The following is a 57,671-nucleotide window of genomic DNA, read 5'->3' as shown; positions in this document are numbered from 1 at the left end:
ACCTCGCGCCGCGCATCCGCGTGAACGCGATCGCCGTCGGATCGGTCGCGACGTCCGCGCTGGACATCGTCATGACCAACGACGAGCTGCGGACGCGGATGGAGGCGAACACGCCGCTGCGCCGCATCGGCGACCCCGAGGAGGTGGCCGCGTCCGTGCTCTACCTCGCCTCGCCCGCCGCCGGGTACGTCACCGGGACCGTCCTGCGCGTGGACGGCGGCACCGACGTGCCCAACCTCGACCTCGGCCTGCCCGACCTGTGACGCTCGCACCGGAGGAACGACCATGACCCACCGCGTCGCCCTGTGGGGCACCGGCAACGTCGGACGGCACGCCCTCGCGGGCATCCTCGCCCGCCCCGACCTCGAACTCGTCGGCGTCTGGACGTCCACGGACGCCAAGGCCGGACGCGACGCGGGCGAGCTGTGCGGGCTCGGCCCGGTCGGCGTCGCCGCGTCCACCGACGAGGCCGAGATCCTCGCGCGCGGCGTCGACTGCCTCGTCTACACGTGCATGGCCGACGTCCGCCTCCAGGAGGCCTTGGACGACCTCGCCCGGCTGCTGCGCACCGGCGTGGACATCGTGTCCGCGAGCCCGGTGTTCCTCCAGTTCCCCGACCAGGTCATCCCGGACGAGATGATCGCGCCGATCCGCGCCGCGGCGGCCGAGGGCGGCGCGTCGCTGTTCGTCAACGGCATCGACCCGGGGTTCGCCAACGACGTCCTGCCGATCGCGCTGTCGGGGATCAGCGAGCGGATCGACCAGGTCCGCTGCATGGAGATCCTCAACTACGCCACCTACGACCAGGGCACCGTCCTGTTCGACATCATGGGCTTCGGCCGCCCGCTCGACGACACGCCGATGCTGCTGCTCCCCGGCGTCCTCGGGATGGGCTGGGGGAGCGTGGTCCGCCAGCTCGCCGCCGCCCTCGACGTCGAGCTGGACGAGATGGAGGAGCAGTACGTCCGGCTGCCCGCCCCCGAGACGTTCGAGATCGCCTCCGGCACGATCGAGAAGGGCACGGCCGCCGCCTTGCGCTTCGAGGTGCGCGGCATGTCCGGCGGACGGCCCGTCATCGTCCTCGAACACGTCACCCGGCTGCGCGACGACCTCGCCCCCGACTGGCCCCAGCCGTCCGGGCAGGGCTGCTACCGCGTCGAGATCACCGGCGAGCCCAACTACACCCTCGACCTGCGGCTGCTCGGCTCGGACGGCGACCACAACACGGCCGGGCTGAAGGCCACCGCGATGCGGATCGTGAACGCCGTCCCGGCCGTCATCGCGTCCCCGCCCGGCCTGCTGACCGCCATGGACCTCCCCTTGATCGCCGGCCGCGGCCTGGTCAACCCAGGTGCTTGAGGCGAGGCCATAGCTCGTTCCAGCTCGTCCGCCGTCCCCGGCAGACCCAGATCGCCTTCCCCTGCTCCTGGCCGGAGGCGGTGGCGGTCAGAGGTTCTCGCGGTGGGCCAGGGCGGCGGCCTGGGTGCGGCTGGTGACGTTCAGCTTGGCGAGGATGTTCGAGACGTGCACGCTCGCCGTCTTCGGCGAGATGAACAGCGTCGCCGCGATCTCCTTGTTGCCCATGCCCTTGGCGACCAGCTTCAGCACCTCGCGCTCGCGCGAGGTGAGCGCGCTCAGCGGCCCGCCGTTCCCGCCCGCGCCGGCGGTGGCGCGGGCGCGGTCCTCGGAGAGCCGGGCCCGCGAGCCCAGGTCGTGCAGGACGCGCAGCAGCGGCCGCGCGCCGAGCCGCTCGGCGTCGGCGATGCCGGCGCGCCACTCGGCCGCGGCGGCGTCCCGGTCGCCGCGCTCGGCGAGCGACTCGGCCAGCCGCCAGCGCGAGCGCGCGACCTCGTAGACGAAGCCGTAGTCGAACAGGTCCCGGACGGCCCGCCAGTGCCGCGGCTCGTCGGTGCCATGAGCGCGGCGCCACTCGGCCTCGGCGCGCGCCAGCCAGGCGTGCCCCTCGGCGCCCATCCACGCGTCGTGCTGGCCGTCGGGGGTGTGCGTGGCCGCGAACCGGGCCCTCGCCAGAAGGTCGTCGGCGGCGGCGCGGGCCGCGGCCTCGGCGGCCGCGTCCCCGGTGCGGCGCGCCCGGACGGCCCGGTCGGCGTGCGCCCACAACCCGACCGCCACGATCCGGATCACCCCGGTGTTGGCCGGCCCGCAGTGCGCCAGCACCGTCGCGACGTGCTCCAGCGCACCGGCGTCGTCGCCCTCCCACATCCGCTGCTCGGCCGCGAGACCGCGCGCGACGTAGATGAGCCACTGGTCGCCGTCCCACAGCGGCTCGATCCACTGGAGCCGCTGCGTCGCGCACGCGCTGCCCTGCGCCACGTCCAGGAACAGCGCGTACGCGGAGACGATCGCCTCCACGTCGCGCGCCACCCGGATGCCGAAGCCGTCCGCGATCTGCCCCGCGCGCTCCCAGTCGCCCTCGGTGTAGGCGATAAGGAACTGCAGGAACCGCAGGTTGATGCCGTACGTCGCCCAGTCGAGCCCGTTGTCCAGGGTGAACCGGACGGCCTCGTCCGCCAGCTCGCGCGCCTTCGCCAGCTCGCCCATCTCGTACGGCAGCCGCGCCTCGGTGTAGAACGCGCGCAGCGCCACCTGCATGTTCGACGACGCCCGCGCCAGCCGGACGGCGTCGGAGTACGCCCGCGTCACCTCCGGCCCCGGCCCGCGCGTCGCCTCGATGTACAGGCCCAGCGAGATCAGCGCGGCGGCCTCGGCGGACGGCACGTCCGCCGCGCGCGCCACGCGCAGCGTCTCCTCCGCCATCGCCGGGACCTCGTCGTACCGCTCGGGCGTGCCCAGCAGCGTCCGGACGTAGGTCGCCAGTACGCGCGCCCGCGCGGGAGTGGGCGGCTCGACGGGCGTGAGGTCGAGCGCCTCCTGCGCCATCGCGCGCGACTCGTCCAGCCGGTCGAGCTCGTGCAGGTAGTACGCCAGCCGCTCGCGGACCTCCGCTCCGAGCGCCTTGTTATCCGGATCGATCAGCGTCAGCAGCCGGCGCAGCCGCTGGACGGCCCGCCGCAGCTCACCGGCCCGCGCCGACGACCGGACCGCGGACCACTCCAGGTCCACCCGGCTCATCCCGGCGGACTCCTCGGCGTCCGGCACGCTGTCCCACAGCGACAGCGCGCGGTCGTAGTGCTCGTGCGCCTCGTCCGGCGCGCCCATGCGCTCCGCGGCCTGGCCCGCCCGGACGGACGCGGCGAACGCCGTCGGCAGGTCGTGCGCCGCCATCGAGTGGTAGGCGAGTTCGGCGGCCGCGCGTGGCGTCCGGTTCCCTTCCGGGACCGGTGCCTCGGTGGGCGACAGCGCCTCAAGGAACTGGGCCGCGAACGCGCGGTGCAGGCGGGTGCGCTCGCCCGGCAGCAGGTCGCCGTACACGGCCTCGCGCAGCAGCGCGTGCCGGAACGCGTACCCGGCCATGCCGCTCGGCACGAGCAGCTGGTGCGACACCATCTCGCGCAGCGCCTCGCCGGCCGTGTCCTCCGACAGGCCGGACACGCGGCGGAGCAGTTCGTCGTCCACCCTCCGCCCGGCGACGGCCGCGACCCGGACGACGTGCTGGGCGTCCTCCGACAGCCGCTCCACCCGCGCGAGCAGCAGGTCGGCCAGCGCGGACGGCAGCTCGTCGTCGTCCACGGCCGCGAACAGCTCGGCCGCGTAGAACGGGTTGCCCTCCGACCTCCGGTGCACGCGCTCGACCAGGTCGGCGGGCGGTTTGCGGCCCGTCCCGAGGGACGTCAGGTACTCGGCGGTCTCGCCCGGCCGGAACGGCTTCAGCTCGACCGCCGTCACGTTCGGCAGCCGCAGCAGCTCGGCGACGACCGGACGCAGCGGATGACGCCGGTGCAGGTCGTCGGTCCGGTAGGTGCCGACCAGGCAGACCCGCTCGCGCTGGAGCACCCGGCTCAGGAACACCAGCAGGTTCCGCGTCGACCGGTCGGCCCAGTGCAGGTCCTCCAGGACGAGCAGCACCGGGCGCTGCCCGCCCAGCTCGCCGAGCAGCGCCAGCGTCGCGCCGAGCAGCTGCTGGCGGCCGAGGTCAGACGCCTCGTCCGGGGCTCCCTCGCCGTCCGGGAGCAGCCTGCGCAGCACCGGACGCCCGGCGAGGGCCTCTTCGAGGGCGGCCCGCTCGTCCGCGGCGGAGTGCGGGTCGCGCAGGGCCGTCCACAGGGCGTCCGCCAGCGGCAGGTACGGCATCGACTCGCCGAGCGCGGCGCACTGGCCGGTCAGCACGGCGAACCCGCGCTCCCGCGCGGCCGCGGTGAGCTCGGCCACCAGGTGGGTCTTGCCCACCCCGGCGTCCCCGCCCACCAGCACGACCCCGGCGTGCCCGGCCTTGGCGCGCTCCAACGCCGCGGTGAGCGAGCCGAACTGCGCCTTCCTGCCGATCAGCACCCTTGGTCGCACCTCCCAGACGATCGCCACAGTATGCCACCGGACCAGGACAAACCATCCTGGTTAATCGCGTCCCAGCGTAGGTGGGGCAGGCAAAGCGGACTGGCAGAGCGGGCCCGGCGGGCGGATGCGGCAGGCGGGTCTCGCGGCCAGGTGCGGCGGGCGATGTGGCAAGGAGGGGCGGCCCGGCCCCCGGCCCAAAACTGGGCCGGGGGCCGGATCCGACCGAGCCGCCGGACGGGAGAGAGAAGCGGCTCGGCAGGCCATTCTGTGACCATCTCGTTACGAGCTGCCACACCGGGCGACTGTGCCCGGATCAGGGCGGGTCAGGTCAGGTCAGGTCAGGGACGCGACCAGGTCGCTGTCGGTCTCGGCCAGCGCGCGGGCGATGCTCCCCGAGGGCGCGGGCTCGGTCTCCGGCTCGGGCTTGCGGCCCGGCTCGGGCGTCGGGGCCGGAATCCGGGTCGGCTCGGGCGTCTCGGGGGCCTCGTCCGGGTCCTGGTCCGGGTCGGGAAGCGTCTCGGGCTCCGGCGCGATGGTCAGGTAGACCCGCTCGGTCTCGTCGGCGATGCGCTCCCAGCTGTGCCGGGACCGGGCGCGGTCGGCGGCGGCGATGGCGTAGCCGCGCCGCGTGGTCTCCTCGGCGAGCAGGCCGCGGACGGCCAGCCCGATCTGCCGCGGACGCCCCGCCGGGACGTGCAGCCCGGTGATCGAGTCGAGCACGGCGTCGGCGTTGGTGCCGCTCGGCGTCACGACCGCCGGGACGCCGCAGGCCATGGCCTCCAGCGTGGCGGTCGGCGCGGGCTGCGCCGGGGCCAGGCCGAGCGCGATCCGGGTGGTGCGCAGCAGCCGGGGGAGCGAGCGGCGCGGCACCCGGCCGAGGAAGATCACCCGGTCGGACACGTGCAGCTCCTTGGCCAGGACGGTCAGCCGGTGCACCGACGCGTCGTTCTCCAGCTCCTCCCGGTCCGGGCCGCCGGCGACGGTCAGCTCGGCGTCCGGGACGTGCTGCAGCGCGCGGATCGCGGTCTCGGCCGAGCCGTCCTCCAGGTCCCGCGACACCACCGTGAGCCGCTCCCGGTCGCCGCGCGGCATCGCCGGGCCGACCTCGGAGAACAGCTCCACGTCCACGCCGGGCGGGGTGATCCGGACCGCGCGGCGCGGCACGCCCAGCCGGACCGCGACCGCGGCCTCCTCGGTGCAGCGGGCGAGCACGACGTCCGCGCCGCGGCCGATGGCACGCTCCAGGCGGGCCCGCGAGGGGTGCACGGACCGTCCGGCGCGGGTCTCGGTGGCTGCCAGGCCGTGGAAGGTCTGCGCGAACGGGATGCCCAGCTCGCGGGCGACGGCGCAGGCGGCGAGGCCGCCGATCCAGCCGTGCCCGTGCACGACGTCCGGCCGTCCGGCGCCCGACCAGCGGCGGCGCAGCTCGTCGGTGAGCTCGCGCACGTGGCCGAGCAACTGGTCGTCGGAAAGCGGCCGCGCCGGGCCGACCGCCAGGTTGAAGAGCGTGGCGCCGGACGCGAGCCGGGTGCGCGCGTTGGCGTCGGGGGAGCAGCGGCGTCCGAACACCGAGACGCGGTGCCCGGCCCCGCCCTCGTCCTCGGGACGGCCCAGGGCGCGGGCGAGCTCGCGGACATGAGAGACCTGGGAGCGGTCGCCGGTGAAGTCGGAAGCGGAAACGAGGGCGATGTTCAGGGACCGACGCATTGGGGACCTCCGGGTCAGCACAGGGGGAACCGGGAGGTATCTGCGTCTTAGACACCTAGAGAACGCTACGACCGCCGCGAACGCGCCCTTGACGGGAATCGGTGGGGGGCTTTCCGTCCCCACCCGCATTCAGCCGGTCACGGTGACCATAGTCCCCGATCGCCGCCGCCCGCAAACGTGCGCCGCCGCGTCCCGCGGTGAAAGTGGCGCTGAGGGGACGCGCTCCTCACCCTTCCGCACCCTCCCATTGGGCAAGGCGCTCCCATCCGGCTTCCGTGCCCTGACCAGCGGAAAGCCCGGCCATCTCCTCGATGTCCCCGTCCCGCCCGGACGGGCCTTGACTTCTTCCGGCCATCCATTGGGACATTTTTTGATCGGGCCGCGTACCGAACCGCTTACTTTCCGGGTGCATTTTTCGCCAATCCGGCGGAACCCCGCAGGCCGGGACGCCGTCCTATCGGCATGCCGACTCCCCGCTCTCTCGCCGCCGTGGCCTGCATGGCGGCGCTCACCACCGGCGTCGCGGCCTGCGGCGACCAGGGGCCGAAGGCGCACGAGCTGCGCGGCGCCGTGACCGGCGTCGCGCCCGGAGACCCCCGGCCGCTCGGACGCGCCGACACCGCGTTCGGTTTCGGACTGCTCTCCGCCTGGTGCGGGACCGACCCGAACGCCAACATCGTGCTGTCGCCGAGCAGCATCGCGTCCAGCCTCGGCATGGTCCAGCAGGGCGCGCGCGGCCGGACCGCCGTCGCGATGGCCCGCACCCTGCACCTCCCGTCCGGCGACCTCCTGCCCGGCCTCCGCGCCCGGACGAACGAGATGCGCTCGCTCGGCAACAAGAAGGTGACCGCGAGGTTCGCCGACCAGATCTGGGCGGACTCCGGCGTCCCGACCGACAAGGGCTACCTCGACAAGCTCGCCACCGGCTACGACGCGGGCCTGAAGACCCTCGACATCGCCGCCGATCCGGACGGGGCGCGCAAGACGATCAACGCTCAGATCAAGAAGGACACCGGCGGCAAGATTCCCGAGCTGCTTCCGCCCGGCCAGCTCAGGTCCGATACCGGATGGGTGCTCACCGACGCCGTCCATCTCAAGGCCGAATGGCAGACCAGGTTCGGGCACGCCTCACCGGGCCGCTTCACCGCCTCGGGCGGACGGTCCGTCCAGGTGCAGCTCATGAACGCCAAGAGCCGCTTCGGCTACGCCCGCAGCGCCGGATGGCAGGCCGTCGACCTCCCCTACGCCGGCGGCAGGCTCCGCATGACCGCGCTGCTCCCCGACGCGGCGTCCCAGGGCTGCCCGTCCCTGACCGGCGCGACGTTCGACCGCCTGACCGGCGCGCTCTCCACCGGTACCGACGTGGACGTGACCATGCCCAAGGTGGACCTCTCGTCCCGCCGCGAGCTGACACCGCTGCTCACCAAGCTCGGCATGGGCATCGCGTTCTCCGACTCCGCCGACCTGCGCGGCATCTCGCCGAAGGCGGGCAAGATCGCCTTCGTGCAGCACGCCGCCACCCTGGACATCGACGAGAAGGGCACCGAGGGCGCCGCCGCCACCGGAACCGGCATCACCGCCCTCGCCGCGCCCGCGCCCAGCTACAAGATCACCGTCGTGTTCGACCGGCCCTACCTCGTCGTCGTCCGGGATGGAAAGTCCGGAGAACCGCTGTTCATGGCACGGGTCGCCGACCCCGCACGACAATGACCCGGTGATGCTCTGGTACGTCGCCTACGGCTCCAACCTGCACCGCGACCGCTTCCTCTGCTACCTGGCGGGCGGCCGTCCGGCGGGCGCCGCGCGCACCTACACCGGCTGCCGCGACCCGCGCCCGCCCGCCGCCGACCGCCCCGTCCTGCTCCCCGGCGGGATCTACTTCGCCCAGACCTCCCCCGTCTGGGGCGGCGGCGTCGCCTTCTACGACCCGTCCCTGCCCGGCCTCGCCCCCGCCCGCGCCTACCTGCTGACGACGGGCCAGTTCAGCGACGTCCTCGCCCAGGAGATGCGCCGCGCCCCCACCGCCGACCTCGACCTCTCACCAGCCCTCGCCACCGGCCGCCAGACCCTCGGCCCGGGCCGCTACGAGACCGTCCTGAACCCCGGTGACCTGGACGGACACCCCATGCTCACCTTCACCGCCCCGCACACCGCCGCCGAAGCCGCCCTGAACCCCCCGTCCGCCGCCTACCTCGCCATGCTCGCCGGCGGCCTGCACGCCTCCCACGGCTGGTCGCCGCGACAAGTCACCGCCTACCTGATGTCCCGCCCCGGCGCGCTTGGTACGGTTCGGCCATGAACGTCGGAGACGTGGTAGAGGACTTCGAACTCCCCGACGAGACCGGCGCCCCGCGCCGCCTCACCGACCTGCTGAAGGACGGCCCCGTCGTGCTGTTCTTCTACCCGGCCGCCCTCTCACCCGGCTGCACCGCAGAGGCCTGCCACTTCCGCGACGTCGCCGAAGAACTCGCCGACCTCGGCGCCCGCCCCATCGGCATCAGCGGCGACGCCCCCTCCAAGCAGCACGAGTTCGCCGAGAAGCACTCCCTCGGCTACCCCCTCCTCTCCGACCCCGACGGCACCGTCCGCTCCGCCTTCGGCGTCAAACGAGGCTTCGCCCTGGCCCCCACCCGCCGCCAGACCTTCGTCATAGCCCAAGACCGCCGCATCCTGGAAATCATCAAATCCGAAGTCCGCATGAACACCCACGCCGACCGAGCCCTAGCCACCCTAAGAACCCTCTAACCATCCCACCGCCCCGCATCCACACCCCCCGCCCCGCGTGGAGCCGCGCCCTACCTCCGCGCGCAGCGGCTCGCTACCCATGCTGCGCACCAGGCCCTCTACGCACTACGCCAGATGCGCACCTAGTCCGCTGTGTGCGCTACGCCTGTACGGCGCGCTTGCGTCGGGGCACCTACAGCGGCGCAGCGTATCCGTACCGCTGAGCCCTTGGCTTTGCGACCTGCGCGCATTCCCATGGCGTGCGCCAGCCCCGTGCGGCCTGTGCCAGGCCCGCGCCGTCCAGCACAAGCCTCGCCCTACTCCTGCGCGGCATCCTGCGCGCCCCTAGTGCCGCGCCACGCCCACGTTGCGCCCCGCGCCCGTGCCGCAGCGCACAAGGTGCGCTGCCTTCGTACGGCGGGGCGCGTTCACGCGGCGGCCTGGACGTCCATGTCGCGCGCAACGCCCCGCGGCCTCGAAGCCCATGCCCCGCGTCCGCGCCGTGCCCCGCGGCCGTGCGACAGCGCTGCCACGCCCGTGCCGCACCGTTGTGCCGCGCTGTGTGCGGAACAAACCACCGCGACCGCCGCGCATCCCACGCGTCCGTTCCGGGCCGTATGTCTGCGCTCGCGGCCTGCGCGCGCGGCCTGCACGCTCGTTTCGCGCGCTCATGCCATGCTGCGCGGGCTGGGTCGCGCGCCAAGCGCGCGTGCCGTGCGCTGCGGCCGCACGGCGCGTTCGCGGCGCGATGTCTCCTTGCAGTGAGTGCCGCCGTGCCGCCCCTGCCTTCGGCGCGGCGACCCCAGTGCCCATGCTGTGCGCCATGCCCACATCGCGCCACGCCCGGGCGGTGTGCGCCAGGCTCGTGCTGTCCGTGCGAGCCTCGTCCTGCTTCTGCGCTGCGGCCTGCGCGCCTCTAGGGCCGCGCGCCATGCCCATCGCCATGCCCATGTTGTGCCCTGCGTCCATGCCGAGCGTAAAGGTGCGCTGCCTCAGTGCGGCGGGGCGCGTTCGCGCGGCCTGGACGTTGCGGCTGACAACGCCGTCCCGGAGCCCGAGCACCGCGTCTGCGCCTTGACCTGCGTTTGTGCCGCGGCGCTGCCGCGTCCGTGCCGCGCGTCCGTGCCGCGCCTCCGTGCCGCGCCTCCGTGCCGCGCTGTTGTGCCGTGCTGCGTTCGGAACGAGTGCCGCGACCGCCTTGCGTCCCGCGCTCCGTGGCGGGCCCCTGTGTCTGCGCTGAGGCATGGGTGCTTGTGTCGCGCGCTGATCTCAGCTGCGCGGGCTGAGTTCGTGGCGGGCTTGGGTGCGCTGCGTTGCGGCCGGGCCGAGCGCGCGTCCGTGTCGTGCGCTGCGTCACTGTCGCGTCGCAAGCGTCCGTGTCTGGCCCTGTGTCTGCGCGTTTGTGTGGCGCGCTGATCCGTGTTGTGCGGGCTGAGGACGTGGGGCCGGTCGTGGGCGGCGCGCTGTGTACGAGGCAGGCGCGTGTTCGTGGCGTGTGCTGCGCTGCGGACGCGCGCCGCCTTTGTGTCGTGTCCTGCGCGTCGGTGCGGGCGTTGTGTTCGGGCGGGGCTGCTTTCTGCGTTCGGGGCTCTGTTGGTGTGCGTGGGTGGGGCTATAGGCGGGTGGCGGGGTTGGTGGGGTCGGGTGGGGGTGGGGGTGGGGGGAGTTGGACGCGGGGGAGGAGGATGGCCGAGGGGTGGAGGGGGGTGTGGAAGATTTCCTGGTCGGCGGTGAGGTAGTCGGTGGCGGTACCGATGGGGGCGCCGGTGCCGGGGTTGCGGGAGACGCGGGGGTAGGCGCCGCTGCAGACCTGGAGGCGGATGCGGTGGCCGCGGCGGAAGCGGTGGCCGGCGGGCCAGAGTTCGACCGTGATGCGGCGGATGCCGTCGTCGTCCGGGTTCGGGGTGCCGGGGACGAGGCGGCGCATGCCCTCGCAGAGGTTGACCGAGACGCCCTCCTCGTCCACGTCGCAGAGGCGGACGACGAAGTCGGTGTGGTCGCGGTCGGAGCGGATCCACAGGTCGGCCGAGACCGGGCCGATGATCTCCACGTCCTCGTCCAGCTCGGCCGAGGTGAAGGTGAGGACGTCGCGGCGGCGCTCCAGGCGGGCCTGGTCGGCGACGGGGTGGTTGTCGCCGAGCAGCGTCGGGCCGCCGAGGAAGGGCGTCGGGTGCTCGGGGTCGTAGCGGTACCGGTCGGGCTCGGACTCGGGCGGCTCGTCCGGGGACAGGCCGCCGTCCGGGTGCAGGTGCCAGCGCTCCTCGCACATCCCAGGGACGGGCCAGTCGGGGAACTCGTGCCACTCGTTCGCGCCCGTGACGAAGAGCCGGACGGGCATCTCGCGCAGTTCGGACGGGTCGTCCAGCAGATGCGCGCGGAACCAGTTCAGGGACTCGCCGACCGAGCCGCGCATCATCCGGCCGTCGGCGTGGAACCAGGGGCCGATGGTCAGGTACGGGTGGTGCCCGCCGGCGCGCAGGGCCGCGTAGTCCTTGATCTGCCAGGGCAGGAAGATGTCGTACCAGCCGCCGATCATGTTGACCGGCGCGGACACCTCCGACACCGTCCGCGTGAAGTCGCGGCGGTCCCAGAACGGCGTGTCGGGGCCGTGGGTGAGCAGGTCCTGGAAGAACTTCTGCTGCTCGCCGGTCGCGAGGACGTCCAGCTCGGCCAGCGGCTTGCCGGACAGCGCCGCCCGGCGCGCGCGCCGCGGCGACATGATCCCGGTGGTGACCCCGGACAGCGGGGTCTTCATGCGGGCGGTGAGGTCGACCCAGGTCAGCGCCGCCTCCAGCGCGAAGGTGCCGCCGACGTTCACCGCGTCCCGGAAGGACGAGGCGGTGACCTGCATGGAGAGGGCCCGCAGCTCCGGCCCGGCCTCGGCGGCGACCGCCCACTGCACGTAGCCGAGGTAGCTGGGCCCGTGCATCGCGAACGTGCCGCCGAACCACGGCTGCTGCTTCAGCCACTCGATGGTGGCGAGGCCGTCCTCGCGCTCGTCGAGCGGTTCGAACACGCCGCCGGACCCGAACCCGCCCCGGACGCTCTGCACCACGGCCTGGAACCCGTGCGACGCGAACGTCTGCCCGCACATCAGGCCGAACGGCCCGCGCCGCCCGTACGGCGAGCGCACCAGGATCGTCGGCGGACGGTCCACGTCCACGGGCGCGTAACGGTCGGCGAGCAGCGTCAGGCCGTCGCGTGTCGGGACCTCCAGGTCCCGGGTGACCTCGACTTTGTGAGGGCCGTTCCGCAGTCCGAGCGCCGTGACCCCCAGGCGGCGCAACATCCCCGTACCTACCACTCTCACGATCGTAATCCCCTGTACCGGCGATCTCGCCACAGCCTCCTCGCTGTGGCGAGACCCTCATGTCCCGTTGGCCCGGAATGGGGGTTCGGACGGAGCTACGATCGATGCTTTGTCTGGAAGGTCCGTAGTGTGTGGAGGGTGCCGGAGCATGACTGGCTGGCCGGGTTGGGAACCGATCATCATCGCGGCGGGGGTCATGGTGGCCGCCCTGGTGCTGGCCGTCGGGCTGCGCTTGTTCGCCAAGCGCCTCACGGCCCGCGCGGGGGACACCCGCTGGGCATGGGACGACCTGGCCGCTCGCCTGGTCTACGACCTCGCGGTCCCGCTCTGCCTGCTCGGCGGCGCCTGGATCGCGGCCAACATGCTGAACCTGCACAGGGGGACGCTCGTCGCTACCGGCCGCGTCCTGACCGCCGTGACCGTCCTGGTCGTCTCCCTGGCGCTGGCCCGCCTGACCGCCGGGATCATCGCCTCCGTCGCGCTGATCCGGCAGGGCACCGCCGCCAACGTGAGCATCTTCACCAACATCAGCAAGGTCGTCGTGCTCGGCGTCGGCGTCCTGGTGATGCTGCAGAGCCTCGGCGTGTCCATCACACCGCTGCTCGGCGCCCTCGGTGTCGGCGGCCTGGCCGTGGCCCTCGCCCTCCAGGACACGCTCGCCAACCTCTTCGCCGGCGTGCACGTCCTGGCGTCCCGGACGATGGAGCCCGGCGACTACATCAAGCTCAGCAGCGGCCAGGAGGGCTACGTCGTCGACATCAACTGGCGCAACACCTCCATCCGCACCCTCTCGGACAACATCGAGGTCATCCCGAACGCCACGTTCTCCAAGACGATCCTCACCAACTACCACCGCCCCGCGCAGGACATGTCCCTGCTCATCCAGGCGAGCTGCGCGTACGACAGCGACCTCGACCACGTCGAGAAGGTCGTCGTCGACGTCGGCCACGAGGTGATGTCCGAGGTCGAGGGCGCCGTCAAGGACGCCCTGCCCGTCGTCCGCTTCCACACCTTCGCCGACTCCCGCATCCACTTCACCGTCATCCTCCGCACCGGCGAGTTCGGCGACCAGTTCCGCATCAAGCACGAGTTCGTCAAGCGCCTCCACCGCCGCTTCCGCCTCGAATCCATAGAAATGCCCCCACCAACCCGCAAACTCCTCCTCCCTGACTCCACACCCCCCACCCCCCACCTCACCGACTAACCCCGCCCACCCCGCCCAGCCCGAGCCGAACGAACGCCGCCTACGTCACCGCGTGCGAGAGCGCCCACGTGATCGCGCGAAACGCTGCGCACGTCATCAAGGGCGCCGACGTCACTGCGCGGGAGGGTGCCTACGCCATCGCGCGGGAGGCTGCCTACGTCAGCGCGTGCGCGGGTGCCGACGTCACTGCGTGCGCGGGCGCCGACGTCACTGCGTGCGCGGGCGCCGACGTCATCGCGTGTGAGGGTGCCCATGTCACCGCGTGCGAGGGCCTCCGTCGTCGCGTGCGACGGTGCGCACGTCATTGCGTGCAAGCGTGCCGACGTGATCGCGCGAAACGGTGCGCACGTCACCGCTTGCGAGAGTGCCGACGTCACCGCGTGCGCGAGGGCCCGGTCATCGCGGGCGACGCGCCCACGTCACCGTGTGTGGAACGTGCGTGTCACTGGGGGTGGGAGGCGCGGGTGTTTGGTACATGCCTGGGACAAGTGGGCCCGGAGCCCGGCCACGACGGTTGCGCTGGGGGGTGAGGCGAGGGGGCTGGTGTCGTCGGAGGTGGGGGACGGTCGATAAGGGCCCTGGTGGACGGTCTCCTTTCAAGGGGGTTGGCTTGGGATTTCGGGCCTGGTGGGTCAGGGTGTGACGGCGGGGAGGAGGACGTTGTCGACGAGTTCGGTGAGGAACTCGTCGGGGACGTCCGGTGAGCCGAGGGTGCAGCGGTACATGACCATTGCGGGGCCGATCTCGGCGCACATGGGCATGGCGGCGGACGGGCGGACGTCGCCGCGCTTCACACCTCGCTCCAGCGCGTCCAGCAGCCGTTCCTTGAGCGGAGTCGTCACCCGCTCCCGGATGACATCCCGCATCAGGCTGCTGGACTGCTCGCCGTCCTCTTTGAGGATTTGGAACGCAGTGCCCCGGGTGGCTTTCACTGCGTCCCGGTAGCAGCGCATCAACTCCATGAGGTCGTCGCGGATGTTGTCGTGGACGGGGACCTCCGCCGGCACCGGCAGGACGTGCTGGAGCGCGTCCGCGATCAGCTCCTCGCGGCTCGACCAGCGGCGGTAGAGCGCGGCCTTGCCGGTGTGCGCGGCGGCGGCGACGCCCTCCATGGTCAGACGGCGGCAACCCACCTCGGCCAGTTGGTCGAGCGCGGCGATCAAGATCGCGCTCTCCAGGGCCTCACCCCGTCGCCGCGTTGGCGTGCTCATCGCTTCCGCTCTCCGTTCCGCCACACTCCAAGCCCTGCCGCCCGGCCAATCCGGCGCGACGGCGTAGCCGGACGCCGTGCTGGAGTCCGGCGACGCCCCCGTCCCCTTGGGCGGAACCCGCAGAATCGCAGGTTACTTCAGCCGCACGTCCCATCACCCGGTCGGCGCCCTCCGCGCGGGCGGGGGCGGGGCGTGGTGGGGGGATCCGCGCCGGGTGCGGTGCGGCATATGCGGAGCGGCGGATGTGGCTCGGCAGATGCGATGCAGAGGATGTGGCGCGGCGGGTGTGGTGCGGCGGGTGTGGTGCGGCGGGGGCGGAGCGGAGGGTGCAGCGCGGCGGATGTGGCGCGGCGGGTGTAGCGCGGCGGATGTGGTGCGGAGAGTGCGGTGCGGAGGCGGCTTGGCGTGTGTGGCATGGCTTAAGGCGGGCGGTCGTTCGTGGGGTGGCCAGGGGCTTTGGGCGGGGAGTGGGTGGGGGGAGCCGGTGGTGTGGGGGTCATGGGGTCCTCGCTGGGGGTGGTCTGTGGCGTGGAAATAGTGAACGTTGGCGTTCACTTTTCGGGACGTGGGTGGTACGTTCGGCGCTTAGTGAACTCTGGCGTTCCTTAAATTCTGGTCCTTGGAGGTCGCCTTGTCGACTGTTCCGGGTGGACGGGTGCGTGCGGGGGAGGGCCTCGCGGCCTCCCCGGCGCAGCCGTCCGCCTCATCCCCCCGTCATTCCGGCCTCGTGCTCGCGGTCATCGTCGGCTGCCAGCTGATGGTCGGGGTCGACTCCTCCGTCGTCACCATCGCCCTTCCCGACATCCGCGGGGCGCTCGACCTGTCCACGGGCGGGCTCGCCTGGGTGCAGAACGCGTACACCCTCGCCTTCGGCGGACTGCTTCTGCTCGGCGGACGGTCGGGCGACATCATCGGGCGCCGGCGCGCGTTCTGCGCCGGGATCTCGGTGTTCACGCTCGCCTCGCTGCTCGGCGGCGTCGCGTCGGACGGCTGGATACTGATCTCCGCCCGCGCGCTCCAGGGGGTCGGCGCGGCCCTCGCCGCGCCGAGCGCCATGGTGCTGATCGCGACGCTGTTCAGCGGCACCGCACGGGTGCGGGCGCTCGGCGTCTCGTCCGCCGTGACCGGTGTGGGCGGCGCGCTGGGCATGCTGCTCGGCGGCCTGCTCACGGACCTGTCGTCGTGGCGCCTGGTGTTCTTCATCAACCTTCCCATCGGTGTGGTGATCCTTCTCGCCGCGCCCCGGGTGCTCCCGGAGACGCCGCGCCGTTCGAGCGGGTTCGACTTCGCCGGAGCGGTGCTGGGCACGCTCGGGCTGACCGCCCTGGTGTTCGGGCTCATCCGGGCGGGATCGGACGGCTGGCACGACACGCTCATGCTGGCGCCGCTCGGCGCCGCGGTCGTCCTGTTCGTCGCGTTCGTGCTGGCCGAGGAGCGCGTGCCGAATCCGCTCGTCCCGCTGAGGCTGCTTACGGACCGCCTGCGCGCGGGCGCGTTCATCTCACTCGCGACCCTGGTCGGCGGGATGTTCGGCGGCTTCTTCTTCTTGACGCAGTACTTCCAGCAGAACCTCGGGTACGGGCCGTTGAAGGCGGGCGCCGCGTTCCTGCCGATCGTCGGCACGCAGTTCGTCGTGCTGCGCTTCGCACCGCGCCTGCTCGGACGGTTCGGCGGCCGGACGCTGGTCATGACCGGTGCCTTCCTGATGACCACGGCCATGCTCTGGCTGACCGCGATCGACCCGCATCAGGGGTACGCGACCGGTCTGCTCGGCCCGTTCCTGCTGTACGGCGGGGGAGCCGGTCTGACCGTGATGCCGCTGAACGTGGTCATCCTGGGCAGCGTGCGCCCCGAGGACTCCGGCGCGGCCGCCGGCGTGGCGCAGACCGTGCTGTGGTCGGGCGCCACGATCGGCACATCGATCATGGTGACCGTCTTCGACGCCACCGCCGGCACCGACCGGCACGCCTCACTCGACGGATTCGCGGCGACCTTCGTCACCGGTGCCTGCTTCGGCGCCATCGCCTTGCTCATCGCCCTGTTCACCCTTCGCTCGGCACGGGCGCCGGGCTGATCCCGACGACCGATCGGATTCGCACCGGCGCCGCCCTCGGACGAGCGCCGGTGCATCCATCCTGCCGACCGGGCAGAGACGGGCAAAGTCGGAGTGTGATCTGTGGATAACTTTTCGTCACTCCAGGTCAGCCCCAGAAAACGGGCCCCTGCGGCTTCACGATCGGGAGGCGCGCGACTCCGCGGCTTCCTCGAACAGGCTCAGCAGGTCGTGGTGACCGAACATCTTGGCCGTCTCCACAGCGGACGGACTGCCCGCCCAAGGATCCGCGTCCGCCTCCAGCAGCACGCGAACGACCTCGGGCTCCTTCTTGAAAACCGCCCCCGCCATAGGACGCTGCCCCCGGTCGTTGGCCCGCTCGGGATCGGCGCCTCGTTCCAGTAGCGCGCGGACGGTGTCGGCGTGCCCGTGGTAGGCGGCGAGCATCAGCAACGTGTCGCCCTTCTCGTTGCTGAGGTTCACCGGGACGCCGGACTCGATGTACGGGACGAGTTCGTCCGTCCGCCCCGTCCGGGCCATGGCATACAGGCGGGTCGCGAACTCCTGGAGTTCGGCGTCGTCGGCTTCGTTCATGCTTCGCAGCCTATGGCCGTCCGGATGCTCGCCCAGGGACCAGACCGGAAGGGACATGCGGCTGCCCAGGCTGTCCTGGCGGTAAATCAGGTGTTTCTCCAGCGCCACCAAGGACCCGCTGTCGGGAAAGTTCCGGAAGCGCACGTCGTCCGCCAGCGCGCGCATGATCTGCAGGCCCCGGCCGGACTCGGCGGTGAGCGCCGCAGGCTCCTCCGCCGTCGCGACGGTCCGCGAATCGATGCCGCGGCCGGAGTCGATGACCCGGATGACGCAGCGCGTGTCCAGGATGGACACCCGCACGGTGAAGTCGTCGCCCGCCTGCGCGTGCCGGATCACGTTCGTGCACGCCTCGGTCAGCATCAGCTCGATGTCGCCGCGGATGGGCTCGTCCACCCCCAGCACGCCCAGGGACGCGTCGAGCAGCCGCCGCGCCGCCGGAACGCTCGTGCTGTCCCGCGGCAACCGCAGGTCCAAGGTGATCTCCACGTCCTCAACGCCTCCCGAGCGCTCGCCGGACGTATCGGTCAGTAGAGGCGTGCCCTATACACGGGTCCCAAACCTGCCGCCTGCTCAGACCCAAACCGCCCGTTACACGGGACCAAAACCGCCGCAGGGATAAATCCGACCCGGCCGCGTACACGGCTCCCGCGTCTGCCGCACGCGCAGGCTCCCAAGCGCGCGCGATGCCGACATAAGGACAGAGCCGCTGCCTGTGCAGGTCCCACACCTTGTGTGGGACGGCCTTCCCGGCCGCCTGGCGACGCGGTGCGCAGGGGTGAGGCGTTAGGAAGAACGTGGGGCGGGTGCTCCTGGACGAGGTCCAGTAGGCCAGTCGTCGCGCTGGACAAGGCGGAGCACCAAAGCGGCGATGTTCCATGCGTCGTCGGCTCCGCTGTGGTGGCGTCCCTCCAGGGGAAGTCCGGCGTGCTCCAGCGCGCCCGCCATTCCGAGTTTGCGCCGTAGTCCGTGCGCCTCCGACCAGAGGGCCTTCGTGTTCACATGCCGACGGCCGAACGGATAGCGAACGCCTACGGACGCCGTCTGGCGCTCGAACTGCTTGCGGTCGTAGTCGCCCCAGCTCGCCCACGTGCGCGTATGAGCGGAATGCTCCCGTTCCAGCAGCGCGCACGCTTCCGGGAATGAGATGCCGGTGTCCACCTCGTCCTGAGTGAGGCCGGTCAGTTGCGTACAGAACTCGCTCACGCGCGACCGTTCCGGACGGACGAGTATGCGGTGCTTCTCAACGCGCTCGCGCGCGAGGAGGTCCACCACGCAGAGGCCGATCTCGATGATCTCGCTGACCTGGTCTTGGGGTCGGCGGCCCTCCCAGCAGGTGGCCTCGACGTCGACCACGTTCAGGTAGCGTCCGAAATCCTCCATGCACGGCACCGTAACGGCGGGCGAACGCCGTCCGCGAGCGAATATCCGGTCCTCAGTCCTGCCCGGGAACGGGCGCGTACGAGTCCACGTACTCCTGGCCGGACAGCTTCTGGATGGCCTGCATGACCTGGTCGGTGGCGTATCGGACGGCCTCCCGGTCGCGTTCCGCCCCGGTGAATTCCAGCGGCTCCCCGAAACGGACCTCCACTCGCCCCGGTTTCGGAAGGGCCTGACCGCGCGGCTGGAGGCGGTCGGTCCCGATGATCCCGACCGGAACCACGGGCGCGCCCGTCCGAAGCGCCAGCCGGCCCACGCCCATGCGGCCCCGGTACAGGCGTCCGTCCGGGGAGCGGGTGCCCTCGGGATGGATCGCGAACGCGTCCCCGCGCTCCAGCACGGCCGCCGAGGCGTCCATCGCGGCGATCACGGCGCGCCCGCCCGAACGGTCCACGGAGATCGCGCCGACGCTGCGGAAGAACGCGGCCTGCGCCCTCCCGAGCCTGCCCGGCCGCGTGAAGTACTCCTGCTTGCCGAGGAAGAACACCTGGCGCGGGACCACCAGGGGCACGATGAACGAGTCCATCACCGCCAGGTGGTTGGCCGCGAGGATCAGCGGCCCCGACCGCGGCACGTGCTCCGACCCCGTCACCTTCGGCCGGAACGCCACCCGCAGCGCGGGTCCGAGGAAGACGTACTTCGTGAGGGGATAGATCAGGCGTTCGGGGTCCATGCCCGAAACGCTAGGTTCTGCCCGCGAACGCCTGCCCTGCCGGGCCAATACAAACCGACCCGTCGGGATTTTGTAGGATCCCGCACTTGCCAACGCTCCGAGTCCGAGAGTCACGCGGTAGCGGCCCTACGCCGACCCGGCCTGCACGCCCCCGCTGCGCATGCCGGGCTCACGTCCCGCGCCCGTGGTACCTGCCGGGCCTCGCTCGTCGCGGCTGCCGCGCCTACCGGCTCGCGCCTTGCGCCCGCTGTTCCTACCGGCTCGCGCCTTGCGCCCGCTGTTCCTACCGGCTCGCGCCTTGCGCCCGCTGTTCCTACCGGCTCGCGCCTTGCGCCCGCTGTTCCTACCGGCTCGCGCCTCGCGCCTGCTCTGCCTACCGGCCTCGCTCCTTGCGCCTGCTCTGCCTAGCGGCTTCGCTCCTTGCGCCTGTCGGGCGTGCCGGGTGCTCCTCGCGCTCGCGCTCCCTAGCAGGCCGCGCCGCCGCTCCCGACAATGCGTGCTGGCGCGAATCCCCGCGGACCTCGGCCCTGGCTGTTCTGCGGTTCGTTGAGGACGGACCGACGCCTGAAAGCTCAGCGGGGTCAGCCGCTGGCGCTGGCTGCGGAGGCGCGTTGCTGGCGGACCGCTTTGCGCAGGCCGGGCGCCGCGGGGCCGCTCCGGGCCGTCAGCTCGGCGATCCGGGCACGCCGCCGACGGGTTTCGGACCGCGGCACCACCGTGCGGACCTCGCCCGCCGCGGCCAGCGCGACCGCCGCCGCGTCCAGGCTGTTCACGTGCGCGACCGGACGCCCCTGCAGCGCCGAGGACGCCCCGCGCGCCAGCGCCTTCACCACGCGCGTGTCCCGGACCTCGATCCCCGTCGCGGGGAAGAACAGCAAGACGCGGCGCGGACGCAGCCGGATCCAGCCGCCCTCGTCCAGCTCGTCCCGGACGGTCCGGACCATCTTCCGCGCGTCCTTGCGCACCCAGTGCTGCCAAGGCCGCGGTCGCGAGGCGCCGATCTGCGCGATGAGCCCGTACGGGTCCGGGCCGTCCGTCCCGACGACGGGCTTCCCGCGCTCCTCGCCGAGCCGTCCGTCCAGGTAGAGCTCGGTGAGCGCGGCGGCCCGCAGGACGAGCCCGAGCCGCGCGCCGCGCAGCGCCAGGCGCTGCCGCCGCGTGTCGTAGGCCAGCAGGAACATTCGCTGGGGCAGGGTTTCCGGGATCTCGACCATGTGACTCGACCTCTACTCTCCGGGCCGGTCCGCCTCGGGGGCCCCGGCCGTTTCGGCGGTGCCGCCACCGCCATCCGTCTCGCCGCTTACCATTTCGGTCGCACCCTCACGACCGTCCGCAACGTCACGCCCGTCCGTAACGGAACGGCCGTCCGCGCCGCTGTCGCCGTCGTCGCCGTCCCCAGTGTCCTTGGACGGACGGCCCGGGCGGCGCATCCGGCTCGCGTCCTTCGGCATCCGGCCCGCTTCCGCGAGAGCGCGCCGGAGCAGGAACTCGATCTGGGCGTTGGTGCTGCGCAGCTCGTCACCCGCCCACCGCGCCAGCGCGTCGTGCACGGCGGGGTCGAGGCGCAGCAGGACCTTCTTGCGTTCGGTGGCCACGGGCTACTGGTAGAGGGACCCGGTGTTCACGACCGGCTGGGCGTCGCGGTCGGCGCAGAGCACCACCAGCAGGTTGCTGACCATCGCGGCCTTGCGCTCCTCGTCCAGGTCCACCACGTTCTCCTCGTCGAGCTTGGTCAGCGCCTGCTGGACCATGCCGACCGCGCCGTCCACGATGCGCTGCCGGGCCGCGACGACCGCGCCCGCCTGCTGCCGGCGCAGCATCGCCTGGGCGATCTCCGGCGCGTACGCGAGCCGGGTGATCCGGGACTCGACGATCTTCACTCCGGCGGACGACACGCGCAGCGCGATCTCCGCCGACAGCTGCCCGGTGATCTCGTCGGCGTTCTCGCGCAGCGACGTCCGGTCGGACGCGTCGTACGGGAAGCTGCCCGCGATGTGCCGGACGGCCGCTTCGGTCTGGAACGCCACGAACTCCACGAAGTCGTCCACCTCGAAGACGGCGCGCGCGGTGTCCTCGACCTGCCAGACGACGACCGCCGAGATGTCGATCGGGTTGCCGTCCAGGTCGTTCACCTTCGCCTGGCCCGTCTCGTGGTTGCGGATCCGGGTGGACACCCGGCGCCGCGCGGTGATCGGGTTCACCCAGCGCAGGCCGTCCGTCCGGACCGTCCCGCTGTACCGGCCGAGCAGCTGGAGCACCCGCGCCTCGCCCGGCGCGACCGCCGTGAGGCCCGCCGCGACGACGACCCCCGCGAGGAAGGCGAGCACTCCGACGACGACCGCGGCGACCGAGCCCGCGCCGTGGGACGCGACGCCCCCGACGAACGCGGCGACGCCCGCCAGGACCAGCAGCAGGGCGAGCCCCGCCATCGGCCATCCGCTCATGTCCCGCGCGGGCCGCTCGGCGACCTTCGGGCGGGGCATCTCGACCTGTGCTGCTTCCATGGCTCCTCCTCGGCTATGGCATCAATCTAGCAAAGTGATATCACTTTTCCAAGCGGCCGGAACGCCGACGGCCCGCCGAAGCGGGCCGGACGGGCGGAGGCATCCGGGGCAGACCAGGTCAGCGGGCGGTTTCAAGCTCCGGCTCGTCCGCTCCCTCCTCCTCGATGACCTTCGGGACGGACCGGAGCGTCACCAGCGCGGCCCCCGCGACCAGCGCCGCGAACCCCGCGCTGCACAGGAGCGCGGCGTGCATGCCGTCCACGTAGGCGTTCCGGGCCAGGTCCGTGACCTGGGCGCCGAGCCGGGCGGGCAGCTGCGACGCGACCTGGAGCGCCGCGGGCAGCGAGTCCCGGACGGCGTGCCCGGCCGGACCGGCGACCCCCTGCGGGACGGAGATCCGGTCGCGGTAGACCGCGGTGAGGACGCTGCCCAGGATCGCCATGCCGAGCGCTCCGCCCAGCTCGGTCGCCGTCTCGGAGATCGCGGACGCGGCGCCCGACCGGTCCTTCGGCACCGAGGCGAGGACGGTGTCGCCGGTGACCGTCAGCGCCATGCCCATCCCGACGCCGGACATCGCCATCGGCAGGACCAGCACCCAGTAGGCGGTCCCGGCGTCCACCAGCGTGAACGCGGCGAACGCGGCGGTGGACAGCGCCAGCCCGGCGGCGACGGTCCGGGCCCGTCCGATCGCGTTGATCAGCGGCGGGGCGAGCGCCGCGCCGCCGACCATCGCGGCGACCGCGCCGGGCAGCCCGGCCAATCCGGACCGCAGCGGGGACCAGCCGTACACCATCTGGAAGAAGATCGAGAAGATCAGCGACTGCGCGACCAGGGCGAACATCGCGAACAGGTTCGTCACGACCGAGCCGGCGAACGCCGCGCGGCGGAACAGCCGCATGTCGATCAGCGGGTGCCCGACCTTCAGCTGGCGCCGGACGAACCAGACCAGAGCGACGAGTCCGACACCTGCCGCGATGCCGATCCGGGCGTGCGCGACCCCGTGCGCCGCCGCCTCCTTGATCGCGTAGACCACGCCGAGGACGCCGGCCACCGACAGCGGCACGCTCACCACGTCCAGCCGCCCCGGGTTCGGGTTCCGCGACTCCGGCAGCACCAGCAGCCCCGCGACCAGCGCGACCAGCATCACCGGCACGTTGATCAGGAACACCGAGCCCCACCAGAAGTCGTCCAGCAGCGCGCCGCCGATCACCGGCCCGAGCCCGACCGCCAGGCCGCCGACCCCCATGAACAGGCCGACCGCCATCGTCCGCTCCTTGGGTTCGGTGAACACCCGCCGCACCAGCGACAGCCCGGACGGCATGAGCGTCGCCCCGGCCGCGCCCAGCACGGCCCGCGCCGCGATCAGCCACTCCGCGGACGGCGCGTACGCGGTCGCGGCCGACGCCACCGCGAACACCGAGACGCCGATCATCAGCAGCCGCTTGTGCCCGATCCGGTCCCCGATCACACCCATCGTGATCAGCAGCCCGGCCAGCACGAACCCGTACGCGTCCGCGATCCACAGGATCTGCGTCGCCGACGGCCGCAGATCCGCCGACAGCTTGGGGACGGCCTGGTTCAGCGCCGTCAGGTCGATGTTCGGCACGATCGCCACCAGGGCGCATACCGCGAAGGTGCCCCACTTGCGGGCGTTGGTGATTTCCATGCCCCGGACTCTCGGCCACCCCGCGCACCGCCCACGCACCAACCACGCACCACCCCCGGTGCGCACGCACACGAGGCGCACACGAGGACGCCAGGCGCGCGCACGAGTACGCCAGGCGCGTGGACGAGTACGCCAGGCGCGTGGACGAGTACGCCAGGCGCGTGGACGAGGAAGTCGGGTACGTGGACGAGAACGCCGGACACGTGGACGAGAACGCCAGGCGCGCGCGAGGACGGGCGCTGGAGAGGCGTGTCCGGGCTAGTCGGCGAGCGCGGTGGCCTTGGCGGCGTCGGGGGAGAGGGCTGCGCCTCGCTCGTAGTGCTTCTCGTAGGCGGAGTCGCCGATCGCCGCGCGGACGCCCGATTCGATCCGCACCAGGTCGGGATCGCGTGAAGGCAGGACGCCGGCCAGCGCAGTAGCGGCGCCTATGAGAAGCGCCGCCTGCTCGGCGTTGCCCTCACCCAGTGCAACGCCCGCCAAGCCGAGAGCAGCCTCAGCCCTGTGCATGAAGATGGGATGGTCGAAGGCCAGCGTCAGCCCCTGGCGATGCAGTTCACGCGCGCGCACGAGGTCGCCTTCCGCCTCGGCGATCCAGCCAAGGCCGACCACTGCGGCGGCCCGCGTGGCTATAGCTAGGAAGCGCTCGGACACGAATCCATACAGCGACGTCTCGAAAAGTCGCCGCGCCTCAGCGATATCGCCGCTGAGCCGAGCGATCTGCCCGAGACCGTGGTAGACGGCCGCCGTCTTGTCCGGAGTGCCCGCACGGAGGCTCAACTCCTTCGCCGCCTCCAAATCCGCGCGCGCGGACACGAAGTCACCACTGCGAATGTGGACCTCCCCACGCCGGGACAGCAGATCGGCCGTGTCTTCCAAGGCGCCGAGTTCGCGCGTAAGGGTCAGCGCCTCGTTCAGTAGCGTCAGCGCGCGTTCGCGGTCGCCGAGCCGGTCGGCGATGTACGCCTGCGGGTCGAGGGAGTTCGCGACGCCCCAGCGGTCGCCGAGCGCGCGGAAGCCCTCGACGGCGGCGGCGCAGGAGGCCTCCGCCTCGGCCAGCCTGCCGCGGAACTGCAGCATGTAGCCGTCGCTCATCTTGATCAGCGCCTGCGTCCACGGATCGTCGCCGACCCAGACCGCGTAGTCGGGCATATCGTTCGGATCCGGTCCTGCGGTGAGCGCCCAGACCACCATCATCGACGGCCGCCGCAGCCGGTGGTCGATGCCGTCCACCAGCGCGGACGCCCGTTCGAGCCACGCCGTCGCGCGAGGGCCGGACGCCCCTGCCGTCACCGCGTTGGTGACGCACAGGACGTACTCCTCGTCCAGGTCGGCGGGAACGTCCTCGCCGACCAGGTCCAGCAGCTCGCGGATGAGCGGCGCGGCGTCGACCCGCCCGCGCAGCCACCAGTACCAGGACAGCGCCGCGACCAGCTGCATCGCGCTCCGCCTGTCGCTCCGGACCGCGAGCCGCAGGGCCGTGTGCAGGTTGGCGTGCTCGTCGGTCAGCCGCGCCAGCCACTCCAGCTGGCGGTGCCCGCGCAGCTCGACGTCGGCGCGCTCGGCCAGGTCGAGGAAGTAGCGGACGTGCGCGACCTGCATTTCGGACGCCTCGCCCGCCTCGTGCAGCCGCTCGGCGCAGAACGCGCGGATCGTCTGGAGCATCTGGAACCGGACGCCGTCGGACGTCCGGACGAGCGACTTGTCCGCGAGCCCTTCGAGCAGCTCCTCGGCGTCCGGAACCCCGCAGACGGCCTCGGCCGTCTCGCGCGTCCAGCCGCCGTTGAACACCGACAGCCGCCGGGCGAGGACGCGCTCCTCCTCGTCCAGCAGGTCCCAGCTCCACCCGACGACCGCGCGGAGCGTCTGGTGCCGGGGCGCGGCGGCGCGGTTCCCCCGCGACAGCAGGCGGAACCGGTCGTCCAGCCGCGCCGCGACCTCGGCTACGGGCAGCGAACGCAGCCGCGCCGCCGCCAGCTCGATCGCGAGCGGCAGGCCGTCCAGCGCCGCGCAGATCCGCCGGACGTCGGCCGCGTTCTCCTCGTCCACCACGAATCCGGGACGGACGGCCGCCGCGCGCTCCGCGAACAGTTTCACCGCCGCGAACTCCGCCGCCTCGTGCGCGCCCGCGTCCTCCGGAGGCAACGGAAGCGGCGGGATCGGGCACAACACCTCGCCCGTCACGCCGAGCCCCTCGCGGCTGGTCGTCAGTACACGCAACCCTGGGCAGGACGTCAGCAACCTGTGCGCGAGCCGCGCGACCTCTTCCACGACCTGCTCGCAGTTGTCCAGGACGAGCAGGATCCGCCGGTCCCCGAGCCCCGCCACCAGCCGCTCCACAGGATCAGCGACCTGCTCGGCCCGCCGCATCCCCAGCGCTCCGACGACCGCCGGAGCCACTTCCCCCGGCGTTCCGGCCGCCGCCAGCTCGACGAAGCAGACCTCGCCCTCCTGCCGCGACGCGGCCTCCACTGCCAACCGTGTCTTGCCCGCCCCACCCGGACCGAGCAGCGTTACAAGCCGCCCGTTCGCCAGCATTTCCCCGATGCGCCGCAACTCGTCGTCCCGGCCCACGAAGCTCGTCAACTGCGACGGAATCGTCCGAACAGACCCGTCGACCTCGGCTTTGCTCCCTGAGTCCACCGATTCGGCCTTCGGTGCCGGTTTCTCTAGGTCACCGCGCAGGATTGCCACGTGCAGGTCGGCAAGCTCGCTGGACGGGTCGGTCCCCAGCTCATCCGCCAAAACCTGCCGCGCGTTCTCATACGCCTCCAGCGCCTCGGCCTGCCGCCCCGTCCCGTACAGCGCGCGCATGAGAAGCCCTCGTGCGCGCTCGCGTAGCGGATGGGCCTCAACAACCAGCCGAAGCCGCTCAACCGCAGCACCCGGCATACCGGCCGCCACCTGAGCCTCAGCCAGATCCTCCACGGCCGCGACCCGGGCCTCCTCCAGCCGCGCGGCCTGCCCCTCCGCAAAAGGCGCTTCCCGGACGTCCGCCAAAGCAGGCCCGCGCCACAGCCCGAGCGCCTCCTCCAGCAGCTCGACCGCCCAGGCGGCCTCTCCGCCGCCCAACGCCCGCCGCCCGTCCCGAGCTAGCTCGGCGAACCGCAACGCGTCCACCCACGTCTCAGGGACGTTCAGCCGGTACCCCGCCGCATGCCCCTCCACCAGCGACGCGTCCCCCAGCCCCCGCCGCAGCCGCGACACCTGCGACTGCAATGCGTTGACCGCCCCGGACGGCGCCTCATCCCCGTACAGCCCGTCGATCAGGTGCTCGGTGGTCACCACCCGCCCGGCCGAAAGCGCCAGCATGCCCAGCAGCGCGCGCACACGAGGCCCGCCCACAGCCACGCTCTCCTCGCCGACCCGCACCTCGACCGGCCCCAACACACCGAACTCCATGCCCCAATCCTCCCGTATAAGCCCCCCACCCTGGCGAGCCCGCAGATCGAATTCGCTGATCGTTCCTCATGCGCGCGCGTGACGGGGTTTGGCAGACTGGGCGGGTTCGGGGGGACGGTCGCCAGAGGCGGAGGCTTCGAGGGCTCATGGGTGCGTCCACCGACAACGTTTTCCATGGCAACGCCGACAAGGTGGTGATGGTCGCCCGCGCGGACACCATCGTCAACAACTACGGCACGCGCCTGGACAGTGCGCTTACGAGGTTCACCCTCCCGGCCGCGCCGGCGCCCTTCGTCGACCGTGTTCCGCAGGTGCGGTTCCTGGACGAGACGTGGGAACGGCCACGCGAGCCAGGCGTTCCGGCGATCGTCCTCATGCGCGGGCTTTCGGGCATCGGACGCCGCTCGCTGGCCCTGCGCTGGGCGCACGACCACGCCGACGACTTTCCCGACGGACGCTTCTTCCTGGACCTGCCGAGCGTAGGCGGACGGGGCGCTCCCTCACCGGACGACCTGCTCGCGCCACTTCTCCGTGCCAGCGGCGTCCCGGAGGACGCCATCCTTAGCGAAGGCGCGATTCCGCTCTGGTTGCGCGCGACGGCTGCCAAACGGGTGCTGCTCGTACTGAACGGGATCGAGCTTCCAGGGCAACTCGCGCCGTTCTTGCCGCCTTCCAATACATCCATGGTCATCGCCATCACCGACCGCGACCCCGTCCCGCTCCTGCGCGCGCACGGGTGCGAAGACCTGCCCCTTAGCGAATTGGAAGACTGGGCCGGTCGCGAACTCCTGCGTACCGTTGTGGGCCCCGATCCCATAGACGCCGAGCCCGACGCCGTAGAGGACCTCCTGCGCCTGTGTGAAGGACACCCCGAAACCCTGCGTCTCGCCGCTGCGCAACTGCAGGCCGGTAGGCGAGGTGTCGGTGCGGCCGTCCGCCGGTTGCGGCGCGATCTCGCCGGGAACAGTGTGATCGTGACGCTGGGGGAGGGCGCGTACGAGTCGCTCCCGCAGGACGCCCAGATCGGTTTCGCCATGCTCGGCCTGCATCCCGCCGCTGACGACCGTTTCGGGACGACCGCCGGGCCCGTCTCCTTCGTCCCGGCCGCCGCCGCGGCGCTCCTGGGCACCGACGAAGACTCTGCTCTGGACGTCCTGGAGATTCTCACGGACCACCAGCTGCTGCGAAGCGAGAACGACCGCTTCCACATGCCGGACCGCATCCGCCGCCACGCGCACGCCATCGCGTCGGAACGCCTCTCCGAAGCCGAGCGGGACGCGGCCGTCCGACGAGCCATCGAGTGGTACCTGACGACCGCGGCCGCTGCCGACCGCACGGCGAACCCCTACCGCCCTGTATTCGGGACGGTCTACGACGCGCTCGGGGCATCTCCGTTCGGCACCAAGCGCCGCGCCCTGAACTGGCTTCAACTCGAACACCCGAATCTCTGCGCCGCCGCCTATGCGTCGTTCGACCGCGGCTGGCACGACCTGACAGTGCAGCTATGCGAAGCCCAGTGGGCATTGCAACTGTCATCCCGTCCCTATGGAACCTTCATCCCCGTCCTGGAACGGGGCCTGGAAGCAGCAGAAGCGCTGGACGACCCGCGCTGGCTGTTCCGCCTAACGACTCAACTAGGCCGCGCCTACTACGAAACGCGTCAGTTCGCCGCCGCTCGCTCGGTCTTGGCCAGAGCCCGCGACGCAGCTCTTGACACAGGCGACCCACTCAACCTGGCCACAGCCGAAGAGTTCATGGGCCGCGCCTACCTGGACGCCGGCGACTACACCGAAGCGCGCCCCTACGTGGAACGAGCACGTTCCCTAGAGGAACAGCACAACCGCCCACGCGGCGTCGCCATCAACCTGCACCACCTAGCACGCATCTCACTTGGCCTAGGCGATTGGACGTCCGCCATAGCCTTCGCCCAGGATGCCGGCCAGCGCTTCGTCAACGTCCGCGACAGCAAGGGCGACCTCAAGCCCGACCACTACAACCAGGGCCGCACCCTCTTCACCCTCGGCCAAGCCCAAGGCCACGCAGGCCGTCCCACCGAAGCCGTCGCCGCGCTTACCGCCGCCCTGGAAATCATGCGGGACGAAGACCGTCCCTACCAGCAGGCCGAAATCCTGGAAGCCCTCTCCCGCTTCGCAGACCCCGCCGATAGGGCGACGTACCGCGCGGAGGCGATCGCCGCATACGACCGCGTCCACAGCGAACGAGCAGCCCGCCTACGCGAAGAACTCAACTGACATCCACGTCGATGACGCGATCTCCCAGCCGCAACCGCTTCGGCATGGGCTGCCTGTAGGCCAGCGACCCCAACACAGCGAAATCCGGGACATCAGCACGAAGTTCCAAGGACGTCCCATCCCGTAGCCAGACCACGCATCCGTGCTCATCCACGTCCGCGACAACGGAACACGTCGGCAGTTGGGCGAACACCCGCTCAGCCGCCAACCCCGCCATCGGCCCAGGGCGCCCCTCCCGGCGCACCAGAACACCCGCGAATCCACGCGCCCGCACATCAGTGCAGTCGTCCTCCACCACCAAGTGACCAGCCGCGGACATCCGCTCTCCTATCAACGGCGTCCGCTCAATGCGCCCATCAGCCTCACACGTGGCAACCAGGACCCCAGGTCCGACAAATCCCCAATCAGGACGCTCGGCCTCGGCAGGCGGAACCGGCCGGACCCCCGCCGCCCACTCCGGCTCAGCCAACCCCATCAACCCGTACATAGCCCGCCGAAGCACACCAGCGGCCTCGCCCCGCCGCTCCACCGCCAGCCCGGCGAACATCTCACCCAAAGCCGGATCATGCGCCCTGATTGCAGCCTCGACCTGCGCCCGCAACGGCTCCCCGGACCGAATCCGCGGCACCACATCGGCCAGCACCTCCATGGCCGTCCCAGGCGCAATGTCGTCCTCGTCATAAGAAGCAAGAACCGTAGGCCGCCCCAAAGCCGCCCCGTACAACGTCACGGACCCGTGATCCCCGACCACGCAATCCGCCGCCACAAGCGCCGCCCGCCACCCCTCCCGAGGCGGAATCAACAACAACCCGGCCCGCCGGCAATCCGCCAGCCACGACCGCACCTGCCAGGCCCCATGCCCATGCCACACATTCGGATGCACCACAGCCGCGACCCGGTACTCGTCCACAGGCAGCTCACTCAACAGCCGCCCAACGAACAACGGATCGGCCCCCAGCAGCGAAGTGCGCCCCCACGTGGACGAAACAACGACAAGCCGCTGACCGTCCCGAACCCCGAGCCGCTCCCGATAAACCCGCCGCCACCCCGAACTGGCAGCGATCCGGTCGTAGCAGATATCCCCTGCCACCAGGGCCCGCGGCACGGACTCAGCGCACGACTCCTTCAGTCGAACGAGCTGCTCCCCATGCGACAGCACCAGAACATCCGGAACCACGCACCCACCCCGAACCAGCTGCTCCGCCCCAAGCCCGTAGACCGTTTTCCGTTTTCCGTTTTCCGTTTTCCGTTTTCAGGTATTTATTATAACCAATTCCATGCGGCATGACAATAAGCGGCGCCGAAACCAGATGCAGATCCCCACTGCTCGACGCGCTCAAGGCCAGATCGAACGACTCCCGCACGGCCTGCTCCCACGGAATGACCCGCGCACCGATGTCGCGCAGGAAATCGTCAACCCCGTCGTCGAATGCGGACGCCGGAATCCGCGCGAACACGACCTGCACCCGAAAGTCGTCCTCAAGAACGGCCAGCAGGTCCAGCAACCGGCCCAGTGAGGTCACCGAGTGCACCACGACCAGCACCGTCTGCGCGGCTGGGGCGGTCGTCCAGACGCCGGCCCCGTTGCCCACGGGGACCCGTGCGAACACCTGACGTCGCGCGCCGGCCACGGCCCCTCCAGTCGACAGATGCGGATGAATCCAGCAAAAAGGTCAAGTTGGAGCAGTCTACCGAATTACCGGCATGCTCGCTTCCGACTGACTAGTCACTATGCAGGACATAGCGGGTTCGCCTGTGGTAGCTAATAGCCATATCCCCCTAGTTCCTGGTGAATTCGCACCTCACCGGAGAGCTTCATGGTCGCTCAATGAAACCAGCTGCCGCGCCATGATCTGGTCCCAGGTTCCAGACCGAAAGGGGTCTGCTTTGTCCTGCGTACGCGGCGGTCGAGTCTTCGACGCGATCGAGGCCCGATTCGCGCAAGAACCCCAGGCGTCCGCGCTCACGGTCGAGTCCGGGAGCGGCGCCGAACTCCCGCTCGATCGCGCCCGCGAGATCATCCTGAATCCGGCCGAGGAACCGGCGGTCCGTGACGCGGTCTGGACCCAGCTCGTAGGCCTTGCCCAGCGGCATCGCGGAATCTGGCAGCTCGCCGCACTCTGGATGATGCTGCCGGGCCTCCGCCGGGCCGCAAGAAGAGCGCACCGCTCGACGGGCGCGGACGCCGAAGAGATCGACGCCGAAGTGGTCGTCGGGTTCCTGGGCGACCTCCACACCGACTCCCTCGCCGACGCCGTCCACGACGGGATCCTCAGCGCTCCCGAGGCCGCCCTCATCGGACGCACGCGCATCGAAGGCGAACGCCTGGGAGCCATCGCGACCCAGATGGGCCTCCACTACAACACCTGCCAGCGCCGCCGCGCCCGCGCCGAACACCGCCTGGCCGGCTACCTCCGCCTGGACAACGCCGACCCGACCGAACCTGCCCGACCCCGCCGCCAGGCCAGCAACCGTCCCACCCGCGCCGCATGAACCACCCCGACCCACCCCTGCCGAGGTTCGTTCCCCGCCGCGGACACACGCCTCCGATCACCTTCCCGGAGATCTTCCAGCTCCCCACGGTCGTCGACCTCATCACGGCGGGACGGGCCTTCGGCGTGGGCCGCAACACCGCCTACCGCCTCGTCCACCGCGACGCCTACCCCTGCGAAGTCCTCCGGCTGGGCCGGCGCTACAAGGTCCCCACCGCGAAACTCCTCGCCGCACTCGGCATAGACCCCATCCCCGTCCACCTGGACGACCTCGAAACCGGCGCCACCTTCGCCACCCACCTCGCCTCCTGACCGCCCCAAGCGCTGTGGGATCGACGCCTCAGCCACCCGTCGATCCCACAGCTTTCAGACAGGGACTGTAGAAATTTCGGTGTAACTCCTGAGGTGTAGGAGACACCTGTGACGAACGTGAGCAAGCCGGTTGATGGCGGTGAGTCCGCTGGTGAGGTGCCTTCGGCTGTGGCTGGGCAGGTTGCTGATCTGGTGGCGCAGTTGCAGGCGCAGGGTCTGCCGGTGTCGGGTGAGGGTGGGTTGCTGCAGCAGCTGACCAAGCTGGTGCTGGAGTCTTCGCTTGAGGGCGAGCTGGACGCTCATCTGGGCTATGCCAAAAACGATGCCGCTGGTCGCGGCAGTGGGAACTCCCGGAACGGGAAGCGGTCCAAGACGGTGCTGACCGAGGCGGGTCCGGTCCAGATCGAGGTGCCGCGGGACCGGGACGCCTCGTTCGAGCCGCAGATCGTGCGGAAGCGGCAGCGGCGGTTGGACGGGATCGACGGCATGGTGTTGTCGCTCAGCGCGAAGGGGCTCACGACGGGTGAGATCTCGGCGCATCTGGCCGAGGTGTATGGCGCGTCGGTGTCGAAGGACACCATCTCGGCGATCACCGACCGGGTGCTGGAGGGCATGGCCGAGTGGCAGTCGCGTCCGCTGGACGAGGTGTATCCGGTGGTGTTCATCGACGCGTTGCGGGTGAAGATCCGGGACGGCCAGGTCGCCAACCGCCCCATCTACCTCGCCCTGGGCGTCACGGTCGACGGGCAGCGCGACTTCCTCGGGCTGTGGGCCGGTGAGCACGGTGACGGTGAGGGCGCCAAGTACTGGCTGCGTGTCCTCACCGAGTTGAAGAACCGCGGTGTCAAGGACGTCCTGATGCTGGTCTGTGATGGGCTGAAGGGGCTGCCTGACTCGGTTGCTGCGGTCTGGCCGCAGACCGTGGTGCAGACCTGCGTGGTTCATCTGCTGCGCAACAGCTTCGCCTATGCCGGCAGGCAGGACTGGTCGAAACTCGCCAAGGATCTCAAGCCCGTCTACACCGCCCCGACCGAGGCCGCGGCGTTCGACCGGTTCGCCGAGTTCTCCGAGAAGTGGGAGCGCAAGTATCCCGCGATCGTCAGGTTGTGGACCAACGCCTGGGCCGAGTTCGTGCCATTCCTGGCCTTCGACGTCGAGATCCGCAAGGTCATCGCCACCACGAACGCGATCGAGTCCATCAACGCCCGGCTCCGCCGGGCCGTGAGCGCCCGCGGCCACTTCCCGACCGAGCAGGCCGCGATGAAATGCCTCTACATGGCGCTCATGGGACTGGACCCCACCGGCAAAGGCCGTGGCGCCTGGGTCCGCCGCTGGAAGCCGGCCCTCAACGCCTTCGACATCCACTTCGACGGCCGCCTGACCAGGAACAACTAACCCATCCAAGATCGACTTACACCGAAAAATTGACAGTCCCTTCAGACACCGCGTACGGCTCGACCCCCGGACTGTTCCCGCAGCGCCTTGTTGGCGCGTCTCCGGAAGCCCGGTGGGGGGTGGGTTTGGTGCGGGTGTTAGGGGAGGAGGGTGGTTAGGTAGGTCTGGGTTTCGGGGTCGACCGAGTAGATGAGGGTGCCGACCATGCCTCGGGTGAGGAGGACCTTGTAGGTGTTGCGGATGAGGGTGTCAGCGTCGGTGTCGGTGACGGTCTTCGGCTTGAGGGCGGGGTCGCGGCTTTCGGCGCGGCGCGTGATCAGGCGGCCGTCGCGGTAGACGAGGTCGGGGCCGATGATGACGCCGTTCCAGTCGTATTCGAAGCCTTGCGCGGTGTAGACGCAGCCGACCTGGTCGAAGCCGCCGGGATTGGTCGCCCACAGTTCGCTCGGCGGGGCGTCGCCGATCGCGCGGTCGCCTTTGACGTTCCACGGACGGCGCCATTCGCCGATCTGGACGTCGGGGACCAGAGCGGGCTCGTACTGGCCGGGGCCCTTGCGGGGATCGCTCCATGGCCAGCAGAAACCGGCCGTCATCCGTGCGGAGTAGCCGGCCTTGAGATGCTCGTTGAGGACGCTTTCCAGCTCGAAAGGGGAGTCGGCGAGCGAGACTTCGAAACCGTCGTCGCCGTCCCATGGCTCGGGCGCGGCGTCGTGGAGGCCGAGCAGTTTCAGGACCCATTCCTCGTACTTGCGGCTGCCGCCGCAGCGGAACTGCTCGTCGAGCGAGACGTGGATGACGTCGAGCCCCTTGGACTCGGCGTGCGTCCGGATCTCGTCCAGCGTCCCCATCTCGCCCGGACGGACGTTCTGCTGGCCGTCGAGCAGGAAGACCGGGACGCGCGCCGCGTCGATCAGCTCTTCGACCTGGGGACGGCCGGTACGGAGCCGGGCGGGCGTGTACTGGTTCGCTGAGACCTTCCGGATGCGGTGCGCCTCGTCGCAGATCAGGACGTCGAGGGCGTTCTTCTCCGCTTCCATGAAGTTGTTGAAGTACTTGAACATGGCCTTGGTCCGGGTCGAGCCCTTGGCCACGTGCCGCCGCATCGTCTGGGTGAAGGACCGCGACCCGGTGGCGTGCAGGGCCGAGACGCCGCGCCTGGACAGCTCGCCCAGCAGCGACAGCGCGATGACGGACTTGCCGCTGCCCGGGCCGCCCGTGATCACCACGACGGTCTTGTGGTCCGAGCGGCGCGCCTTGTCAACCTCGTGCATGACGATTTCGTAGGCGAGGCGCTGCTCGTCCAGCAGGACGAACTGCTCACGCTCCTTGATCTCGGCCGCCGCGACCTTGAGCAGCTGCCTGGACGGCCGGACCTCGCTCGACAGCAGCCGGTCCGCGGCGCCGCGTCCGGGCTCCGGCGCGAACAGGTCGCGCAGGTAGTCGACGAACCCGCCCCGCGTCGTCTGCGTGAACAGCCGCGTGCGCTGGTCGGTGACGGTGTCGTACAGGTCGGCGACGTCGCCGCGGGCCGCGTTGTGGAGGTAGGCGACGGCGTGGACCGCGTCCGGATGCTCCGCCAGGACGGTCAGGAAGTCGAAAAGGTACCGGGTGTACCCCTCGGCCTGGAGGGACGGGTGCAGCTTGGGCCGGTCGCCCATGGTGTTGACGAGCACCTTGCGCGGGTCCTCGTCCCAGACCTCGACATGGCTCCACTGCTTGAGCTCCACGACGACGTAGAGGTCGCCGCCGGTGCGGCGGTCCACGCCCGCGAGGACGACGTCGGCGCGCTTGCTGGTGAGCGGCAGCCGGTACTCGATGAGCATCTCGACCTGGCCGAGGCCCGCCGCGAGCAGATCCTCGGCGAGGACCGGCAGGCTGCGCCGCCAGGCGCGCCTCTCCGAGTCCGAAACGGTGAGGCCGTCGCGCATTCTCAACTGCTCGGCGATGACGTCGGCGAAGTGCCGCTCGACCGGGGAAAGCAGCGACTCGGCGGTGTGACGGACGACCGTCAAGGGTCCAACTCCCAGGCAGCACGAAGTCCTCGTGCGGCGTGGGAGCGTGTCCGCCGGCCGTCCCGGAGGACGGCCGGTGGAAGCCCGTCGGGCCGCTAACGCTTACGGGAAGAGATTATCGACGATCACTGACGTTCAGGGGTGGTGAAGGGGAGGGGCTTTGCGGGCTGAGCCTCGGTAGGTCTCGGCGTCGTAGCGCAGGGCGCCCTCGGCCATCTTGTCGGCCGTCGCTTCCAGCAGGTCGATGCCGAGGATGTCGGCCAGGCGGGTCAGGTAGGCGAAGACGTCGCCCAGCTCGGCTCGGACGCGGGCGCCGGCCTCCGGGTCGTCCATGACCCGCGCGCTCTGCTCCGGCGTGAGCCATTGGAACTCGGCGACCAGCTCGCCGACCTCGCCCGAGAGGGCCATCGCCAGGTTCTTCGGCGTGTGGAACTGCTCCCAGTCCCGCTCCGCGGCGAACTCCCGCAGCCGTTCCGCCAACTCCTCGATGCTCTGCACCGCGCCAGGCTAGTACGCCTCGGATCGGACGGACCGGAGGGCATAGGTCAGCTGCGCCAGTTCGGTATGCCAGCGGCGGAGTTCCGCTGCGCTGGGGGAGAGCTCGTAGGTGTGGTAGTGGCATGCCTGGCTGAGCTGGCCCCAGAGGCTTCGGGCCAGGCCCGTTTTGCCGGGGCTGAGTAGGCCGCCTAGGCAGAGGAGCTGGGCGCGCATCGGATTGCGGGCCATGGCGGGTATTCCGCTGCGCTTCCAGAAGTCGTCCAGCTCGCGTTCCAGGGCCAGGCGCAGTAGGAAGGTGACCATGCGGGCTGAGATGCCTTCAGCGACGGACACTTCGTGGCGCATGATCCGATCGGCCAGTGACGCCAGCTCGTCACCATTCATCGCGGATCCTCCGCGTCAGGCGGTCCACGTGCCGGACGAAACCGTTGAGATCGGCGGCGGACGGAGCGCCATGGACGCCCCTGTTGCACATCCGGTAAGCCTGGACGGCCCAGGGCCCGATCCGTTCCAGCTGGGCCTGGACGTCGTCGCGGCGGCGGCGTTCGCCGAAAGCGGCCAGGGAGACGAGGTCGGAGAGCGTCCGGGCGTCGCGGAGCGCGGCTTCGACCTCGGTATGCGGAATGCCCGTGGAGAGCCGTCCGCGCCGGTAGACCTCCACGCAGGCGGCTTCGAGCGCGGTACGGCAGAGGCCGGACGCGACCATGAACGCGGCGTCGGGCGGGAGCTCCACGCTGGCCGCGACGGCGCGGGCGTCCGCGAGGGCACGTGAAACCTCGTCCTCTACCTTGCGCACGCGCACGAGGGAACGTTCGCCGCGCGTCACTTCCATGACGGTTGCGGGGAGTTGGAGCCGGAACACCGATTCGCGTAGGCGCGTGTCATGAGTGAACACGATGACCTGGCGATGCGCGGCGACGACGGACAGCACCTTGGCCAGGCCGTCCACCTTTGCCGGATCCATCGACTGCACGGGATCGTCGATGATGACGAAACCGAACGGGGTGCGCGGCGCGAGCGCGCGCGGCAGGAAGACCGCCAGCGCGAGCGAGTGCAGCTCGCCCTGGCTCATCACGCCGAGCGCCGAGGTCTCCGTGCCGTCCACGTGCACGTCGAGGTCGGCGCGCTTCTGCAGGCCCGTGCCCGCGAGAGTGATCGTCCCTAGCGTGACGTTGCTCTCCTGGCGCAGCTCGTTCCAGATGTGCGCGGACTGCTCCGCGAACGGACGCAGCGCCTCGTTGCGCAGGTCGTTGGCCGTGTCGGTGAGCCACTTGCGCGCCGCCTTCACCGCGCGCAGCGCCGGGGCGGACTCCTGGACGGCGCGTGCGCGAGGAAGCCAGGCGGAGAGGCGGGAGGCCAGAGGACGCCAGCGGTCCTCCAAAGCGTCCAGGCGGGCGGACGCTGCGGATCGGGCTTTGTCGCAGACCTCGGCTAGCGCGCGCCCGGCATCTTCGAGGTGGTCGGCCAACTCAGACGGGTCGGTGATGTCGCGACCGGTCGTCCACCTCTCCCAGGCCGCTGACACCGAGGGCTCGACCGCGGCCTCGGGAGGCGGCGGGGCCATCAACAGCCGAGCCGCCTCCACCGCCGTCCGCAGCGACTCTCGCGCTGCGTCGGCCTCAGCGGCGAGCGAACGCAGCCGGACGATCTCGGCGCCGGTCCGTTCCGTCCAGGGCAGCGTCGAGGACGTCCTCAGTCGCGCACACCGGACAGCGCGCGTCGCCGTCCTGACGATCGAGAGCCAGGGCGAGGAGATCGGCGAGCCTGCGGGCGTCGTCGGCCGTCCCGCCGCGGAGTGAAGCCACCCTTTCCGCCGCCTGCCGCAACGCCGCCGCCGCGTCCCCCACGGACGGTCCGCGCAACGCGGCGAGCTTCCGTAACTCGGCCAGATCGGGGTCCGAACCTGGGCCGACCACCGCCAGCGCCTCGACCGCTCCGAAATCGGGCGTGCGGGCGGTGAGCAGGGCCAGCGCCGACGCCGCGCGCGGATCCTCGACCTCGCCGAGGACGTCGCAGAGCGCGTCCTTCTCCGCCTTGACCGCCTTGGCCTCGCCCTCCAGCTCCTTGCGGACGTCGTTGAGCCGGCTCTCGGCGAGCGTGAGCCGCTCCAGCCCGAGGATGCCCGCGATCGAGTCGTGGATGCCCTTCGGCCCGCTGGTCAGCATCTTGCCCAGCTCGCTGTACGAGAGGAACGGCCGGTGGGTGGCCAGCGCCTCCGACCAGCCCAGGTCCTCCAGCTCGCACGCGCCGCGCCCCGGCCTGAACACCTCGCATGCGGAGTCCTCGACCTTCGGGCCGGTCCAGGACCGCCTGATGGTGGTGCCGCCGTCCTCCCCGTCCACCTGGACGGACAGGGTCACGGAGGGCGGCTCGTCCACGTGCAGGTTCCGCCAGCCGTCCTTCCAGACGACCGACAGCCCCTGCCACCGCGCGTTCGTCGCGGTCAGCGCGATCTCCGCCCCTTCGGCGAAGCTCGACTTGCCCGAACCGTTCCGCCCGACGACCAGCGTGAGACCGGGCCCCGGGGTGAAGCCCAGCGACGTCTTCGCACCGATCCCGCGGAACCCGGAGACGGTGATGCTCTTCAGGAACGCGCGCCCGCCGCTCGCCTCGGAGTCCTCAGACCACCCCGGGGGCGTCCCGGCGTCGAACGCATCGAGCACCCAGCGGCCGACCGCTTCAGCCAGCCCGGCCGCCGCCAACCGCTCCAGCAGGACGTCCCGCAACCCCATCGGACACCTCACCTCGCGTCGAGCGTGCCGGAGACCGCCACGAAACCACGCCACAGTGGCAGAAGTGACGCCCTTTACAGGAGTGTGACCCGTTGTCAGAATCCAGCCCCGCTCACGCTGACTCGGCGCCGCGCTGCGACTCACTCGCGCGCCATTCCAAGGCCTCCGGGACCTCCGAGTACTCCAGCAGGTGGCTCCCGGCGATGCGTTCCAGCGCCTCGCGGACCTCGGCGGGCGTGGCGAAGAAGAACTCCCGCCGGTTGTTCACCCTGTTGACCCGCCGCTCGGCGAACTCGTGGTGCAGCCGGTTCTCCAGCCCGACGGCGTCCTCGCTGAAGATGAGCGCGTGCACGTCGAAGCGGAACGGCACCGAAGCGTCGCCGAGCTCCCGGACCCGGTCCATCGGCTCCAGCCGCCGGGTGAGCCCGATCTTGACCATCCTCTCGCCGAAGGCGCCGATGTTGGAGATGACATACACGTAACCCGCGCGGACGTTCGCCTCGCGGCTCTCCACGCTGGATATGGCCGCCTCCACATCCGCAAGCTTCGCCTCCATGTCCGCCACGGCCGTCTGGTCGGCGTGGCCCTCCTGTGCGCGAAGGCGCTCGAGAACGGAGACGACGTGTGAGCGCTCTTTCTGCAAGCGAGCCTTCTCTCGCTCCAACTCGCGCTGAAGTTTCTCCTCTTCGCGCTGATGCTCCCGTTCCGCCCGGACGCGTTCCTTCTCCTCCTCGACCTTCGCAAGGTAGTCGGCGGTCAGTTCGAGCTCTCGGCGACGAAGCCCCGAATAGTCGGCGCTGACCCTGATGTTCATCGTCTTGCCGAGGCGTTCGATGGTCTGGGCGGACTTGTCCAGCCGGTCGATGGCGGACTGGAGCTTGTACGGACGCATCGTCCGGACGAGGTTGTCGGCCTCGGCGTTGAACGCGCGCAGCATGAGCTTGGAGTGCTCCCGCACCATCTTGCGGCCCTGCGCGGCCGAGCCGTTGACGGTCCAGTCGGTGCTGCCGACGACAGCGCGGTCGGCTCTGGCCATCGCCTTGACGGTGTCCTTCAGCTGGGCGAGTTCGGCCTTGTAGGCGACCGCGTCGGCCAGCGGATGCCGGTACTCGTAGACACCGGCCTCCTGCAGGAGCGCGACGTCCTCGGTCTCAACGATGGCTTGGCGTACGCGCGCCAGTTCCGCCGTTCGCTCGGCGATCTGCCGATGCAGCCCTGCGGCCTCGCCTTGGAGCCGCTCAAGCTCCGCGGAGATCTGCCATGCCTCGAGTGCCCCGAGCCTGGCCAGTTCCTGCTTCAAGCCGACGTTCTCGGCCTCCAACTCCTCGATTCGCTGCTGCTTCCTCCCGAAGACCGGCGCCCGTCCGGTCCGCGCCGGAGGTACCGGCAGAGGCGCCTGCGGTACCGGCTGTGACGGCAAGGGAGCCGGAGGAGTGTGGTGAGGTGTTTCCGGAGGCATGGTCGGAGCGCCGGCCTCGCCAGCGGCGGATGCCGTTGCCGACAGCAGGCGGGAGAACGCCGCCGAATCGGCCGCGGGCAGGTCGCCGCAGTCGATGACATCGCCGTGGCGCCGGTGCAGCAGCAACGTGGATGGGTGGGCGAAGGACGACCTCACCTCCACGGACGCGATCTCGGTGAGGCCGACGTTGAGCTTCAGGCCGACGCGGGCGACATCGGACGTGCTGTAACCCGTGACCCTCCGGTCCGTCAGCACCAGATGGGTCAACGCGGGACGCATCTTCGAGGTCGTTGCGATGGCCCGGATGGTCTCGTCCTGGTCCAGGTAGAGCCGGAGTTGGCCGAGGAGCGAATCGAGCTTCGCCGCCTTGATCCGCTGCCCTGCGTACAGCCCGGAAGTAGGAGCAGGGCTGGCGGGCGGCGGCGCCGACCGAGGTTGCGGCGACACTGAGGGTGGAGCGTCCGGGAGCCAGAACTGCCAGTTCGGAGGAGGTGCCGGCCAGGAAGGATCGGGGCGCCAGCCTGGGGGCGGCCTCCACCCCCGTGGAGGGGCGGGCCAGTTGGGCGGAGGGTTGTAGTGCCAACCCGTCGGCGCTGCGGGGAAGTAGGGCGACGGGTTGTGAGGGTCATGCGGAAGCATGGAGTCTCCCAAGAAGGGCCGCGGTGCGTTGGGGGGCGGGGACTCAGAGCCATGCGCTTGTCAGGACCGGAGCAGCGGAGTCTTCGGTGCAGTTGCGCGCTCGCCGCCTGGGTCGGCGTCCGCCCATCCTCGATCACCTGTACTCCTGCCGTCCCCGGTGCGTGTGAGGGCCGGGTAAGTGCACCCCTGACAGATTCGACGCCTAAGAGTTACTGCCGGTTGGCCGGGGAGGGTGCGACGAATTGTTCGCCGTCCAACGCGAGACGAGACGGTGCACGGGCCGTACAGGTGAGCCCGGGTGGGTTAGGCGGGGATGGGGCCGCCGTCGGATTCGTCTCGGGGGCTGGGGTTTTCTTCTAGGTATTCGTCTTCGGGCCAGAGGTGGTCGGCCAGCCAGGCGAGGTACTCCTCGTCGCCCGGGTCCAGTTCGGCGGTCATGGACTCGGGGTAGACGGGTGGGGTTCTGGGGGTTCGGGAGGGCATGGCGCGCAGGAGGCGGGGCAGGCAGATCGTGGCGAAGAGGGTGGCGAGTGCTGCCAGGACCAGTGCTGCGGTCAACCCCTGCCGTCCTTCCCGGTGTGGCGTAAGGAGCAAAACAGTTGAACGCTACTAGACGCACCTATCGGACGTCGGGGCGACATGCCGCGTGCGGGGAGGGATCTTCGCGGAGTTTCACCTGAGTTGGAACGGCCCCCGGGCGGCTGCTCGGGGGCTGAGTGCGGGTGGTCAGGCGGGGACGGCCTCTTCCAGTTCTTGTTCGAGCTCTTCGTGGAGGGGTGCTGGTATGCGGGTGCGGGATTCGTAGAGGGCGGCTATGCCGACCAGGGCGGCGCCCGCGGCGAGCCACAGGGCGAGGGTGAGGATGTGGGCGCCCAGGTTGTGGTGGTCGAAGTAGAGGAGGCTGCGGATGCCTTCGACGAAGCCGGCGCCCGTCCAGAAGGAGTGCAGGGAGGCGAAGAAGCCGTTCTGGAGCTCGGGGCGGAAGACGCCGCCGGCGGTGGTGAAGTTCAGCATGACGAACAGGACCATCATCGCCAGCATCGTGAAGCGCTTGAGGAAGGTGTGCAGGCCGACGCCGATCAGCAGGATGCCGCTTGTGTAGAGGAAGGACATACCGAACAGGGCGGGCAGGTCGCGGTCCACGAGGTGGAAGACCGGGCCGGCGAAGAGGGTGCCGATGGCGCTCACGATCGTGGCGGTGCCGAGGGCGATGAGGGTGCGGATGCGCATCGGAAGGGGCGCGCCGGCGCCGCCGATCGCGGCGACCGAGGTGTAGGAGCCGATGCTGAGCGCGACGAGCAGGAAGAACAGGCCCTGCGCGGTGGGGTCGCCCTTGGCCGGCGGGGCGACGTCGGTGACCTTCAGCGGGGCGTGCTGGGCGGACGCGACGTCGGTGAAGATCTTCTGGACGGCGGTCGCGGTGGTGTCGGACCCCGCGGTGGCGACCAGCAGTTCGGGGGTGCCGGGCTCGTAGGCGCCGAAGATCTTCTGGTCCTTCAGCTGGGCGACGGCGGCCTCGCGGGACGGGACGGTCCGGACGTCGAGGGCGTCGCCCGCCTTGTCCTTGATGGTCTGCGCGAGCACCTGGGCGGGCGCGCCGCCGCCGACGACCGCGACGCGGAGTTCGTGCGGCTCCGGCTTGTGGAACGCGCCGAGGTACGCGAAGCCCATCCCGATGCACATGATCAGCGGGACGAACAGGTGGCCGAAGAGATGGCGCAGGGTGGCGCGGGTGTCGCCGGGGCTCGTCATGGTCCTCCCATCCGGGTGAGTTGCAAAATACAACCTCGATTAGTTGTAATATACAACTATGGATGCGGTGGGACCACGTGATGACGGACACGGTCGCGACGATGCGCTGGAGACGATCCGCTGGGAGCTGACCGCGCTGGCCAGGCGCGCGCGGGCGGTCGCCGGGCGCACCCATCCGGATCTCTCGCTCGTCGCGTACAGCCTGCTCAGCCACCTGAACGAGTCCGGCGGGTGCCGCGCCGTCGATCTCGCCGACTACTTCCTGCTCGACAAGTCCACGGTCAGCCGGCAGGTCGCGGCGCTCGAACGGCTCGGGCTGGTCGAGCGGCATCCCGATCCCGCGCACGCCAGAGGCCAGCGGCTCGCGCCGACCGAGGCCGGGCGCGAGCTGCTGGACGAGGCCGTCCAGCGCCGGCACGAGGCGATCACCGAGCGGTTGCGCGACTGGTCGGACGGCGATCTGGACCGGTTCGCGAGATATCTCGTCCGGTACAACGCCGCGGAGGAGTGAAGCGAGGCAGAATCGGTCCCATGGCGAAAGCAGTCACTTACTGCCGGATCTGCGAGCCGCTCTGCGGCCTGACGGCGACGGTCGAGGACGGAGTGCTGACCGGTATTCGCGCCGACCGCGAGCATCCGCTGTCGCGGGGGTTCGCGTGCCCCAAGGGCATCGCGATGACCGAGGTGCAGAACGACCCGGACCGGGTCGTCCATCCGCTGCGGCGCCGCCCGGACGGCGGGTTCGAGCGCGTGACCTGGGACGAGGCGCTCGGCGACATCGCGCGGCGGCTGAACGCGCTGCGCCGCGAGCACGGCGGCGACTCGATCGGCTGGTACTTCGGCAACCCGGCGACGTTCTCGTACTCGCATCCGCTGTGGCTCAACGGATTCATGCGCGCGCTCGGTTCGCCTCATTTGTACTCGGCGGGCTCTCAGGACACGAACAGCCGGTTCGCCGCGAGTGCCCTGCTTTATGGCGCGCCGCACCTTGTCCCGCTGCCCGATATCGAGCGGACCGATTTCCTGCTGATACTCGGCGCGAACCCGCTCGTCTCGCACGGCAGCCTGGTCAGCGTGCCGCGCATCCGGGAGCGGCTGCACGGGGTCGTGAAGCGGGGCGGACGCGTCGTCGTCGGCGATCCGCGCCGCACCGAGACCGCGCGCGCCTTCGAGCACCTGCCGATCGCCCCGGACGGCGACGCGTGGCTGCTGCTCTCCCTGCTCAACGTGATCTTCGAGGACGGTCTGGCCGACATCGACACGTGCGTCCGGCAGGCGCGCGGACTCGCGGCGCTGCGAGGGCTCGTCCGCGATTTTCCGCCCGAGCGGACGGCCCCGAACAGCGGCGTTCCAGCGGACGTGGCAAGAAGCCTCGCGCACGACCTGGCCAAGGCGCCGCGCGCCGTCGTCTACGGCCGGACGGGCACCTGCCTCGGCCGGCACGCCACCCTGGTCGCGTTCCTCATCGACGCGGTGAACGCCGTGACGGGCAACCTCGACCGGCCGGGCGGCGCGATCTTCGGCGAGTCGCCGCTGCCGGTGGACGAGATCGTCAAACTTTCCGGACTCGGCACCTACGGCCGCACGCGCTCGCGGATCGGCGGCTTCCCGGACGTCCTCGGCACCTTCCCCGCCGGGATCATGGCCAGGGAGATCACCACGCCGGGCCCCGGAAGGCTGCGCGCGCTGATCGTCTCGGCGGGCAACCCGGTGCTGTCGGTCCCCGGCGCGACGGCGCTCGACGCCGCCCTGGACGAGCTCGACCTGCTCGTCTGCATCGACCTCTACGTCAGCGAGACCGGCCGCAAGGCGGACTACGTCCTGCCCGCGACGACCTTCCTCGAACGCGAGGACTTCCCGCTGCCCTTCCTGCAGAACTACCTCACGCCCTACGTCACCTGGACCGAGGCGGTCGTCCCGCCGCGCGGCGAGGCGCGCCAGGAGTGGGAGGTGATCGACGAACTTGCCGGAAGGATGCGGCTCGGCATCGGCGCGCTGGCCCCGCAGCGGCTCGCCCACCGCCTCGGCCTGCGGCCCTCGCCCCGCGCGATGGTGGACGCGCTGCTCCGGGCGAGCGCGCACGGCGACTGGTTCGGACTCAGGCCGGGTGGGCTGAGCCTCCGGAAACTTCAGCGGAACCCGCACGGGATCGTCCTCGGCGATCACCAGCCGACCGGACGGCTCCGCCGCCGTGTGACGCACCGGGACCGGCGCGTCCACCTCGCTCCGGACGAGATCGTCACCGAGATCGAGCGGCTGCGGAACGCGCCGCCACCACCTGCCGATCTCCCGCTCCGCCTGATCGGCCTGCGCGAACCGCGCTCGCACAACTCGTGGATGCACAACGCGCCGTCCCTCATGCGCACGCGTACGCATGCCGCCCGGATCAGCCCGTCCGACGCGTCCCGCTACGGCCTCGCGGACGGCACGCTGTGCGAGATCGCCTCAGCGCACGGGAGCATCCGGCTGCCCGTCCTGATTACGGACGATGTCACGCCCGGTGTTGTGGTCGTTCCCCACGGGTGGGGCCACGAGGGCGGCGGCTGGCGCGTGGCGAACGCCGCCGGCGGCGCGAACGTCAACGCCCTCGCCTCGCCCGACCCCGATGACCTGGAGAAACTCGCCGGAATGGGACACCTCACCGCGATTCCGGTGCGGGTGGGGCCGCTGGGGCGGGAATCGAACACCGGGGACCCCGGGTCGCCACCGGACGGCCCGGTTCCGGACACGGAGAATTAATGATCGCCAGAAGCCGAAACGGCCGTTCTTGGCTAACTCTTTACCTTCCCGTATTGATCGTTCAGGAAAGGGGATCGGAGTCGTTCTCCACATCGAGGCCCACCACCGAGGCGCAGCCCGTGCAGATCCACTCGGCGATCACCGCCTCGGGCTCGTCGCCGAGGCCGAGCGCGTGGTAGGGCTGGGCCACCGGGCGGCGGCGCATCCCGTGGCCGCAGGAGGAGTGCAGCAGCGCGCCGCAGCGCGGGCAGGGCCACACGTCCTCGCGGCGGAGCAGGCAGCTCGGGCAGTGCGGGACCTCGGTGAGGTCGAGCAGGCCGAGCTCGTGCCGCCACTGCTGCTCCAGGTCGAGGTAGTCGTCGGCGGGCCAGTGGTGGTCGGCGAGCCAGGCGAGGTACTCCTCGGCGCCCGGCTCCAGCTCGGCCGTCAGGGACTCCGGATGTCCCTCCGGAGCCGACTCCTCCGGCGCCGCGGAGGGGCGCGGGCGGGGTGCGGCACGCCGCAGCGAGGCCAGCAGCGCCAGCAGGCCGGCAATCACGATCACGGCCAAGACCATCGCGGAATCCTTTCATGATCGTGCCGCGGGGAAGTCGGATCATGAATTCACCTCACAAAGCCGAGCGAACGCTATCGGAAAGAGTGTTATCGGAAAAGTCGATCACCTCGGCACCTCAAATGCGATCTTGGGCGGCCGATGTCCGAAACCCCGTACGTCTTGGTCCATAACCCCCCACACGGCACAATCAGTGCAGATCGTTCGGAGGAGGCCACATGCCGGGTCCGCAGCGCCCGCCCGCGCCCTCGCGAGGCGCGTTGCCCCTGATCAGCGGGATCGTCCGCGGCGGGGCACGCCGGGCCGCCGGCGCGCTCGCCGCGTCCGCCGACACCGCCGCGGACCTCGCCTTCCGCGCCGCCGAGCTCAGCACCGCAACCGCCGCCCGCGCCCTGAGCCCTGCAAACCACCCACCCGAGGGGCCAGCAGGGCACCCTGCTGAGACCACGACCACGCCCGCCGGGACAGCGGGCCGCGAGTCCGAGGCGACGAGCGCGGGTGCCGCCGAGCGCACCGCCGAGACCGCGACGACGTCCACCGGGCCGGCAGGCCGAGCGTCCGAGACCGCAACCGTGAGTGCGGCCAGCCGCACCGACGAGCCCGCGGCCACGTCCGCTGGGACGGCAGGCCGCGCCTCTGGCCGCGCGGCCGCGGGTGCGGCCGGACGTGCCGCCGAGATCGCGACGACGTCCGCCGGGCCGGTGGGGCGCTCGTCCGCTACCGCAGGTGTGGCAGGGCGCGCCGTCGAGATCGCGGCCACGTCCGCCGGGACGGTGGGTCGCGCGTCCGAGGCGGTGACCGCAGGTGTGGCGGGGCGTGCAGCCGAGATCGCGGGGGCTGGCGCCGCCCGTGTCCTGCTGGTTGGTGGGCGTGTGGCCGGGGGAGTGCTGACGGTCTCGAACGCCACCGGACGCGTGGTCGGCTCGCTGGGGGACGCGATCGCGGTGCTGCCGGGACTCGCCGCTTCGCTGGAGCGGCTGGCGGACGCGGCGGTCAGCCTGGAGTCCCTCGCCGAGTCCGCCTCGTCCCTGCGGGCGATCGGCGAGGCCGCGCACGAGCTGCACCGGATCGGGGTCGCGGCGGACGAGCTGGGCCGCCTCGCCGACGCCGCCGAGCAGATCCCGGCCGTCGCTGCCGACCTGGAACGGCTCGCCGCCGTCGCGCCCGTCCTGGAGGAACTCGCCACCGCCATGGACGACCTGCGCGAGCTGGGCCGCGTCGTGCCCGTCCTCGAACAGCTCAGCGACACCGTGGGACCGCTCGCCCAGACGGTGGACGGCCTGAAGCCGCTCGCCGAGTCGATCGTCGACATGCGGGACGCGATCGACACCCTGAACGCCACGGTCAGCCCGCTCCAAGGCACCGCCGAACGGCTCGGCCGGTTCGTGGACCGGCTGCCCCAGAGCCGCCGCGCCCTCCGCTCCCGCCCCGCCGACGCCTAACGCACAGCCAAGCGCCGTCCGGCCACGCCCTGTCGAGGGTTGACGCGCTGCCGCCGCGCAGCCCCGTCCCGCCCCGCCGACGCCTAACGCGCAGCCGCCGCGCAGACCGCGCGCCTGCCGAGGGTTGACGGGCAGCGGCCACGCAGTCGGGTCACCTCCCGCCGGTGCCTGACGCGTAGTGGCAGCACCGTCTCGTCGGGGCCTGATGGGCGTTGGCCGCGTCGTCCGGTCGTGTCCTGCCGAGGGTTGACGCGCAGCGGCCGCGTGGTCGGGTCTCGTCCTGCTGCCTGACTGGCAGCGGTCGCGCGGGTGGTCACGTGCTGCCGAGGCAGGTCGATGAGCGGTTTGCGCGGTGCGGGCGCGTCCTGGCGAGGGTTGGTGCGGGGGCGGCGCGGCCTGCCGAGGGGTGAGGGGTGGGGTGGGGTTTTCCGGAGGGTGGGGGCTCCGGGGAACCGGACGAAAGGGGACGGTGGACCTCATGGTGGGCCGAAATCGTTGTCCATAGCGTGGCGATCATGATGGAAACGACGGGATGGACGGTGGTCGCGGCGGCCGGCGGTGGTGACGCCGGGGGCGTCACCGGCTGGGCCACGGACCTGATGGAACGCCTCGGCGCGCCCGGCGCGGGCATCGCGATCGCGCTGGAGAACCTGTTCCCGCCGCTGCCGAGCGAGGTGATCCTGCCGCTGGCGGGGTTCACGGCGGCGCGCGGCGAGATGAGCCTGATCGCGGCGCTGATCTGGACGACGCTCGGCTCGGTGGTGGGAGCGCTGGCGCTCTACGGCATCGGCGGCGCGATCGGCCGCGACCGGGTGCGGGCCGTCGCGGCCTGGCTGCCGCTGGTCAAGCTGGACGACCTGGACCGCACCGAGGCGTGGTTCGCCCGGCACGGCGCGAAGGCGGTGTTCTTCGGCCGGATGATCCCGATCTTCCGCAGCCTGATCTCCGTCCCGGCCGGGGTGGAGCGGATGCCGCTCGGGCCGTTCCTGCTGCTCACCACGCTCGGCAGCGCCCTGTGGAACACCGTTTTCGTGCTGGCCGGATACTGGCTCGGCGACAACTGGCATGTCGTCGAGGATTCCGTGGGCGTCTACTCCAAGGCCGTCCTGGCGGTCGTCGTGCTGGCCATGGTCGTGTTTCTGGCCGTCCGTATCATCCGGGGACGGCAGAACCGCAGATCCGCAGGCGCAAGTGGGGTCACCAGGCCGGACATCCCGCGCCCCGACCTCGGCCGCTACGACTACCACGACCATGGGCCGCAGGGACGATCCGGCCGGACCGGAAACCACGACTTCCCGCCCCCAAGGCATCGACGCTGACCCGGAAGGCGAACGAGTGACAGCCGAACGAGCCCCGGCGCGAGCCATGGCCGAACAAGCGTCGGCACGGCCAGCGGAACCCGGGCCGGGGTCCGCTTCGGGACGAGCGCCGGGGTCCCCTTCGGGAAGAGCGTCAGGGCCCGCTTCAGGGCGAGCGTCAGAGGCCGCTTCGGGACGAGGGCCAGGGCGAGCGGCGGGGCGGGTTTTGGTGCGTGGCGTTGCTGGGCTGGTGCTCGGGGCCGTGACGGGCGTCCTGACGCTGGTCCTGGCGCCGGCGCTGCTGGACGAGCGCGCCGCCAGGGCGGGCGCTGACCTGGAGCGGCGCCGCATCGGCGCCTTCTTCAACGCGGAAATTCCTGCGATCACCATCGACCGGCGCCGCGCGGCGGGCTACCTGCTCGCGCGGGCACCGGTCGGTCTGCTCGGCGGCGTGATCCTCGGGCTGTGCGGGCTCGGAGTCGTGACCGGGGCGCGCCTGGCCGTCGGATGGTGGATCACCAGGGAGAACCTGGACGCCATCCCGCCCTCGCCGGTGATCGTCGCCTACTTCGCGGTCGCCGGGGCGGTGCTGGCGTTCCTCGCCGCGCAGGGCCTGGTCGGCGTCGCGGCGATGGAGCGCCGGATCGCGGCGAGGTTCCTCGGCCCGGACCCCCTGGAGGTCTACCGCCGACGCGTCGAGGAGCTGGCGGCGAGCCGCGCCGAGGTCGTCGCCGCCGTGGACGACGAGCGCCGCCGCATCGAGCGCGACCTGCACGACGGCGTCCAGCAGCGGCTCGTCGCGCTCGGCATGCTGATCGGCCGGGCGCGCCGCGCGGACGACCCTGACCGCGCCCGTGACCTGCTGGAACAGGCGCACGACGCGTCCCGTCTCGCGCTCGCGGACCTGCGGGAGACGTCCTGGCGGGTGTTCCCGTCCGCGCTCGACTCCGAGGGGCTCGGCGCGGCGCTGGAGGCGGTCGCCGAACGCGCGCCGCTGCCGGTCGACCTCGACGTCCGGCTGGACGGCCCGGACCGTCCGCCCCGCGAGGTCGAGACGGCCGCGTACTTCGTGGTCTGCGAGGCGGTGACGAACGCGGCGAAGCATTCCGGCGCGACGCGCGTGTCGGTCCGGGTCGCGCGGCACGGCAGAATCCTGTCGGTGACGATCATCGATGACGGAACCGGCGGCGCCGACCCGTCCGGCGGCGGGCTGCGCGGTCTCGCCCGCCGCGCGGAGGCCCTGGACGGCACGGTCACCGTGCTCAGCCCGCCTGGCGGCCCCACCGAGATCACCGCCGAGCTGCCATGCGGGTGACGGCGTCGAAGGGGTTCCGGTGCGGGTGATGCTGGCGGAGGATTCCGCGCTGCTCCGCGAGGGCCTGGTCAGGCTGCTCGCCGAGGAGGGGCATGAGGTCGTCGCGGCGGTCGGCGACGCCGAAGCCCTCCTCGAAGCCGTCGAAGCAAACCCACCCGATGTGGTCGTCGTGGACGTCCGGATGCCGCCCACGCACACCGACGAGGGCCTCCGCGCCGCGCTGGAACTGCGCCGGACACGTCCCGAAGTGGGAGTGCTCGTCCTGTCGCAGTACGTGGAGCGGCGGTTCGCGACCGAGCTGCTGACGTCCAGCGCGAACGGCGTCGGCTACCTGCTGAAGGACCGGGTCGCGCAGGTGGACGAGTTCCTCGACGCGCTCGACCGGGTGCACGCGGGCGGCGCGGCGTTCGACCCGGAGGTCGTCCGGCGGCTGCTCGCGGGCGCGGACCGCGAGCGCGCCGACCCCCTCGCCGCGCTCACCCCGCGCGAGCGGGACGTCCTGGCCGCGATGGCCGAGGGCCTCTCCAACGCCACGATCGCCGGACGCCTGCACGTGTCGCAGAGCGCCGTCGAGAAGCACGCCAACGCGATCTTCGGCAAGCTGGGGCTGGGGGAGTCGTCCGGGTACAGCCGCCGCGTCCTGGCCGTCCTGCGCTACCTCGGGGCCTGACCCCCGGACGGCCGCGGATCATGGCAGGTTGGCGACCGGCGCACCATTGAACGCCCCCGCACAGACCGACGACGGAGGAGATCGCATGACGGACAGGCTCGACTGGGTTCCGGCGACCGAGCGGCCCGACCTGCTGGCCGGGCCCGTCGCGGCGGCCGTCGCGGACGTGCCGGGCGCGCGGGTCGCCGAGATCGACCCGGAACTGGCCGACACCGCCGCGTTCTGCGAGCGCTACGGCGTGCCGCTGGAGATCAGCGCGAACTGCGTGGTCGTGGCGGCCAAGCGCGGCGGCGAGGTGGGCTACGCGGCGTGCATGATCCTGGCGACCGACCGGGCGGACGTGAACGGCGTCGTCCGCAAGCACCTGGGCGCGCGCAAGGCGTCCTTCGCGCCGATGGCCGAGGCGACGTCCCTGACCGGCATGGAGTACGGCGGGATCACCCCGATCGGCCTGCCCTCCGACTGGCCCGTCCTGGTGGACGCGGCGGTCGCCGACGCCGCCGAGGTCGTGATCGGCGGGGGAGTGCGCGGCTCGAAGATCCTCGTCCCCGGCAAGTCCCTCGCCGCGCTGCCGGGCGCCGAGGTCATCTCGCTGGCGCAGTAAGGGACGTCCACCGACACCGTGGACGGGGCGGAACGTTCCCGTTCGAGCGAAAAGAGAGTTCTGTTCGGCGTCAGCCGCCGGACTCGCGGAGCCTGTCGGCGACCCGGGTGAGCGCCGTCCCGAGGACGTCCAGCTCCTCGTCGGAAAGAAGGCCGATCAGGTGCTCCCGGACGACCCGCCGGTGCCCCGGCCGGACCCGCGCGAGCCGCTCCTCGCCCTCGCCGGTGAGCTGGGCCCAGACGGCGCGCCGGTCGCTCGGGCAGGGCGTCCGGCGCACCAGGCCGCGCTGCTCCAGCTGCGTGACCTGGTAGGTCAGCCGGCTCTTGGAGACCATCGCGCGGCGCGCCAGCTCGGTCATCCGCAGCCGCCGGTCGTCCGCGCCGCGCAGCGTGACCAGGATCTCGAAGTCGGCGTGGGACAGCTCGCCGTCCGCCTTGAGCTGCCGCTCGATCTCCTGCTCCAGCAGGTGCGACGCGGCGAGGAATCCTTTCCAGGCACGTAGTTCGGCGGGTTCGAGAGGGCCGCTGCCCTCGGTCCGGTCGAGAGCGGCGGCGCCCGGCTGGCCGGGACGGTCGGGACGGTCGGGGTGGAACATGAATCCGATTCTATTCGGTTCAGATTTGAATCATCCCGCCAACGGTGTTAGTACAGTTTTGAACGATCTGTCGTTCGCCTCTGAACGATCCGTCGTTCGTCCCCCGCCAGGTTTCCCCGCACGACCCCGCGAAGGAGCTCCCCGTGTACCTGTCCCGAAGATTCCCCGCGCTGACCGACGCCGCGCTGCTGCTCGGCCGCCTCGTGCTCGGCGTGGTGTTCGTCGCGCACGGCTGGCAGAAGTTCCACAAGTACGGCCACGCCACCGTCACCAAGATGTTCGACGGCATGGGCATCCCGCTGCCCGGCCTCGCCGCGAGCTACGCCACCTGGGTGGAGCTGGCGGGCGGCGTGCTGCTCATCGTCGGCGTCCTGACCCCGCTCGTCGGCCTGCTGCTGTTCGGCGACATGGCGGGCGCGCTCTGGTTCGCCCACGCCGACCACGGCTTCTTCTCCGACAAGGGCGGCTACGAGTACGTGCTCGTCCTGGCCGTCCTGTCCTTGCTCGTCGCTTTCGCCGGCCCGGGGCGCGTCTCGCTGGACGCGCTGCTCGGCGGCGGCCTGAGGAGGGAGCAGGCCGCCGACGGCCGGCGCGCGGTCGGAGTCTGATCCGGCCAGGGGCCGAAGCCGCCGAGTCAGCTCCGAACCTGAGCCGACGGCGACGGAGGCCGAGGCCCCGACCCGTCCGAGGGCGTGTGCGGGCGCCCGCGGACGGGACCCGACCGAAAGCGCGCCGACGGTCCCCGGCCGAAAGGCCCGGCGGGACCGACCGGAAATGAGCCCGGATCCGGTGAGCGGGGACGCGGATCCGGGCTCTTGTCGTGTCCTGCGAAGAACGGCCAGGTCGCGCCCCGTATGATGCGATCTCGTGATCATGATCCCGCGTGGCCCGCGCTGGGGCGGGTAGGGCTCAGTCGATCACGCACGCTCAGTTGATCACGCACACGCATCGCTGGAAAGGCAGGGTCCTGGGGTGTCGGGCGCAAGTGACTTCGTTGTGGTGGCCAACCGCCTTCCCGTGGACCGGGTCGTCGGGGAGAACGGCGAGCCGTCCTGGAGGCGGAGTCCGGGCGGGCTGGTCAGCGCCATCGCGCCGCTGATGCGCCGCAGGCACGGAACCTGGATCGGCTGGGCCGGATCCCCCGACGAGCGGCTGGAGCCGTTCGAGGAGGACGGCATGTCGCTCGTCCCGGTCGTGCAGACGGCCGAGGATGTCGAGCTCTACTACGAGGGCTTCTCCAACGCGACTCTCTGGCCGCTCTACCACGACGTCATCGCGCCGCCCGTCTACGACCGCTCCATGTGGGACGCCTACGTGCGCGTCAACCAGCGCTTCGCCGACGTCGCCGCCGAGGTCGCGGGCAAGGACGGGGTCGTCTGGGTCCAGGACTACCAGCTCCAGCTCGTCCCCGCGATGCTCCGGCGCCTGCGTCCCGACCTGCGCATCGGGTTCTTCCTGCACATCCCGTTCCCGCCGCTGGAGCTGTTCTGGCAGCTGCCGTGGCGCCGGCAGATCCTCGAAGGGCTGCTCGGCGCCGACCTGGTCGGCTTCCAGCTGCCCGGCGCCGCGCAGAACTTCGTCCGGCTGTGCCGCCGCCTGCTCGACGCCCGCACCTTCAAGCAGGACGTCTTCTGGGACGGCCGGACCGTCCGCGCCCGCGCCTTCCCGATCCCCGTGGACGCCGAGGAGCTGCGCCGGCTCAGCGCCGACGAGGGCGTCCGCCGCCGCGCCGCCGAGATCCGCGAGGACTTCGGCGACGCCCGCCTGCTGCTCGGCGTGGACCGGCTCGACTACACCAAGGGCATCACCCAACGCCTGGAGGCGTTCGGCGAGCTGTTCCGCGACGGCGAGCTGCGCCCCGGCGAGGCGACCTTCATCCAGATCGCCACGCCCAGCCGCGAGCGCGTCGAGCAGTACCAGCTGCTCCGCGACCAGATCGAGCAGCAGGTCGGGCACATCAACGGCGAGCACGGCGAGCTCGGCACGCCGGTCATCCAGTACCTGCACACCTCCTACGACCGCGCCGAGCTCGCGGCCCTGTTCCTCGCCGCGGACGTCATGGTCGTCACGCCGCTGCGGGACGGCATGAACCTGGTCGCCAAGGAGTACGTCGCCTGCCGCGAGGACCTCGGCGGCGCGCTGGTCCTCAGCGAGTTCGCGGGCGCCGCGGCCGAGCTCAAGCGCGCCTACCAGGTCAACCCGTACGACATCGACGGCCTGAAGCAGGCGCTCCTGGACGCCCTGCGCGACCACCCGTCCGAGCAGGGCCGCCGCATGCGCGCCATGCGCCGCCGCGTCCTGGAGCACGACGTGGACCGCTGGGCCCACGACTTCCTCACCGCCCTGGAAGAGCCGCCCCCGCCCACCGCCATGGCCCGCGAAGCCGTCTAACCCCCACCCGTCGCGCCGACCCTCCGCAGGTGCCAGGCCTTCTGCACGCGCGCAAGCCCGCCCGCGCGCAGGGCTGTCCGTACACAAGCCCGACCGGGCGCCGAGCCATCCGCGCGCCGGGCAGTCCGCGTGCAGGGGCGCGCGCAAGCACGTCCGCGTGCAGCGAGAGGTCTTGTGCGGTGGGTGGGGTTGACTCGGGGTGGGCGGGGTTGACTGGTCTGACTCGGGGCTTACTCGTTGAGCTGCCGCTTGTTTGGGACGTGCCGTCCGGGTAGGGGAGGGCACGTCCTTGTCAGGCCACGGGACCGGGAGGTGTGGTCCGGGCGGTCAGCGTTTCGGTGCGGTCCGTTCCGGGGTTCAGGAGGTCAGGTCGAAGGCGGCCCAGACGGCCTTGCCGCCCGTGCTGAGCGGGGCCCAGCCCCAAGCGTCGCTGACTCCGGCGACGACGAGGAGACCGCGGCCGTCCTCGCTGAAGGCGTCCTCGGCGCGCGCGACGGCGGGCCTGCTGCCGCCCGGGTCGGTCACCGTGATGACCAGGCGGCGCGGGTGGCCGAGCAGGACCAGCTGTATCGGACGAGACTGAACCTGATTTACGGATGTCTCCATGCCGTGGCGGAGCGCGTTGGTCACGAGCTCGGAGACCGCCACCAGGACGTCGGAGGCGTCCCCGGGCAGGCCCCAGCCGGCGACCGTCTCGCAGGCGAACGCGCGGGCCGCGCGGGGTGCGGTCGGGTCGGCGGGCAGGATCGTCCGCGCGGTGCGCGGGCTGCCCTCGTGCGGTGTCGGCCAGAGGCCGGCGAACCCTGACGAGGTGGTGCCATCTCCATGGCCGGGCAGCGAGGAGATCGTGTCCCCGCCGGCGGCGCCGTCCGGCGCGCCGAAGTCGGGCGAGGCGTACGGCAGGTCCAGGGGCCGCCGGCCCCGCTCGACGGTAGCCGCGAGGTCGTCGGCCTGGTCAACGAACATTGGCAACCCCAGGGGCGTGCGGACGGAACGGGTGGGAGCGTTCGCTATCTTGCTCCTCACGTCGTGCAGATGCAAGACCGTTTGCAAGCACGAATGCATGGCCATACGCACAACCAGATGCACGTGCATTTCGTATCATCGCTCGCGGGGCCCGGTCGGTACCGGGAGCGGGGACACGCCGGTCCGTCCGTCAGGACGGGCCACGAACTCCAGCAAGGGGGCACACGATGGACGGCGAAGAGCCGACCGTCTGGAGCGACCGGCTCGTCTGGATGAAGAGCCGCCGCAGCAATCCGAACGGCAACTGCGTCGAACTCGCGGAGCTGCCCACGGGGGACATCGCGGTCCGCAACTCCCGCTACCCGGAGGGACCGATCCTCGTGTACACGCGCGCGGAAGTGGAGGCATTCGTCGGAGGCGCCAAGGACGGCGACTTCGACCACATGCTCGTCTGACCGTCCGCGACCATGCCCGACCGGCCACCCGGCCGCCAGGGCGATCGACCGCGTCTCCGCCTGAGCGGCCGCCTGGTCCTCCGGGCGACCGCACCGCGTCTCCGCCCGAGCGGCCACCCGGTCCTGCGGGCGACCGCACCGCATCTCCGCCCGAGCGGCCACCCGGTCGTCCGGGCGGTGGGCATCCGTCCACTTACCGAATCGCATTCCAATCGACGTCCGGTCCGGGTACCGTGCGGTGCCATGCACCTGGGGCAGATCGCCGAGCGGACACCCGGCAAGCCCGCCGTGATCATGGCGGGCTCCGGGCGGGTCGTCACCTTCCGGGAGCTGGACGAGGCGTCCAACCGGCTCGCCCGCCTCCTCGCCGCCGCCGGCCTGCGCCCCGGCGACCACATCGCCTTCATGCTGGAGAACCATCCGCTGTTCCTCGCGGTCGCGTGGGCCGCGCAGCGCTCCGGCCTCTACTACACCGCCGTGAGCTCCCGGCTTCAGCCCGACGAGCTGGCCTACATCGTGGAGAACTGCGAGGCCAAGGCGTTCATCACCAGCGCCGCGCTCGCCGACCGCGCCGCCGCCGTCCCGCCCGAGCGGCTGCCCGGCCTCCGGCTGAGGCTGATGCTGGACGGCACCGCGCCCGGCTTCGACTCCTACGAGGAACGCGTCGCCGAGCATGCGCCGACGCCGCTTCCGGACGAGTGCGAAGGCGCGGACATGCTCTACTCGTCCGGTACCACGGGACGTCCGAAAGGCGTCAAGCCGCCGCTGACGCTCGCTCCGATGGGCACTCCGAGCGCGCTGTTCCAGCTCATCAACCTGCTGTTCCAGCCGGACGCCGACTCGGTGTACCTGTCGCCCGCGCCGCTGTACCACGCCGCGCCGCTCCGCTACAGCCTCAACTTCCATCGCTGTGGTTCGACCGTCGTCGTGATGGAGAAGTTCGATCCGGAGGCGGCACTCGCCGCGATCGAGCGGTACGGCGTGACGCACAGCCAGTGGGTGCCGACGATGTTCATCCGGATGCTGAAGCTCGCGGACGATGTCCGCGAGCGGTACGACCTGTCATCGCTGCGGCACGCCGTCCACGCCGCGGCGCCGTGCCCCGTTCCGGTCAAGGAGCGGATGCTCGACTGGTGGGGGCCGATTCTCCACGAGTACTACGCGGCGACCGAGGGCAACTGCTTCGTCTATGCGAGCCCGACCGACTGGCTCGCGCACAAGGGGACGGTCGGCCGTCCGCTGCTCGGTGAAGTGCACGTATGCGACGAGGACGGCAACGAGCTGCCGCCCGGCGAGAACGGCACGCTCTACTTCGGTGAAGGCCCGTCGTTCGAGTACCACGGCGACCCCGCGAAGACCGGCGCGTCCCGCGACCCGTGGGGCCACGGCTGGACGACCCTGGGCGACGTCGGCCACGTCGATGGCGACGGCTTCCTGTACCTCACCGACCGCCGCTCGTACATGATCATCAGCGGTGGCGTGAACATCTACCCGCAGGAGGCGGAGAACGTCCTGGCCGTCCATCCGGCCGTGGCCGACGTGGCCGTCATCGGCGTCCCGGACGAGGAGATGGGCGAGGCCGTCAAGGCGGTCGTCCAGCCCGTCGACCCCGCCGCCGCCGGGCCGGAGCTGGAGGCCGAGCTGATCGCCTACTGCCGCGACCGGCTCGCCCACTACAAGTGCCCGCGCTCGGTCGACTTCCGCGCAGAGCTGCCGCGCCACCCGACGGGCAAGCTCTTCAAGCGCCTGCTTAAGGACGAGTACTGGAAGGACCGGACCCCGACCGCGGGCTAGCCACCGACGGGATTCGTAAACGCGCGTCCCCGAACTGGGCTGACAACACGGAACGCCCCGGGGTCCGGCCCATGTGAGGGGGACCGGAACCCGGGGCGTCCGTGCGAGCGGGCCAAGCGTCAGTGCATCGGCACCTGGACGTCCGACGTCGGCTCCTCCGGCTTGTGGCGCGGCAGGAACAGCGCCGGCAGGAACGCCAGGAGGATCAGCGCCGCCGACCACCAGTAGGTGGTCTGGAACGCGTCCGCCATCTTGTGCGGGACCTGCGCCAGGACCTCCTTCGGCAGCTTCGCCAGCGCCGCGGCCTGCTGGGCCTGGTCACCGCCCGAGGGCAGCCCCTGGTCCTTCAGCTGGGTCGCGAGCAGGACGGCGATGAACGCGGTGCCGACCGAGCCGGCGACCTGCTGGATG

General features: G+C 71.2%; 47 protein-coding genes and 1 pseudogene (2 of these 48 running past the window's edge). 22 read left to right on the top strand and 26 right to left on the bottom strand.

Features of this window, described 5'->3' with window-relative positions:
- Together FHU30_RS24210 and FHU30_RS24205 are read left to right on the top strand one after the other, a co-directional pair.
- Positions 1 to 263: the end of an SDR family oxidoreductase gene (locus FHU30_RS24210; RefSeq protein ID WP_253878832.1), read on the top strand. Its footprint begins 526 nt before the window's first position; 263 of the gene's 789 nt are visible here — the last part of the coding sequence; the start codon falls outside the window, past its left edge; the stop codon is at positions 261 to 263.
- A gap of 22 nt (positions 264 to 285) precedes the next feature.
- Entirely contained in the window at positions 286 to 1,359 is a 1,074-nt protein-coding gene (locus tag FHU30_RS24205; RefSeq protein ID WP_253878831.1) for an NAD(P)H-dependent amine dehydrogenase family protein, read from the top strand.
- Positions 1,360 to 1,446: 87 nt separating this feature from the next.
- Here FHU30_RS24205 and FHU30_RS46285 read toward each other — a convergent pair whose 3' ends face one another.
- Together FHU30_RS46285 and FHU30_RS24190 are read right to left on the bottom strand one after the other, a co-directional pair.
- Positions 1,447 to 4,410 carry a helix-turn-helix transcriptional regulator gene (locus FHU30_RS46285; RefSeq protein WP_308211389.1) on the bottom strand — a complete coding sequence of 988 codons (2,964 nt, stop codon included), beginning with the start codon at positions 4,408 to 4,410 and terminating at the stop codon, positions 1,447 to 1,449.
- 336 nt (positions 4,411 to 4,746) lie between these two features.
- Positions 4,747 to 6,120 (bottom strand): glycosyltransferase, encoded by a 1,374-nt coding sequence (locus FHU30_RS24190; RefSeq protein WP_253878830.1) that lies wholly within the window; start codon positions 6,118 to 6,120, stop codon positions 4,747 to 4,749.
- A gap of 462 nt (positions 6,121 to 6,582) precedes the next feature.
- On the opposite strand from FHU30_RS24190, the gene FHU30_RS24185 reads away from it, so the two are divergent.
- From FHU30_RS24185 to FHU30_RS24175, 3 genes are read left to right on the top strand one after another with little or no spacing between them, the layout of a single operon-like run.
- The gene (locus FHU30_RS24185; protein WP_253878829.1) at positions 6,583 to 7,830 is read left to right on the top strand and encodes a serpin family protein; all 1,248 of its coding nucleotides are present in this window, start codon (positions 6,583 to 6,585) and stop codon (positions 7,828 to 7,830) included.
- A gap of 7 nt (positions 7,831 to 7,837) precedes the next feature.
- A complete protein-coding gene (locus FHU30_RS24180; protein WP_253878905.1) occupies positions 7,838 to 8,419 on the top strand; it encodes a histone deacetylase in 582 nt (193 codons plus the stop codon).
- Positions 8,416 to 8,865 (top strand): peroxiredoxin, encoded by a 450-nt coding sequence (locus tag FHU30_RS24175; RefSeq protein WP_253878828.1) that lies wholly within the window; start codon positions 8,416 to 8,418, stop codon positions 8,863 to 8,865. The genes FHU30_RS24180 and FHU30_RS24175 overlap by 4 nt, the downstream gene beginning before the upstream one ends.
- 1,591 nt (positions 8,866 to 10,456) lie before the next feature.
- Here FHU30_RS24175 and FHU30_RS24170 read toward each other — a convergent pair.
- Entirely contained in the window at positions 10,457 to 12,133 is a 1,677-nt protein-coding gene (locus FHU30_RS24170; protein WP_253878827.1) for a CocE/NonD family hydrolase, read from the bottom strand.
- Between the two features lie 169 nt (positions 12,134 to 12,302).
- On the opposite strand from FHU30_RS24170, the gene FHU30_RS24165 reads away from it, so the two are divergent.
- The gene (locus tag FHU30_RS24165) at positions 12,303 to 13,358 is read left to right on the top strand and encodes a mechanosensitive ion channel family protein (RefSeq protein ID WP_253878826.1); all 1,056 of its coding nucleotides are present in this window, start codon (positions 12,303 to 12,305) and stop codon (positions 13,356 to 13,358) included.
- Between the two features lie 632 nt (positions 13,359 to 13,990).
- On the opposite strand, the gene FHU30_RS24160 is transcribed toward FHU30_RS24165, so the two are convergent.
- A complete protein-coding gene (locus FHU30_RS24160; protein ID WP_253878825.1) occupies positions 13,991 to 14,569 on the bottom strand; it encodes a TetR/AcrR family transcriptional regulator in 579 nt (192 codons plus the stop codon).
- 655 nt (positions 14,570 to 15,224) lie between these two features.
- On the opposite strand from FHU30_RS24160, the gene FHU30_RS24155 reads away from it, so the two are divergent.
- Positions 15,225 to 16,643: an MFS transporter gene (locus FHU30_RS24155; RefSeq protein ID WP_253878824.1), complete on the top strand. Its 1,419-nt coding sequence runs from the start codon at positions 15,225 to 15,227 to the stop codon at positions 16,641 to 16,643.
- Between the two features lie 156 nt (positions 16,644 to 16,799).
- Here FHU30_RS24155 and FHU30_RS47210 read toward each other — a convergent pair whose 3' ends face one another.
- From FHU30_RS47210 to FHU30_RS24110, 8 genes and pseudogenes are all read right to left on the bottom strand, one after another.
- Entirely contained in the window at positions 16,800 to 17,702 is a 903-nt protein-coding gene (locus FHU30_RS47210; RefSeq protein WP_308211388.1) for an ATP-binding protein, read from the bottom strand.
- A 297-nt stretch (positions 17,703 to 17,999) separates the two neighbouring features.
- Positions 18,000 to 18,596, bottom strand: coding sequence for a 3'-5' exonuclease (locus FHU30_RS24140; RefSeq protein WP_253878823.1), 597 nt, complete (start codon positions 18,594 to 18,596; stop codon positions 18,000 to 18,002).
- Between the two features lie 52 nt (positions 18,597 to 18,648).
- On the bottom strand, positions 18,649 to 19,326 hold the full coding sequence (locus FHU30_RS24135) for a lysophospholipid acyltransferase family protein (RefSeq protein ID WP_253878822.1): 678 nt from the start codon (positions 19,324 to 19,326) through the stop codon (positions 18,649 to 18,651).
- Positions 19,327 to 19,907: 581 nt separating this feature from the next.
- A complete protein-coding gene (locus FHU30_RS24130) occupies positions 19,908 to 20,540 on the bottom strand; it encodes a GOLPH3/VPS74 family protein (RefSeq protein ID WP_253878821.1) in 633 nt (210 codons plus the stop codon).
- A 162-nt stretch (positions 20,541 to 20,702) separates the two neighbouring features.
- A pseudogene (locus tag FHU30_RS47205) lies at positions 20,703 to 20,921 on the bottom strand (type II toxin-antitoxin system antitoxin); the annotation flags it as partial.
- Positions 20,922 to 20,924: 3 nt separating this feature from the next.
- Positions 20,925 to 21,830: an SPFH domain-containing protein gene (locus FHU30_RS24120; protein WP_372503938.1), complete on the bottom strand. Its 906-nt coding sequence runs from the start codon at positions 21,828 to 21,830 to the stop codon at positions 20,925 to 20,927.
- A 118-nt stretch (positions 21,831 to 21,948) separates the two neighbouring features.
- Positions 21,949 to 23,496 (bottom strand): MFS transporter, encoded by a 1,548-nt coding sequence (locus tag FHU30_RS24115; protein ID WP_253878820.1) that lies wholly within the window; start codon positions 23,494 to 23,496, stop codon positions 21,949 to 21,951.
- Between the two features lie 258 nt (positions 23,497 to 23,754).
- Positions 23,755 to 26,895 (bottom strand): ATP-binding protein, encoded by a 3,141-nt coding sequence (locus FHU30_RS24110; RefSeq protein ID WP_253878819.1) that lies wholly within the window; start codon positions 26,893 to 26,895, stop codon positions 23,755 to 23,757.
- 146 nt (positions 26,896 to 27,041) lie between these two features.
- Here FHU30_RS24110 and FHU30_RS24105 point away from each other — a divergent pair, with 146 nt between their 5' ends.
- Positions 27,042 to 29,147, top strand: a complete 2,106-nt coding sequence (locus tag FHU30_RS24105; RefSeq protein ID WP_253878818.1) for a tetratricopeptide repeat protein — start codon at positions 27,042 to 27,044, stop codon at positions 29,145 to 29,147.
- Here the strand turns inward: FHU30_RS24105 and FHU30_RS24100 are convergent.
- The gene (locus tag FHU30_RS24100) at positions 29,140 to 30,324 is read right to left on the bottom strand and encodes a hypothetical protein (protein WP_253878817.1); all 1,185 of its coding nucleotides are present in this window, start codon (positions 30,322 to 30,324) and stop codon (positions 29,140 to 29,142) included. The two genes, FHU30_RS24105 and FHU30_RS24100, sit on opposite strands and share 8 nt — an antisense overlap.
- On the bottom strand, positions 30,257 to 30,778 hold the full coding sequence (locus tag FHU30_RS24095; RefSeq protein WP_253878816.1) for a hypothetical protein: 522 nt from the start codon (positions 30,776 to 30,778) through the stop codon (positions 30,257 to 30,259). The genes FHU30_RS24100 and FHU30_RS24095 overlap by 68 nt, the downstream gene beginning before the upstream one ends.
- A 256-nt stretch (positions 30,779 to 31,034) precedes the next feature.
- Between FHU30_RS24095 and FHU30_RS24090 the strand changes: the two genes are divergently transcribed.
- The 3 genes from FHU30_RS24090 (at position 31,035) to FHU30_RS24080 (ending at position 33,346) form a co-directional block, all read left to right on the top strand.
- Entirely contained in the window at positions 31,035 to 31,640 is a 606-nt protein-coding gene (locus FHU30_RS24090; protein WP_253878815.1) for a hypothetical protein, read from the top strand.
- Positions 31,637 to 31,951, top strand: coding sequence for a DNA-binding protein (locus FHU30_RS24085; protein WP_253878814.1), 315 nt, complete (start codon positions 31,637 to 31,639; stop codon positions 31,949 to 31,951). The genes FHU30_RS24090 and FHU30_RS24085 overlap by 4 nt, the downstream gene beginning before the upstream one ends.
- 156 nt (positions 31,952 to 32,107) lie before the next feature.
- Positions 32,108 to 33,346 carry an IS256 family transposase gene (locus FHU30_RS24080; RefSeq protein WP_372503872.1) on the top strand — a complete coding sequence of 413 codons (1,239 nt, stop codon included), beginning with the start codon at positions 32,108 to 32,110 and terminating at the stop codon, positions 33,344 to 33,346.
- A gap of 137 nt (positions 33,347 to 33,483) precedes the next feature.
- On the opposite strand, the gene FHU30_RS24075 is transcribed toward FHU30_RS24080, so the two are convergent.
- The 8 genes from FHU30_RS24075 to FHU30_RS24040 form a co-directional block, all read right to left on the bottom strand.
- Positions 33,484 to 35,358 (bottom strand): DUF2075 domain-containing protein, encoded by a 1,875-nt coding sequence (locus FHU30_RS24075; RefSeq protein WP_253878813.1) that lies wholly within the window; start codon positions 35,356 to 35,358, stop codon positions 33,484 to 33,486.
- A 135-nt stretch (positions 35,359 to 35,493) separates the two neighbouring features.
- Positions 35,494 to 35,856: a nucleotide pyrophosphohydrolase gene (locus FHU30_RS24070; protein ID WP_253878812.1), complete on the bottom strand. Its 363-nt coding sequence runs from the start codon at positions 35,854 to 35,856 to the stop codon at positions 35,494 to 35,496.
- A gap of 9 nt (positions 35,857 to 35,865) precedes the next feature.
- Positions 35,866 to 36,240: a hypothetical protein gene (locus tag FHU30_RS24065; protein WP_253878811.1), complete on the bottom strand. Its 375-nt coding sequence runs from the start codon at positions 36,238 to 36,240 to the stop codon at positions 35,866 to 35,868.
- Positions 36,230 to 37,420, bottom strand: a complete 1,191-nt coding sequence (locus tag FHU30_RS24060; protein WP_253878810.1) for an AAA family ATPase — start codon at positions 37,418 to 37,420, stop codon at positions 36,230 to 36,232. Before FHU30_RS24060 ends, FHU30_RS24065 begins: the two co-directional genes overlap by 11 nt.
- 55 nt (positions 37,421 to 37,475) lie before the next feature.
- Positions 37,476 to 38,588 carry an AAA family ATPase gene (locus FHU30_RS24055; RefSeq protein ID WP_253878809.1) on the bottom strand — a complete coding sequence of 371 codons (1,113 nt, stop codon included), beginning with the start codon at positions 38,586 to 38,588 and terminating at the stop codon, positions 37,476 to 37,478.
- A 112-nt stretch (positions 38,589 to 38,700) separates the two neighbouring features.
- The gene (locus tag FHU30_RS24050) at positions 38,701 to 40,173 is read right to left on the bottom strand and encodes an SNIPE associated domain-containing protein (protein ID WP_253878808.1); all 1,473 of its coding nucleotides are present in this window, start codon (positions 40,171 to 40,173) and stop codon (positions 38,701 to 38,703) included.
- Positions 40,174 to 40,989: 816 nt separating this feature from the next.
- Positions 40,990 to 41,244, bottom strand: a complete 255-nt coding sequence (locus tag FHU30_RS24045; RefSeq protein WP_253878807.1) for a hypothetical protein — start codon at positions 41,242 to 41,244, stop codon at positions 40,990 to 40,992.
- 168 nt (positions 41,245 to 41,412) lie between these two features.
- The gene (locus FHU30_RS24040; protein WP_253878806.1) at positions 41,413 to 42,438 is read right to left on the bottom strand and encodes a hypothetical protein; all 1,026 of its coding nucleotides are present in this window, start codon (positions 42,436 to 42,438) and stop codon (positions 41,413 to 41,415) included.
- A 67-nt stretch (positions 42,439 to 42,505) separates the two neighbouring features.
- Here FHU30_RS24040 and FHU30_RS24035 point away from each other — a divergent pair, with 67 nt between their 5' ends.
- Together FHU30_RS24035 and FHU30_RS24030 are read left to right on the top strand one after the other, a co-directional pair.
- Entirely contained in the window at positions 42,506 to 42,949 is a 444-nt protein-coding gene (locus tag FHU30_RS24035; protein ID WP_253878805.1) for a MarR family winged helix-turn-helix transcriptional regulator, read from the top strand.
- A 20-nt stretch (positions 42,950 to 42,969) separates the two neighbouring features.
- Entirely contained in the window at positions 42,970 to 45,177 is a 2,208-nt protein-coding gene (locus tag FHU30_RS24030) for a molybdopterin-dependent oxidoreductase (protein WP_253878804.1), read from the top strand.
- Between the two features lie 61 nt (positions 45,178 to 45,238).
- On the opposite strand, the gene FHU30_RS24025 is transcribed toward FHU30_RS24030, so the two are convergent.
- Positions 45,239 to 45,733 (bottom strand): hypothetical protein, encoded by a 495-nt coding sequence (locus tag FHU30_RS24025; RefSeq protein ID WP_253878803.1) that lies wholly within the window; start codon positions 45,731 to 45,733, stop codon positions 45,239 to 45,241.
- A gap of 215 nt (positions 45,734 to 45,948) precedes the next feature.
- On the opposite strand from FHU30_RS24025, the gene FHU30_RS24020 reads away from it, so the two are divergent.
- The 5 genes from FHU30_RS24020 (at position 45,949) to FHU30_RS24000 (ending at position 51,059) form a co-directional block, all read left to right on the top strand.
- Complete coding sequence (locus FHU30_RS24020) at positions 45,949 to 47,172, top strand: hypothetical protein (protein ID WP_253878802.1); 1,224 nt, start codon at positions 45,949 to 45,951, stop codon at positions 47,170 to 47,172.
- Positions 47,173 to 47,687: 515 nt separating this feature from the next.
- Complete coding sequence (locus FHU30_RS24015) at positions 47,688 to 48,491, top strand: DedA family protein (RefSeq protein ID WP_253878801.1); 804 nt, start codon at positions 47,688 to 47,690, stop codon at positions 48,489 to 48,491.
- A 208-nt stretch (positions 48,492 to 48,699) separates the two neighbouring features.
- The gene (locus FHU30_RS24010) at positions 48,700 to 49,785 is read left to right on the top strand and encodes a sensor histidine kinase (protein WP_253878800.1); all 1,086 of its coding nucleotides are present in this window, start codon (positions 48,700 to 48,702) and stop codon (positions 49,783 to 49,785) included.
- A gap of 19 nt (positions 49,786 to 49,804) precedes the next feature.
- Complete coding sequence (locus FHU30_RS24005) at positions 49,805 to 50,455, top strand: response regulator (protein WP_253878799.1); 651 nt, start codon at positions 49,805 to 49,807, stop codon at positions 50,453 to 50,455.
- A gap of 85 nt (positions 50,456 to 50,540) precedes the next feature.
- On the top strand, positions 50,541 to 51,059 hold the full coding sequence (locus FHU30_RS24000; RefSeq protein WP_253878798.1) for a YbaK/EbsC family protein: 519 nt from the start codon (positions 50,541 to 50,543) through the stop codon (positions 51,057 to 51,059).
- A gap of 70 nt (positions 51,060 to 51,129) precedes the next feature.
- On the opposite strand, the gene FHU30_RS23995 is transcribed toward FHU30_RS24000, so the two are convergent.
- Positions 51,130 to 51,654, bottom strand: coding sequence for a MarR family winged helix-turn-helix transcriptional regulator (locus FHU30_RS23995; RefSeq protein ID WP_253878797.1), 525 nt, complete (start codon positions 51,652 to 51,654; stop codon positions 51,130 to 51,132).
- A 143-nt stretch (positions 51,655 to 51,797) separates the two neighbouring features.
- Between FHU30_RS23995 and FHU30_RS23990 the strand changes: the two genes are divergently transcribed.
- The gene (locus FHU30_RS23990) at positions 51,798 to 52,262 is read left to right on the top strand and encodes a DoxX family protein (RefSeq protein WP_253878796.1); all 465 of its coding nucleotides are present in this window, start codon (positions 51,798 to 51,800) and stop codon (positions 52,260 to 52,262) included.
- Between the two features lie 364 nt (positions 52,263 to 52,626).
- The gene (locus FHU30_RS23985; protein WP_253878795.1) at positions 52,627 to 54,045 is read left to right on the top strand and encodes an alpha,alpha-trehalose-phosphate synthase (UDP-forming); all 1,419 of its coding nucleotides are present in this window, start codon (positions 52,627 to 52,629) and stop codon (positions 54,043 to 54,045) included.
- A gap of 357 nt (positions 54,046 to 54,402) precedes the next feature.
- Here the strand turns inward: FHU30_RS23985 and FHU30_RS23980 are convergent, their stop codons facing one another.
- Positions 54,403 to 55,011, bottom strand: a complete 609-nt coding sequence (locus tag FHU30_RS23980) for an ATP-binding protein (protein WP_253878794.1) — start codon at positions 55,009 to 55,011, stop codon at positions 54,403 to 54,405.
- A gap of 227 nt (positions 55,012 to 55,238) precedes the next feature.
- Here FHU30_RS23980 and FHU30_RS23975 point away from each other — a divergent pair, with 227 nt between their 5' ends.
- Complete coding sequence (locus tag FHU30_RS23975) at positions 55,239 to 55,466, top strand: DUF397 domain-containing protein (RefSeq protein ID WP_253878793.1); 228 nt, start codon at positions 55,239 to 55,241, stop codon at positions 55,464 to 55,466.
- A 243-nt stretch (positions 55,467 to 55,709) separates the two neighbouring features.
- Positions 55,710 to 57,260 carry an acyl-CoA synthetase gene (locus tag FHU30_RS23970; RefSeq protein WP_253878792.1) on the top strand — a complete coding sequence of 517 codons (1,551 nt, stop codon included), beginning with the start codon at positions 55,710 to 55,712 and terminating at the stop codon, positions 57,258 to 57,260.
- A gap of 119 nt (positions 57,261 to 57,379) precedes the next feature.
- Here the strand turns inward: FHU30_RS23970 and FHU30_RS23965 are convergent, their stop codons facing one another.
- Positions 57,380 to 57,671, bottom strand: partial view of a DHA2 family efflux MFS transporter permease subunit gene (locus tag FHU30_RS23965; protein WP_253878791.1) — the 3' portion only. The gene runs 1,259 nt beyond the window's last position; 292 of the gene's 1,551 nt are visible here — the last part of the coding sequence; its start codon lies beyond the right edge, outside the window; the stop codon is at positions 57,380 to 57,382.

Source organism: Actinomadura rupiterrae (genome assembly GCF_024172125.1).
GTDB classification, from domain to species: Bacteria; Actinomycetota; Actinomycetes; order Streptosporangiales; family Streptosporangiaceae; genus Spirillospora; species Spirillospora rupiterrae.
The sequence above is the reverse complement of the archived record's forward strand: the minus strand, read 5'-3'. Positions and strand labels throughout refer to the sequence as shown.

Excerpts from the sequence above, each read along its gene's own strand:
- FHU30_RS24205 (WP_253878831.1), top strand. The coding sequence starts at position 286 with ATGACCCACCGCGTCGCCCTGTGGGGCACCGGCAACGTCGGACGGCAC.
- FHU30_RS24190 (WP_253878830.1), bottom strand. The coding sequence starts at position 6,120 with ATGCGTCGGTCCCTGAACATCGCCCTCGTTTCCGCTTCCGACTTCACC.
- FHU30_RS24185 (WP_253878829.1), top strand. The coding sequence starts at position 6,583 with ATGCCGACTCCCCGCTCTCTCGCCGCCGTGGCCTGCATGGCGGCGCTC.
- FHU30_RS24180 (WP_253878905.1), top strand. The coding sequence starts at position 7,838 with ATGCTCTGGTACGTCGCCTACGGCTCCAACCTGCACCGCGACCGCTTC.
- FHU30_RS24175 (WP_253878828.1), top strand. The coding sequence starts at position 8,416 with ATGAACGTCGGAGACGTGGTAGAGGACTTCGAACTCCCCGACGAGACC.
- FHU30_RS24170 (WP_253878827.1), bottom strand. The coding sequence starts at position 12,133 with ATGTTGCGCCGCCTGGGGGTCACGGCGCTCGGACTGCGGAACGGCCCT.
- FHU30_RS24165 (WP_253878826.1), top strand. The coding sequence starts at position 12,303 with ATGACTGGCTGGCCGGGTTGGGAACCGATCATCATCGCGGCGGGGGTC.
- FHU30_RS24160 (WP_253878825.1), bottom strand. The coding sequence starts at position 14,569 with ATGAGCACGCCAACGCGGCGACGGGGTGAGGCCCTGGAGAGCGCGATC.
- FHU30_RS24140 (WP_253878823.1), bottom strand. The coding sequence starts at position 18,596 with ATGGAGGATTTCGGACGCTACCTGAACGTGGTCGACGTCGAGGCCACC.
- FHU30_RS24135 (WP_253878822.1), bottom strand. The coding sequence starts at position 19,326 with ATGGACCCCGAACGCCTGATCTATCCCCTCACGAAGTACGTCTTCCTC.
- FHU30_RS24130 (WP_253878821.1), bottom strand. The coding sequence starts at position 20,540 with ATGGTCGAGATCCCGGAAACCCTGCCCCAGCGAATGTTCCTGCTGGCC.
- FHU30_RS24120 (WP_372503938.1), bottom strand. The coding sequence starts at position 21,830 with ATGGAAGCAGCACAGGTCGAGATGCCCCGCCCGAAGGTCGCCGAGCGG.
- FHU30_RS24115 (WP_253878820.1), bottom strand. The coding sequence starts at position 23,496 with ATGGAAATCACCAACGCCCGCAAGTGGGGCACCTTCGCGGTATGCGCC.
- FHU30_RS24110 (WP_253878819.1), bottom strand. The coding sequence starts at position 26,895 with ATGGAGTTCGGTGTGTTGGGGCCGGTCGAGGTGCGGGTCGGCGAGGAG.
- FHU30_RS24105 (WP_253878818.1), top strand. The coding sequence starts at position 27,042 with ATGGGTGCGTCCACCGACAACGTTTTCCATGGCAACGCCGACAAGGTG.
- FHU30_RS24085 (WP_253878814.1), top strand. The coding sequence starts at position 31,637 with ATGAACCACCCCGACCCACCCCTGCCGAGGTTCGTTCCCCGCCGCGGA.
- FHU30_RS24065 (WP_253878811.1), bottom strand. The coding sequence starts at position 36,240 with ATGAATGGTGACGAGCTGGCGTCACTGGCCGATCGGATCATGCGCCAC.
- FHU30_RS24060 (WP_253878810.1), bottom strand. The coding sequence starts at position 37,420 with ATGGCCCCGCCGCCTCCCGAGGCCGCGGTCGAGCCCTCGGTGTCAGCG.
- FHU30_RS24055 (WP_253878809.1), bottom strand. The coding sequence starts at position 38,588 with ATGGGGTTGCGGGACGTCCTGCTGGAGCGGTTGGCGGCGGCCGGGCTG.
- FHU30_RS24040 (WP_253878806.1), bottom strand. The coding sequence starts at position 42,438 with ATGACGAGCCCCGGCGACACCCGCGCCACCCTGCGCCATCTCTTCGGC.
- FHU30_RS24030 (WP_253878804.1), top strand. The coding sequence starts at position 42,970 with ATGGCGAAAGCAGTCACTTACTGCCGGATCTGCGAGCCGCTCTGCGGC.
- FHU30_RS24025 (WP_253878803.1), bottom strand. The coding sequence starts at position 45,733 with ATGGTCTTGGCCGTGATCGTGATTGCCGGCCTGCTGGCGCTGCTGGCC.
- FHU30_RS24020 (WP_253878802.1), top strand. The coding sequence starts at position 45,949 with ATGCCGGGTCCGCAGCGCCCGCCCGCGCCCTCGCGAGGCGCGTTGCCC.
- FHU30_RS24015 (WP_253878801.1), top strand. The coding sequence starts at position 47,688 with ATGATGGAAACGACGGGATGGACGGTGGTCGCGGCGGCCGGCGGTGGT.
- FHU30_RS24000 (WP_253878798.1), top strand. The coding sequence starts at position 50,541 with ATGACGGACAGGCTCGACTGGGTTCCGGCGACCGAGCGGCCCGACCTG.
- FHU30_RS23995 (WP_253878797.1), bottom strand. The coding sequence starts at position 51,654 with ATGTTCCACCCCGACCGTCCCGACCGTCCCGGCCAGCCGGGCGCCGCC.
- FHU30_RS23980 (WP_253878794.1), bottom strand. The coding sequence starts at position 55,011 with ATGTTCGTTGACCAGGCCGACGACCTCGCGGCTACCGTCGAGCGGGGC.
- FHU30_RS23975 (WP_253878793.1), top strand. The coding sequence starts at position 55,239 with ATGGACGGCGAAGAGCCGACCGTCTGGAGCGACCGGCTCGTCTGGATG.
- FHU30_RS23970 (WP_253878792.1), top strand. The coding sequence starts at position 55,710 with ATGCACCTGGGGCAGATCGCCGAGCGGACACCCGGCAAGCCCGCCGTG.